This window comes from Methylobacterium sp. J-068 (assembly GCF_022829445.1).
Lineage (GTDB): Bacteria > Pseudomonadota > Alphaproteobacteria > Rhizobiales > Beijerinckiaceae > Methylobacterium.
This window is the reverse complement of the sequence record NZ_JAKSXY010000078.1, coordinates 1-57331: the sequence shown is the minus strand read 5'-3', so window position 1 is coordinate 57331 and position 57331 is coordinate 1. Positions and strand designations below refer to the sequence as shown.

47 protein-coding genes and 1 tRNA gene (1 of these 48 cut by a window edge) are annotated in these 57331 nt (G+C 70.8%); 14 read left to right on the top strand and 34 right to left on the bottom strand.

Annotated features, from left to right (window positions below; genetic code table 11):
- A protein-coding gene (locus tag MKK54_RS11975; protein WP_244011115.1) for an MFS transporter crosses the window boundary here: on the bottom strand, nucleotides 1-166 show its 5' end (the start). The gene continues 1049 nt to the left of window position 1, outside the view; the window shows 166 of its 1215 coding nt (coding positions 1-166); its start codon is at nucleotides 164-166; the stop codon falls past the left edge of the window.
- A gap of 148 nt (nucleotides 167-314) precedes the next feature.
- Nucleotides 315-1841, bottom strand: a complete 1527-nt coding sequence (locus MKK54_RS11970; RefSeq protein WP_244011113.1) for an OmpA family protein — start codon at nucleotides 1839-1841, stop codon at nucleotides 315-317.
- 225 nt (nucleotides 1842-2066) lie between these two features.
- Here MKK54_RS11970 and MKK54_RS24660 point away from each other — a divergent pair, with 225 nt between their 5' ends.
- Nucleotides 2067-2534: a hypothetical protein gene (locus MKK54_RS24660; RefSeq protein ID WP_244011111.1), complete on the top strand. Its 468-nt coding sequence runs from the start codon at nucleotides 2067-2069 to the stop codon at nucleotides 2532-2534.
- 157 nt (nucleotides 2535-2691) lie between these two features.
- On the opposite strand, the gene MKK54_RS11960 is transcribed toward MKK54_RS24660, so the two are convergent.
- Nucleotides 2692-3711, bottom strand: a complete 1020-nt coding sequence (locus MKK54_RS11960) for a DUF2865 domain-containing protein (RefSeq protein ID WP_244011109.1) — start codon at nucleotides 3709-3711, stop codon at nucleotides 2692-2694.
- A 177-nt stretch (nucleotides 3712-3888) separates the two neighbouring features.
- On the opposite strand from MKK54_RS11960, the gene MKK54_RS11955 reads away from it, so the two are divergent.
- Nucleotides 3889-4407, top strand: coding sequence for a CreA family protein (locus MKK54_RS11955; protein WP_244011107.1), 519 nt, complete (start codon nucleotides 3889-3891; stop codon nucleotides 4405-4407).
- A 61-nt stretch (nucleotides 4408-4468) separates the two neighbouring features.
- Here MKK54_RS11955 and MKK54_RS11950 read toward each other — a convergent pair whose 3' ends face one another.
- Complete coding sequence (locus MKK54_RS11950) at nucleotides 4469-4810, bottom strand: hypothetical protein (RefSeq protein WP_244011105.1); 342 nt, start codon at nucleotides 4808-4810, stop codon at nucleotides 4469-4471.
- A gap of 312 nt (nucleotides 4811-5122) precedes the next feature.
- On the opposite strand from MKK54_RS11950, the gene cysS reads away from it, so the two are divergent.
- The gene (gene cysS, locus MKK54_RS11945; protein WP_244011103.1) at nucleotides 5123-6502 is read left to right on the top strand and encodes a cysteine--tRNA ligase; all 1380 of its coding nucleotides are present in this window, start codon (nucleotides 5123-5125) and stop codon (nucleotides 6500-6502) included.
- Nucleotides 6503-6653: 151 nt separating this feature from the next.
- Nucleotides 6654-7613: a DMT family transporter gene (locus MKK54_RS11940; RefSeq protein WP_244011101.1), complete on the top strand. Its 960-nt coding sequence runs from the start codon at nucleotides 6654-6656 to the stop codon at nucleotides 7611-7613.
- Nucleotides 7614-7729: 116 nt separating this feature from the next.
- Here MKK54_RS11940 and MKK54_RS11935 read toward each other — a convergent pair whose 3' ends face one another.
- From MKK54_RS11935 to MKK54_RS11920, 4 genes are all read right to left on the bottom strand, one after another.
- The gene (locus tag MKK54_RS11935; RefSeq protein WP_244011100.1) at nucleotides 7730-8017 is read right to left on the bottom strand and encodes an MTH1187 family thiamine-binding protein; all 288 of its coding nucleotides are present in this window, start codon (nucleotides 8015-8017) and stop codon (nucleotides 7730-7732) included.
- Between the two features lie 121 nt (nucleotides 8018-8138).
- A complete protein-coding gene (locus tag MKK54_RS11930) occupies nucleotides 8139-8915 on the bottom strand; it encodes an ABC transporter ATP-binding protein (RefSeq protein WP_244011193.1) in 777 nt (258 codons plus the stop codon).
- Nucleotides 8912-9946 (bottom strand): FecCD family ABC transporter permease, encoded by a 1035-nt coding sequence (locus tag MKK54_RS11925; protein WP_244011098.1) that lies wholly within the window; start codon nucleotides 9944-9946, stop codon nucleotides 8912-8914. The genes MKK54_RS11930 and MKK54_RS11925 overlap by 4 nt, the downstream gene beginning before the upstream one ends.
- Nucleotides 9947-9963: 17 nt before the next feature.
- Entirely contained in the window at nucleotides 9964-11016 is a 1053-nt protein-coding gene (locus MKK54_RS11920) for an iron ABC transporter substrate-binding protein (protein ID WP_244011192.1), read from the bottom strand.
- A gap of 183 nt (nucleotides 11017-11199) precedes the next feature.
- Here MKK54_RS11920 and MKK54_RS11915 point away from each other — a divergent pair, with 183 nt between their 5' ends.
- On the top strand, nucleotides 11200-12162 hold the full coding sequence (locus MKK54_RS11915) for a TAXI family TRAP transporter solute-binding subunit (RefSeq protein ID WP_244011095.1): 963 nt from the start codon (nucleotides 11200-11202) through the stop codon (nucleotides 12160-12162).
- Nucleotides 12163-12166: 4 nt separating this feature from the next.
- On the opposite strand, the gene MKK54_RS11910 is transcribed toward MKK54_RS11915, so the two are convergent.
- The gene (locus MKK54_RS11910) at nucleotides 12167-12769 is read right to left on the bottom strand and encodes a TIGR00730 family Rossman fold protein (protein ID WP_244011093.1); all 603 of its coding nucleotides are present in this window, start codon (nucleotides 12767-12769) and stop codon (nucleotides 12167-12169) included.
- A 218-nt stretch (nucleotides 12770-12987) separates the two neighbouring features.
- Between MKK54_RS11910 and MKK54_RS11905 the strand changes: the two genes are divergently transcribed.
- Nucleotides 12988-14898, top strand: coding sequence for a LysM peptidoglycan-binding domain-containing protein (locus tag MKK54_RS11905; RefSeq protein ID WP_244011091.1), 1911 nt, complete (start codon nucleotides 12988-12990; stop codon nucleotides 14896-14898).
- A gap of 299 nt (nucleotides 14899-15197) precedes the next feature.
- Nucleotides 15198-15686, top strand: coding sequence for a hypothetical protein (locus MKK54_RS11900; protein WP_244011089.1), 489 nt, complete (start codon nucleotides 15198-15200; stop codon nucleotides 15684-15686).
- A gap of 54 nt (nucleotides 15687-15740) precedes the next feature.
- On the opposite strand, the gene MKK54_RS11895 is transcribed toward MKK54_RS11900, so the two are convergent.
- From MKK54_RS11895 to MKK54_RS11865, 7 genes are all read right to left on the bottom strand, one after another.
- On the bottom strand, nucleotides 15741-18101 hold the full coding sequence (locus MKK54_RS11895) for a DUF3772 domain-containing protein (RefSeq protein ID WP_244011087.1): 2361 nt from the start codon (nucleotides 18099-18101) through the stop codon (nucleotides 15741-15743).
- Entirely contained in the window at nucleotides 18098-18670 is a 573-nt protein-coding gene (locus MKK54_RS11890; RefSeq protein WP_244011085.1) for a hypothetical protein, read from the bottom strand. The genes MKK54_RS11895 and MKK54_RS11890 overlap by 4 nt, the downstream gene beginning before the upstream one ends.
- Before the next feature lie 334 nt (nucleotides 18671-19004).
- A complete protein-coding gene (locus MKK54_RS11885) occupies nucleotides 19005-20918 on the bottom strand; it encodes an ABCB family ABC transporter ATP-binding protein/permease (RefSeq protein WP_244011083.1) in 1914 nt (637 codons plus the stop codon).
- Between the two features lie 117 nt (nucleotides 20919-21035).
- The gene (gltX, locus tag MKK54_RS11880; RefSeq protein ID WP_244011081.1) at nucleotides 21036-22388 is read right to left on the bottom strand and encodes a glutamate--tRNA ligase; all 1353 of its coding nucleotides are present in this window, start codon (nucleotides 22386-22388) and stop codon (nucleotides 21036-21038) included.
- A 139-nt stretch (nucleotides 22389-22527) separates the two neighbouring features.
- Nucleotides 22528-24561, bottom strand: coding sequence for a YgiQ family radical SAM protein (locus MKK54_RS11875; protein ID WP_244011079.1), 2034 nt, complete (start codon nucleotides 24559-24561; stop codon nucleotides 22528-22530).
- Between the two features lie 123 nt (nucleotides 24562-24684).
- Nucleotides 24685-25824, bottom strand: coding sequence for a complex I NDUFA9 subunit family protein (locus MKK54_RS11870; protein WP_244011077.1), 1140 nt, complete (start codon nucleotides 25822-25824; stop codon nucleotides 24685-24687).
- Nucleotides 25825-25976: 152 nt separating this feature from the next.
- Nucleotides 25977-26693, bottom strand: coding sequence for a sulfate transporter family protein (locus MKK54_RS11865; RefSeq protein ID WP_244011076.1), 717 nt, complete (start codon nucleotides 26691-26693; stop codon nucleotides 25977-25979).
- A gap of 311 nt (nucleotides 26694-27004) precedes the next feature.
- Here MKK54_RS11865 and MKK54_RS11860 point away from each other — a divergent pair, with 311 nt between their 5' ends.
- Complete coding sequence (locus tag MKK54_RS11860) at nucleotides 27005-28309, top strand: flavin monoamine oxidase family protein (RefSeq protein ID WP_244011074.1); 1305 nt, start codon at nucleotides 27005-27007, stop codon at nucleotides 28307-28309.
- A gap of 70 nt (nucleotides 28310-28379) precedes the next feature.
- Here MKK54_RS11860 and MKK54_RS11855 read toward each other — a convergent pair whose 3' ends face one another.
- The 9 genes from MKK54_RS11855 to MKK54_RS11815 all read right to left on the bottom strand — a co-directional run bounded on the left by MKK54_RS11855 (nucleotide 28380) and on the right by MKK54_RS11815 (nucleotide 41900).
- Nucleotides 28380-30800, bottom strand: coding sequence for a putative bifunctional diguanylate cyclase/phosphodiesterase (locus MKK54_RS11855; protein WP_244011072.1), 2421 nt, complete (start codon nucleotides 30798-30800; stop codon nucleotides 28380-28382).
- A gap of 430 nt (nucleotides 30801-31230) precedes the next feature.
- On the bottom strand, nucleotides 31231-32814 hold the full coding sequence (locus MKK54_RS11850; RefSeq protein ID WP_244011070.1) for a PepSY-associated TM helix domain-containing protein: 1584 nt from the start codon (nucleotides 32812-32814) through the stop codon (nucleotides 31231-31233).
- Nucleotides 32815-32910: 96 nt separating this feature from the next.
- The gene (locus MKK54_RS11845) at nucleotides 32911-35460 is read right to left on the bottom strand and encodes a TonB-dependent receptor (RefSeq protein ID WP_244011069.1); all 2550 of its coding nucleotides are present in this window, start codon (nucleotides 35458-35460) and stop codon (nucleotides 32911-32913) included.
- Nucleotides 35461-35607: 147 nt separating this feature from the next.
- Complete coding sequence (locus tag MKK54_RS11840; RefSeq protein ID WP_244011066.1) at nucleotides 35608-36555, bottom strand: FecR family protein; 948 nt, start codon at nucleotides 36553-36555, stop codon at nucleotides 35608-35610.
- A gap of 118 nt (nucleotides 36556-36673) precedes the next feature.
- A complete protein-coding gene (locus MKK54_RS11835) occupies nucleotides 36674-37183 on the bottom strand; it encodes an RNA polymerase sigma factor (protein WP_244011064.1) in 510 nt (169 codons plus the stop codon).
- A gap of 499 nt (nucleotides 37184-37682) precedes the next feature.
- On the bottom strand, nucleotides 37683-39095 hold the full coding sequence (pyk, locus tag MKK54_RS11830) for a pyruvate kinase (RefSeq protein WP_244011062.1): 1413 nt from the start codon (nucleotides 39093-39095) through the stop codon (nucleotides 37683-37685).
- Nucleotides 39096-39133: 38 nt separating this feature from the next.
- The gene (locus tag MKK54_RS11825; protein ID WP_244011060.1) at nucleotides 39134-39436 is read right to left on the bottom strand and encodes a DUF4147 domain-containing protein; all 303 of its coding nucleotides are present in this window, start codon (nucleotides 39434-39436) and stop codon (nucleotides 39134-39136) included.
- Between the two features lie 39 nt (nucleotides 39437-39475).
- Complete coding sequence (locus MKK54_RS11820) at nucleotides 39476-40555, bottom strand: tartrate dehydrogenase (RefSeq protein ID WP_244011058.1); 1080 nt, start codon at nucleotides 40553-40555, stop codon at nucleotides 39476-39478.
- A 46-nt stretch (nucleotides 40556-40601) separates the two neighbouring features.
- Complete coding sequence (locus tag MKK54_RS11815) at nucleotides 40602-41900, bottom strand: MFS transporter (RefSeq protein WP_244011056.1); 1299 nt, start codon at nucleotides 41898-41900, stop codon at nucleotides 40602-40604.
- Between the two features lie 156 nt (nucleotides 41901-42056).
- On the opposite strand from MKK54_RS11815, the gene MKK54_RS11810 reads away from it, so the two are divergent.
- Nucleotides 42057-42770, top strand: a complete 714-nt coding sequence (locus tag MKK54_RS11810) for a GntR family transcriptional regulator (RefSeq protein ID WP_279597325.1) — start codon at nucleotides 42057-42059, stop codon at nucleotides 42768-42770.
- Nucleotides 42771-43195: 425 nt separating this feature from the next.
- Here MKK54_RS11810 and MKK54_RS11805 read toward each other — a convergent pair.
- Together MKK54_RS11805 and MKK54_RS11800 are read right to left on the bottom strand one after the other, a co-directional pair.
- A tRNA-Gly gene (locus MKK54_RS11805) sits at nucleotides 43196-43270 on the bottom strand.
- A gap of 269 nt (nucleotides 43271-43539) precedes the next feature.
- On the bottom strand, nucleotides 43540-44436 hold the full coding sequence (locus MKK54_RS11800) for a cell envelope integrity EipB family protein (protein ID WP_244011054.1): 897 nt from the start codon (nucleotides 44434-44436) through the stop codon (nucleotides 43540-43542).
- A 205-nt stretch (nucleotides 44437-44641) separates the two neighbouring features.
- Between MKK54_RS11800 and MKK54_RS11795 the strand changes: the two genes are divergently transcribed.
- Both MKK54_RS11795 and MKK54_RS11790 read left to right on the top strand, forming a co-directional pair.
- Nucleotides 44642-45169, top strand: a complete 528-nt coding sequence (locus tag MKK54_RS11795) for an OsmC family protein (RefSeq protein ID WP_244011053.1) — start codon at nucleotides 44642-44644, stop codon at nucleotides 45167-45169.
- 163 nt (nucleotides 45170-45332) lie between these two features.
- Complete coding sequence (locus MKK54_RS11790) at nucleotides 45333-46877, top strand: cation:proton antiporter (RefSeq protein ID WP_244011051.1); 1545 nt, start codon at nucleotides 45333-45335, stop codon at nucleotides 46875-46877.
- 49 nt (nucleotides 46878-46926) lie between these two features.
- Here the strand turns inward: MKK54_RS11790 and gshB are convergent, their stop codons facing one another.
- Nucleotides 46927-47877: a glutathione synthase gene (gene gshB / locus MKK54_RS11785; protein ID WP_244011049.1), complete on the bottom strand. Its 951-nt coding sequence runs from the start codon at nucleotides 47875-47877 to the stop codon at nucleotides 46927-46929.
- Nucleotides 47878-47976: 99 nt separating this feature from the next.
- A complete protein-coding gene (locus MKK54_RS11780) occupies nucleotides 47977-48270 on the bottom strand; it encodes a hypothetical protein (protein ID WP_244011047.1) in 294 nt (97 codons plus the stop codon).
- Between the two features lie 514 nt (nucleotides 48271-48784).
- Here MKK54_RS11780 and MKK54_RS11775 point away from each other — a divergent pair.
- Together MKK54_RS11775 and MKK54_RS11770 are read left to right on the top strand one after the other, a co-directional pair.
- Entirely contained in the window at nucleotides 48785-48997 is a 213-nt protein-coding gene (locus tag MKK54_RS11775; RefSeq protein ID WP_244011045.1) for a hypothetical protein, read from the top strand.
- Nucleotides 48998-49053: 56 nt separating this feature from the next.
- Nucleotides 49054-49842, top strand: a complete 789-nt coding sequence (locus MKK54_RS11770; protein ID WP_244011044.1) for a hypothetical protein — start codon at nucleotides 49054-49056, stop codon at nucleotides 49840-49842.
- A 49-nt stretch (nucleotides 49843-49891) separates the two neighbouring features.
- Here the strand turns inward: MKK54_RS11770 and MKK54_RS11765 are convergent, their stop codons facing one another.
- The 3 genes from MKK54_RS11765 to MKK54_RS11755 are packed head-to-tail and all read right to left on the bottom strand — an operon-like array spanning nucleotide 49892 to nucleotide 53460.
- Nucleotides 49892-50491, bottom strand: coding sequence for a hypothetical protein (locus MKK54_RS11765; RefSeq protein ID WP_244011042.1), 600 nt, complete (start codon nucleotides 50489-50491; stop codon nucleotides 49892-49894).
- Nucleotides 50488-51219 carry a DUF1214 domain-containing protein gene (locus MKK54_RS11760; RefSeq protein WP_244011040.1) on the bottom strand — a complete coding sequence of 244 codons (732 nt, stop codon included), beginning with the start codon at nucleotides 51217-51219 and terminating at the stop codon, nucleotides 50488-50490. Before MKK54_RS11760 ends, MKK54_RS11765 begins: the two co-directional genes overlap by 4 nt.
- 9 nt (nucleotides 51220-51228) lie before the next feature.
- On the bottom strand, nucleotides 51229-53460 hold the full coding sequence (locus MKK54_RS11755) for a transglycosylase domain-containing protein (RefSeq protein ID WP_244011038.1): 2232 nt from the start codon (nucleotides 53458-53460) through the stop codon (nucleotides 51229-51231).
- 296 nt (nucleotides 53461-53756) lie between these two features.
- On the opposite strand from MKK54_RS11755, the gene MKK54_RS11750 reads away from it, so the two are divergent.
- On the top strand, nucleotides 53757-54323 hold the full coding sequence (locus tag MKK54_RS11750) for a YcgN family cysteine cluster protein (RefSeq protein ID WP_279597321.1): 567 nt from the start codon (nucleotides 53757-53759) through the stop codon (nucleotides 54321-54323).
- Nucleotides 54324-54329: 6 nt separating this feature from the next.
- Here the strand turns inward: MKK54_RS11750 and MKK54_RS11745 are convergent, their stop codons facing one another.
- Nucleotides 54330-55343, bottom strand: a complete 1014-nt coding sequence (locus MKK54_RS11745; RefSeq protein ID WP_244011035.1) for a bifunctional riboflavin kinase/FAD synthetase — start codon at nucleotides 55341-55343, stop codon at nucleotides 54330-54332.
- A gap of 80 nt (nucleotides 55344-55423) precedes the next feature.
- Entirely contained in the window at nucleotides 55424-56683 is a 1260-nt protein-coding gene (locus MKK54_RS11740; RefSeq protein ID WP_244011033.1) for a PepSY-associated TM helix domain-containing protein, read from the bottom strand.
- Nucleotides 56684-57331 lie beyond the last annotated feature (648 nt).

Genomic DNA, 57331 nt, shown 5'->3' with positions numbered 1-57331 from the left:
TGCTCTCGGCCGGCGAGACCGCGAAGTCGTCCGCGAAGACGGGCAGCAGGGGCTGCACTCCGTAGAGCACCGCGAAGGTGGAGAAGCCCGCGGCCCCCAGCGCGATGGCGGTGCGGCGGAAGGCCGGGGTGCCGGCCTCGATCAACCGCGCGCTCGCCTCGTCCATGCCGGCTCCTGCTCCGTCGCGGCGCGAATGGGCCGGCCCCGTGCCCCGGGATATAGGCCGGACCGGCGGGCCGGGGAACCGCTTCCCGCCCGCCGATCGCGGATGTGGCGACCGGGACTCGAGGCGTCCCGGTCTCTCGGGTGGCGGCTCAGCGCGGCGGCGGCGGTGCCGCCTCGCCCTGCTGCTGGATCAGCGGGGTGATGCGGCGGACGGTGACCCGGCGGTTCTCGCGCGCGGCGTTCTGCGTGTTCACCTTCAGGTATTGTTCGCCGTAGCCCTGCGTGGTCAGGTTCTCGGGCGGCACCTGGAAGTTCTGCGTCAACACCGTGGCCACCGACTGCGCGCGGCGATCGGAGAGCGAGAGGTTGTCGATGTCGGAGCCCACCGCGTCGGTGTAGCCCTCGATCAGGAACACTTCCTGCGGGTTGGCCTTGATCGCCCGGTTGATCGCCGCCGCGATGGTGGCGAGGCGGGCGGCCTGGTCCGGCGTCACCGTGAACGAGCCGGTGTCGAAGTTGATCGTGTCGATGTCCACGCTGCGCATGCGGGCTCGCAGCTGCGGGCTGTAGCGCACCTGATCGAGGGTGTAGCGCCGGTCCACCGCCACCACCGGCGGGGCCGACAGGGCTTCGTAGACGGTGCGCTCGTCGGCACCGTCGTACTCCACCACGTAGCGCTCGCGCGGAATGCGGATGTCGGGCGGCGGCAGGTCGACGACGTCGTCGTAGATCGGCCGGCGCGCGCCACCCCCGAAGGCGTTGTCGATGATCACCACCTCGCGCCCGTCCCGGAAGCGGCGGGAGCGGCGCACGAGGCGGCCGTCATCGTCCACGATGGTGACGATCTGCTCGCCGCCGGGCCGGTCGAGATACGTGATGGTGTCGCCGCCGCGCCGCTCGCTGCGATAGGCGCGCCGGTCGAGATCGCGGAAGCGCTCGTTCTCGTCGTGGCGGATGAAGTAGTTGTCGCGGTCGCGCACGATGATGCGGCCGGGCTCGCGGATGTAGGTCCGGCCCCCTTCCGAGAACTCGCGCCGGTCGCGGCGGACCTGATCGTAGTCGCGCACCTCGTCATCGTCCCGGAACCCGCCCGGAACGTAGCCGGGGCGCCCCGGCGCGTTGAAGCCGGTGCGCGGCTCGCGCCGCTCGAAGGCGTCCCGCCGCTCGCGGTCCTCGCGCCGGTCGTCGCCGCTGCGGCGATCGAAGGTGTCGCGGTCGTCGCCGCGCCGAAGGTCGGGACGGCCCGGCCCGTCGCGGTCGAGCCGCGGATCGTTCCGATCCGGTCCGTCGCGGCGCGGGTCGCGGCCTCCCGGGAGGGACCCGTCGCGGTCCGGGCGACCATCGGGGCCGAGGCGACCATCGGGGCCAGGACGCCCATCGGGGCCGGAACGACCATCGGGGCCGGGACGGTCGTTGGCTCCGGGACGACCGTCAGGGCCGGGACGGCCATCGGGACGCGGCGCGTCGGGGTTCTGGGCACCGGGAGGCGTGAACGGACGGCCCGGGACGCCCGGACGCGCGTTCGGCGCCACCGCGCCGGGCTGGCCCGGATTCGGGCCCGGCTGAGTCTGCGCGTCGGGTGCGCGCGGCTCGCCGGGCGCCGCGGGACGCGCCGGCGGCGGGGCGCCCGGCACGTTCGGATTGGTGGGATTGGCGGGGGTGCGGGCATCCGGCACGGACGGAGGGGGGCCCTGACGCGGCTGCCCCGGCGCGGGTCGCGCGGGCTCGGCCGCCGTCGGGCGCTCGGGAACATTGGGGCGCTCGGGCGCGCGCTCACGGGCCGCCGGGGGGGCCGCCGGCCGCTCGGCCGGGGCCTCCGCGCCGGGCGGGCGACGCGCCGGGCCGGAATCGCGTTCGCGCGGACCGCCGCGCTCCTCACGATCCTGGCGTTCCAGACGATCTTGGCGCTCCGGGCGATCTGGGCGCGGCTGCGCGGGCTGGTCCGGGCGGGCGGCCGGGCGTTCCTGGCGCGGCTCCGGGCGCTCCTGCCTGGGTTCCGGTCGCTCCTGGCGCGGCTCCGGACGGGGCGCGGGACGCTCCTGTCTCGGCTCGGGACGTTCCTGGCGCGGCTCGGGCCGCTCCTGCCTCGGTTCGGGCCGCTCCTGGCGCGGCTCGGGACGCGGCGCTTGACGCTCCGGTCGCTCCTGCCGAGGTTCGGGGCGCTCCTGGCGCGGCTCGGGGCGCTCGCGCCCGCCCGGCGGGCCACCACGAGGACCCTCCCCACCACGCGGACCTTCCCCGCCGCGAGGTCCTTCGCCCGGTCCTCCCTGCGCCAGCACGATGGTGCCGGCCATCTCGGCATCCGGACGGGCCGCGACGGGGCCGGGCAGGGCGAGGGCCGGCAGGATCGTGCCGGTCAGGAGAAGTAGGCGGATGCTCCGCATCGAAGGCACTCACGATGGTTGATGAGGCCTTCGGAACAGAATGCGGGCGCGATGGTTCCCGTTTTCCCCATTTCCGCGCTCCGGTTCCGGTTCCGGGGAACCGGATGTCGCCGGGAGCCCCTCTCGCGGGGCTCGCTTCCGCTCAGGGGGCGCCGGAGCGCGTCGTCGTCGAGAACAGGTTGGGGGCGATGATCCGTACGGGCTGGCGCTCCTCCCCGGTCGGGGCGGCGGCCGGCTCCGGCGCGGTGGCCGCGTCCGAGGTGGTCACGCCGCTGCGGGAGGCCGCGTCGGCGGCGAGCCCGGCAGCGGTCTTGTCCGCCCGGCCCACCAGGGTGAGGCGCACCTTGGGCGGGCGCGACAGGGCCTCGGCCTGCATCGGCGTCACGAAGATGTCGCCCTTGTGCCGGACCAGCATGCTCTCGGCCTTGACCAGCGACTGCGCCCAGCTCTGGCCCTCGCGCTTGCAGGAGCAGTTCGGGGTGAAGCTCGTGCGGAACTTGAACGCGTTGGCCAGCGAGACGTAGGCCCGGCTGCCCTTGAGGGTGGCGGCGTGCTTCAGGGCGTCGTCACCGTGGGGCATCGAGTAGGCGGCGGCCTCGGTGCCCGGGCAGAGGGCCTGGCAGAGCTCGTCGGCGCCCTCGCGGCCGTCGGGCAGGTTGGTCATCGGAAAGTAGGCGCCGTCGCAGGTGCGCACGCAGATCACCTGCGCGCCGCCCCGCGCCCGCTGCTCGCCGGGCGCCCCGTCGGCGGCCCGGATCAGGCTGCGGCTCGCCGGGTCCGTGCAGGCGGCGGCGATGGCCTCCGTCAGCTGGCGCCGGCGCGCGGCCGTGACCTCGCCGTTCTCGGCGCCGTAGCCGGCATTGAGCGCGCGGATGCGCTGCTCCACCGCGCCGCACTGGGGCGGGCGCGAATCGAAGAACAGGAACTTGCCGCCCTCGCAATTGAGAGTGCGGTAATAGGCGTTGAGGCGCCCGATCTCGTTCTGCAGCGCCCGCGCCGTGCTGGCGCCGTCGCTGAGCCCGGCGAGCTCGGAGCGGTAGCGCAGGCAGGCGGAGGTCTGCGCCTCGGCGGCGCCGCCCAAGGCGAGCGCGGCGAGGGAACCAGCCAGGGACCCGGCGAGCACCCGGACGAGCGTGCGGATCTGGAAAGGGATCAGCGGCATGGCCTGACTGCGATGGGTGTTGGAACGACGCCGCGCGAGACCCTGTGGGGGAGACTCGGCGAAGCGGGATTCGGCGAAGCGGAGACGAACGGGCGAAGCGGAAGTTTACTAGCGACCCTCGCGCGGCGGCGACACCCTTCCCACATGCGCCCGGAACAAACTGAGGGGAATGATACGATGATGTGGCTTCGGGGTCTCACAGGCTGCGTGCTGGCGTTGGGACTGGGGCTCGCGCCGCACGCCGCGCGGGCGGACGATGCGGACCGCATCTTCGACAAGTCGACGGTGTGGCGGCCGCTGACCCCCAACGACAAGCTGGTGGTCTACGGCATCGACGATCCGGCGGTGGCGGGCGTCGCCTGCTGGTACACGCAGCCGGAAAAGGGCGGCATCAAGGGCACCCTCGGCCTCGCGGAGGATGTCTCCGACATCTCGCTCGCCTGCCGTCAGGTCGGGCCGGTGCAGTTCAAGGAGAAGTTCAAGCAGGGCGCGGTGGTGTTCAGCGAGCGCCGCTCGTTGATCTTCAAGTCGATGCAGATCGTGCGCGGCTGCGACGCCAAGCGCAACACGCTGATCTACATGGTCTATTCGGACAAGGTGATCCAGGGTTCACCCAAGAACTCGACCTCGGCCGTGCCGCTGATGCCCTGGGGCACGGAGCCGCCCCAGCGCTGCGACGCATTCATGGAAAAGTAGGGGACGCGCTCGCGCCGTTCCCCGAACGGGACGGCGCGGGGCGGCTCGATCCGGACCGATCTCAATCCTGGCAGGTGATGCGGATCGGGCGCTCGGCGGGCTTCACCACCGGAGCCTCGGGAATCGCGCCCGTGTACTCGTCCGCGGCGGCGACGCCGAAGGAGCCGGCCGAGGCGAAGCCCTGGGCCTCGCACCAGGCATTGGCCACCACCTGGCCGCAGGCGCTCTCGCCGTTGGTCAGGCAGTCGCCGACGCCGTAGCCCTCGCTCGGCGGGATCAGGAAGGTCTTCTCGACGGCGACGGGCGCTTGACCCGGCCCCTCGCCGTCGCCCGCCGCCAGGGCGGCGTGAGCGGTCAGGGCGAAGAGAAGGAGTGCGCCGATCTCGGCGGCCGCGCGGCGCATGGGCAGAACCTTGCTGATGACGGATGCGTATGGGGCGAAAATCTCAGGGCAACGGGTAAACAAACCCTTTCCCCGATGGGACGCTTTCGCGGAAAGGCGCCCCGGCGTCGTTCTCGAATTGCTCATCGTTTTGGGGTAGCGCAGGACGGGCCGGCCGGCCGTCGCCTCTGGGCAACAGGTGCCCGGACGGAAGGCGGCGAAGACGTGGCGGGCCGCCGGGCGCGGCGCGGCAAAAGCCGCGGGAAACCAAGGCCGTGCGGCCGATCGGGATGGGCGCGCGCGGTTGGCGCCCGGGACGCTGAGGAAAGTTTCATGGGCTCGATGTTGCGGCTCTACAACACGCTGACCCGCGAGAAGGCCGCCTTCACGCCGATCGATCCGACGCACGTGCGGATGTATGCCTGCGGCCCCACGGTCTACGACGCGGCCCATATCGGCAACGCCCGGCCGATCATCGTCTTCGACCTGCTGTTTCGCCTGCTGCGCCACCAATACGGCGAGGCGCACGTCACCTATGCCCGCAACGTCACGGACGTGGACGACAAGATCAACGCGCGCGCGGCCGAACGCGGCATCTCGATCCGCGAACTCACCGACGGCACCCTGCGCGCCTTCCACGCCGACATCCGCGAACTCGGCGTGCTGATGCCCGAGGACGTGAACGTGGCGGGCGGGCGCCCGCGCTTCGTCGAGCCGCGCGCCACCGATCACATCGGCGAGATGCACGCGATCATCGAGGGGCTGGTGCGCACGGGCCACGCCTACGTGGCGGAGGGGCACGTGCTGTTCGACGTACCCGCGATGCCCGATTACGGCGCGCTCTCGAAGCGCCCCCTCGACGAGATGGAGGCCGGCGCCCGCGTCGAGGTCGCGCCCTACAAGCGTTCGCCCCTCGACTTCGTGCTGTGGAAGCCCTCGAAGCCCGGCGAACCCGCCTGGCCCTCGCCCTGCGGCCTCGCGGAGCCGGGGCGCCCCGGCTGGCACATCGAATGCTCGGCGATGTCGTGGAAGCATCTCGGCGAGCGCTTCGACATCCATGCGGGCGGCATCGACCTCATCTTCCCCCACCACGAGAACGAGGTGGCGCAGTCGCGCTGCTGCTTTTCCACCGACGTGATGGCCAATGTCTGGCTGCACAACGGCTTCCTCCAGGTGGAGGGGGAGAAGATGTCGAAGTCGCTGGGCAACTTCATCACCATCCGCGACGTGCTGAAGGACTGGCCGGGCGAGGTCGCGCGTCTGGCCATGCTCAAGACCCATTACCGCCAGCCCATCGACTGGACCCTGCGCGGCCTGGAGGAGGCGGCCCGGATGATCGAGCGCTGGTACGGGCTCGTGGGCGACGCGGCCCCTGCCCCGACGCTGCCCGACTCCGTGCTCGAACCGCTGCTGGACGACCTCAACACGGCGGCGGCACTCTCCGAACTACACCGCCTCGACGACCCGGCCGCGCTCAAGGCCGGCGCCAACCTGCTCGGGCTCCTGGGCCAGACCAAGTCGGCCCGCGACCAGGGCACGATTGCGGCGGCAGGCATCGACGTGCCCCGCGTCGAGGCGCTGATCGAGGCCCGTCGCGCGGCCCGCGCCGCCAAGGACTGGGCCGCCTCCGACCGGGTCCGCGACGAACTCCTGGGGATGGGCGTCGCCGTGAAGGACGGCAAGGACGGCACGACCTGGAGCGTGGTGTCCTGAGGGCAGTCCCGGTCGAGGAGACAGGACCTTGCATTGACGGAATCGGGCGCCGGTGATGGGCGGTTTCCAACCGAAGGATTTGGAAGCAAGAAACGGGACGCATGTCCCCAGTCGAAATCATAGGACGGGTCGAGCCAGCGAGAGATCCGTCATGCTACCTGCCATCAACCGCACGATGTCCGCGCCTGAATGGGCGATGCTGCTCATCCTATCCGTGCTCTGGGGCGGGTCGTTCTTCTTCACGCAGGTGGCGCTCGACGCAGTGCCGCCGTTCACGCTCGTCTCCCTACGCGTCGGGCTCGCCGCCCTGATCCTGAACGTCGTCGTCCTTCTCTCCGGTCTTGAAATGCCGCGTGAGGCCCGAGCCTGGACCGCCTTTCTCGGCATGGGCCTGCTCAATAACGCCGTCCCCTTCTGTCTGATCGTATGGGGTCAAACCCACATCGCCTCCGGGCTCGCCGCCATCCTGAACGCGACCACGCCGCTCTTCACCGTCGTCGCGGCCCAACTGCTTACCGCCGACGAGCGGATGACCGGTAACCGGATCGCAGGCGTGCTCGTCGGCCTCACGGGCGTTGCCGTGATGGTCGGACCAGCTGCACTCGCGGGCCTCGGAGCCGACCTCATGGCGCAGGTCGCCATACTGGGCGCCGCCCTGTCCTACGCCTGCGCCGGCATCTTCGGGCGGCGCTTCCAGCGGATGGGCGTTCCGCCACTCGCGACGGCCGCAGGGCAGGTCACGGCATCCACCCTCCTGCTTCTGCCCCTCGCCCTCGTGGCGGATCGGCCCTGGACCATGCCAGTACCCAGTGCCCCGGCGTGGGGGGCGATCGTGGGCATCGCGGCCTTGTCGACGGCGCTCGCCTACGTCTTGTACTTCCGCATCTTGGCAACGGCGGGAGCGACGAATCTTCTCCTCGTCACCTTTCTCATTCCGATCACGGCCATCCTACTGGGTGCCGTCGTACTCGGCGAACGCCTCGATCCGCGGCACTGGGTCGGCATGGCGTTGATCGGTTGCGGACTGGCAGCCATCGACGGCCGCCTCTGGGCTTTTGGTCGGCGGCGACGACGCCTTCCGCCCGAGGTCTATCAGGGCCAGGACATCTGAATGCGGGCGGCGCTCGAGCGAAGGCTGAATCCGCCATCCCGGAGGAATCGATGCGCCGGTTGATCGGGACCGCCCGCTGAGAGGGGAACAGACGGCTCACCCCGGGCGGCCGCCATCTACAACACCGCCGCGAGCTTATCGGCCATGGCCTGCTCCTTGTCGCGCCGCGACGAGAACGCCATGGTGAAGAACACGCGCTGCACGCCGATCTCGGCGAGGCGCGCCTCGCAGGCCTCGATCAGCGTGCAGATCTCGCTCAATTCGCCCTCGATGTTGGTGCCGTTGGCGTGCATCTCGGCGTTGAGCGGGCTCGCGTCGATGATCGCCTTGATCTCCCGCACGTAGGGCGAGACCGAGGGGCCGACGCCCATCGGAACGATGCACAGATCCGCGACGACCTTCATGGGGCTGCTCCCGGTGTTGAACCCGGCGTGAGATCCGGCAGGACCCGTGGCTTGTCAAATCGAAGGCCGCGCCGCTTTCGGCTCGCAGGGGCGTGGTCGTCGGGGGCAGAGCTTCGCGAGCCTATTCGGGCAACAGCGGCGCGCAGACCGAATGGCGATGCCCCGGCAGGGGCACCACGGCGACGGCGACGCCGTAGATCCGCGCGAGGGTCTCGGGCGTGATGGTATCGGCCGGCGTGCCGAGGGCCAGCAGCCGGCCCTCGTGCAGCAGCGCCACCCGGTCGGCGCAGAGGAAGGCGTGGCCGGGGTCGTGGGTCGAGAGAACCACGGCGATGCCGGCGCGCGACAGGCGCCGGACCTGGGCCAGCACGCGGGTCTGGTTGCCGAAATCGAGGCTCGCGGTGGGCTCGTCCATCACGAGGAGCCGGGGTTCGCCGGCCAGCGCCCGCGCGATCAGCACCATCTGGCGCTCGCCGCCGCTGATCTCGGTGTAGGTCCGCTCGGAGAGGTGCCCGATCTCCAGGGTCGCGAGGGCGCGGGCCGCGATGGCGTGGTCCGCCGGCCCGGGGCTCGCGAAGGGGCCGAGCCGGCTCGCGCGGCCCATCAGCACCACGTCGAACACCCGGAACGGGAAGGTCGCGCCCTGCGCCTGGGGCACGTAGCCGAGGCTCCCCGCCAGCCGGCGCCGGGACCAGCGGGCCACGTCCGCGCCGTCGAGGCGGATCGCGCCGGCAAGCGGCGGGAGCAGGCCGAGCAGGGTCTTGAACAGCGTGGTCTTGCCGCCGCCGTTGGGCCCCAGCAGGCACAGAACCTCGCCGGCCGCCACGGTGAGGTCGAGGCCCGCGCCGATGGGCCGGGCGCCGTAGCCGAAGGCGAGGTCCGTGACGGTGAGCATCAGGCCCAACCCCGCTTCCCGCTGGCGAGCAGCCAGAGGAAGAACGGCGCGCCGATCAGCGCGGTGAGGATGCCGAGCGGCACCTCGATCGGCGCGAGGGTGCGGGCCACGAGGTCGACGGCCAGCAGGTAGCCGGCCCCGAGCAGCAGGGAGGCCGGCAGCAGGCGCCGGAAGTCCGGCCCCACCAGGAGCCGGGCCACGTGCGGCACCAGGAGGCCGATCCAGCCGATCACCCCCGTCACCGAGACCGAGGCGGCGGTGACCAGGGTCGCGGCCGCGATCAGCACCGGGCGCAGGGTCCGCGTCTCGACGCCGAGGGCGCGGGCCTCCTCCTCGCCGAGGCTCATGAGGTTCATGCGCCAGCGCAGCAGCACCAGGGGCACGAGGCCGATCCCGATCGCGGGCAGGATCGCGGCGACGTCATTCAGGCTCGCCGAGGCGAGGCTGCCCAAGAGCCAGTAGGTGATGGCCGGAAGCTGGTTGTAGGGGTCGGCCAGCACCTTCAGGAGCGAGATGGCCGAGCCGAGCACCGCCCCGATGGCGACGCCGGCCAGCACCAGGGTCAGCACCGGGTCGTGCCGCCGCACCGCCGCGCCGACGGCGTAGACCGCCGCCACGGCGGCGAGCCCGCCGGCGAAGGCGAGGCCCTGGATCGCCGCCACCGGCAGGGACAGGAAGATACCGAGCACCGCCCCGAGGCTGGCGCCGGCCGAGACGCCGAGGATGTCCGGCGAGACCAGCGGGTTGCGGAACAGGCCCTGATAGGTCGCGCCGGCCGCCGCGAGGGCCGCGCCCACCACCAGCGCGGCGACGACGCGCGGCAGGCGGACCTGGAGGATGACGGTCTGCATCGCCGGATCGGCATGGACCGGCAGGCCGAGGAGTTTCCCGGCGAGAATGCGAAACACGTCGCCGAGGGGAACGGCGAAGCGGCCGGTGGCGAGCGCGAGCACGACGAGCGCGAGGAGGGCGAGGACCGGCAGCACGACCGACCGCAGCCTCCGGACGCGCGGACCCGGGCGGGACCGGGACACGACCTCGGTCTCGGGGCTCACGGCTTGGGACCGGGCGTCGCGTCCGAGAGGAGTTCATCGACCTGCGCGGCATCGAGGTCGACGTGGTAGAAGCGCCGGTAGAAATCCCGCGTCGCGGCGTCGAGCCCTCGCGGAAACAGGTCCGGGTAGAGCAGGCTCGCGAGCCAGCGGATGCCGATCAGGCGGTTGGCGCCGGGGGGCGCGTCGAACCAGCCGAAGGGCAGAGCGGGCGCCTGGTAGACGCGGCCCTCGCGCACGGCCTTCAGGCCCGACCAGAGCGGATCGGCGGCGATCCCGCTTCGAAAACCGGAATCCTGGGTGATGATGACATCCGGGTTCCAGGCCAGGACCTGCTCGGGCGAGACGTTGGCGAGGCCGCCGGGGCCGGCCCCGGCCGCGACGTTGCGAGCCCCGAGAACGTCGAGCAGTTCGACGTTGATCGAGCCGCCGAGCCCGGTCTCGAGTCCCTTCGGCCCACGGGCGTAGTAGACGCGCGGCCGGCGCTCGTCCGGCACCGTGGCGACGGCCCGCGTCACCTCCGCTACGATGGCCTCGGCGGCGCTCGCCAGATCGGCGGCCGGTCCTTGCGCCCCGATGAGCGCCCCGAGGCGGCGGTAGCTCTCCGCCGTCCGGTCGAAATGCCCGTCGAGGAGCACGTAGGGGATGCCGGTCTGCGCCTGCACCCGGTCGGCGAGGGAGACGTAGGTCGGCCCGGTGCTGCCGACATCGACGATGAGATCCGGCTTGAGGCCCAGGACCGCCTCGACATTGGCGCTGCCGCCGCGCCCGGTCAGACGGCCGGTGGCCGGCAGGTCCCGCGTCCCGGGGGCGAGGTAGGGCTTCTCCTCCGGGGTCGGGCCGCGGATCCAGCCCACCATCCGGTCGGGCGCGAGGGTGTAGAGCAGGACGGAGGCCGGCGGCCCGGCGGCCAGGATGCGGGCCGGGCGCTCGGGCACCTCGACGACGCGCCCGGCCGCGTCCGTGAAGGGCCGCGCCTCGGCTTGCGCGGCGGCGAGAAGGCCGAGTCCCGCGAGAAACGGCCGCGAGACCCTGGCCGTCCAGACGGGCATCCGCCGGGCGAGCGTTTGGAAGTTGGGCAGGCGCATGCGACGTTCCGGAAGCCTTCGGTCCAGGCGCACGCATGTAGGTCACCGGAGGCGTTTCGCATACGGTGGCGCCCACGCGGGCATCGGGCACATTGCGGGGCATCACTTGAGCCCCTGGCCGAGAACGTCCCCTGACGGAGCCGAACCATGCTGAGGCGCTCGTTCATCCTGGGAGCCCCCCTCCTCGGAATCGCGATGTCGGGCCCGCCGAGCCCCGCGCGCGCGGACGATCCCGAGACCCGCCTCGTCCTCGCCACCGCCACGCCGGGCGGATCGTTCCCGGCCTTCGGGCAGGCGCTCGCGGACGTGGTCCACCGGGTCGATCCCGGGCTGACGCTCGTTCCGATGCCGAGCAAGGGCTCGCAGGAGAACCTCGCGCTCCTGAGGGCCGGCACCGTCGATCTCGCCCTGGTGCAGGGGGATTACGCCTACGACGCCCTGGCGGCCGGGCTTGCGCCCGGCGAAGGGCTTGCGCCCGGCGAAGGCTTGAGCGTGGCGGCGCCGGTGAGCGCGTCGCCGGGCCTGTTCGTCGTGCCCGCCGGCTCCCCGATCCGCCGCGTGGACGACCTGCGCGGCAAACGCATCGCGCTCGGCACCCACGCGTCCGGCCTCACCACCATGGGCCGGATGGTCCTGCGCGGATCGGGGATCGACCCCGAGCGCGACATCGAACCGATCCTCCTGGACCGCGCGGGCGACGGCGCCGTCATGGTGCTGGACGGGCGCGCGGCGGCGCTCTGGGGCGCGGGGACCGGCTGGCCCGGCTTCCGCATCCTCGCGGATGCGCCGGAGGGGGCGCGGTTCTTCGGCCCCGCCCCGGAGGCCATTGCGCGCATCCTGTCGCTGCACCCCTCCCTGCGGCGGGTCACCGTCCCGGCCGGCGCGCTGAAGGGCCAGGATGCGCCGATCGACACGGTGGGGTCCTGGAGTTTCATCCTGGCGCGGCCCGGCCTCGACGCGGGCGCCGTCGCGCGCCTCGTGCGGGCGATGGACCGGGGCTACCCGCCGGCCGCCGATCCCAACCCGCGCAACCTCGCCGCGGCGGTCCCGCCGGCCTGGCTGCACCCCGCGAGCGCGGCCTACCTGCGGGATTCCGGGGCCGCGCGGTAGCCGCTCAGAACCGCTCCGCCACCAGCGCCTCGGCGACGGGGGCGGGCGGGGTGGCGCCGGCCGCGTCGCGCAGGGCGGCGACCACGTCGGCGGCCTCGGTCGCCACGAGGTAGCTCAGGTCGAGCCCCTCGCGGATGAAGCCGTGGGCGCGCATGTGGTCGAGCAGCGTCAGCAGCGGCGTCCAGAAATCCGCCACGGAGAGCAGCAGGATCGGCTTCCGGTGCTGGCCGAGTTGCGCCCAGGTGAGCTGCTCCACCAGTTCCTCCAGGGTGCCGATGCCGCCGGGCAGGGCCACGAAGGCGTCGGAGCGCTCGAACATCAGCCGCTTGCGGGTGTGCATGTCCTCGACGACGATGGTTTCCTGGATCTCGTCGAGCATGCGCTCGCGCGACTTCAGGAAGTCGGGGATGATGCCGGTGACGTGGCCGCCATTCTCCAGGACCGCGCGCGCGACGGTGCCCATCAGCCCGACATTGCCGCCGCCGTAGACGAGGCCGAGGCCTGCCTCCGCCAGCGCCCGGCCGAGGGTCTCGGCCGCCGCCGTGAAGGCGGGATCGCCGCCGAACCCGGAGCCGCAATAGACACAGACCGTCTTCAAGCGCGCCATGCCTGGCCTCCATGCGCCGCGAGGCGCGCGTGCGCGCGCCCATCCACGGTCCAAACTGCTGATTTCACGGGAGATCCGGCCCTGGGGCGGCGGTTGGGATTTGGTGTTCCGATCATGTCCGCTAATATGTCGCCATCAATCGCCGGTTTGTCGACGGGCCTGATCCCGCCACGGCGGGATTTCGGCCGCCGCGCCGGTGGACGAAGGAGTGGCGTGTCATGAGGGCGGAGTTGCGACGGAGCATCTTCCTCGCCTGCGTGGGGCTTCTGGCGGGCTTTGCCCTCGTGGTCACCCTCTACGGCGCGGGCACGTTCTTCAAGCGCGGCCTCGGGTCGCCCACCGGCCTCCTGGACGATCAGGCCGTGCCGCTGGTCGGCGATGGCAAGCCCCTGGCAGGCGATGGCAAGCCCCCGGCAGGGGAGGACAAGCCCCCGGCCGTCGATGCGAAGCCCCTGGCGGGCGACGCGAAGCCTCCGGTCGATCAAGGCGCCCGCTCCGGGGAGGGAGCGGCACCGCCGCAGGGAAAGCCCCGGGCGGCCCTGGAGGCGCGGCCAGGCTCGGAGCCGGTGCCGGACCGAGGCCCGAGCGCGCCGCAACCCGGCGCGGCGCCGACCTTCGACATCATCCGGATCGAGCCGGACGGCGAGGCGGTGATCGCCGGGCGGGCGACGCCCAACACGACCGTCGAGTTGCTGCGCGACGCCACGCCGATTGCCCGTGCGCTCGTCGACCCCTCCGGCCAGTTCGCCATCGTGCCCCCGGCCCTCCCCACCGGCAACAGTGAGATCACCCTGCGGGTGACCGGCGCCGACGGCCGGACCCACGTCTCGCGGGACAGCGTGGCCGTGGTGGTCGCCGCGAACCGCACCGCCAAGCCCCTCATCGCCCTGACTTCCCCCGACAAGCCCACCATCGTGCTCTCGCAGCCGGACCCCGCATTGGCCTCCGCCGCCCAGGTGCCGGGCAGACCCGAATCCGCGAAACCAGGACCCGCCAGCCCCGACCGCGCCTCTCCCGGCCGCGTCGCGCCGGACGGCGATCGGCTCGCAACGAACGTGCCCGGCGCGGGCAAGGCCGGGTCGGCCAACGCCGCCGCCTCCCCATCTCCCGGGACGGAGCCGTCGAAGCCGGCCGGCGCGACGGCCGCCACGGATGCGGCGAAGTCCGGCCCCGAGGGCGCCGGGGCGGCGGCACCTGAGACGAGCGCGCCGGTGAAGATCGTCAGCGTCGAGGCGGAGGATGGCGGACGGCTCTACGTCACGAGCCAGGCCCAGCCCGGCGCCACCGTGCGGCTCTACCTGAACGACACCCTGGTGGCACCGGGCAGCGCGGGCCCCGATGGCCGCGTCGCCTTCACCATCGGGCGGGGCGTCCGGCCGGGTGCGTACAAGATCCGAATCGACCAAGTCGATCCGGTCTCCGGCAAGGTGAAGGCGCGCTCGGAAGTGCCCTTCACGGTACCCGCCGCCGTGAGCAGGCCCGCCGCGAAGGCCGCGCCGGACGTGGCCGGCGTGGCACCCGGCAGCGCGGCGCCGGCCCCGGCCGGACGGCCGGGGACACCGGAGCCCCCCACCGCGCTGGCGCAGCCGGCGCGTCCGGGGGCGGCGTCCGGGGAAACGGCCCAAGGACCGGCGATCAGGACGCCGACGACCAGGGAACCGGCCGAGACGGTGGCCGGGGCGGTGCCCAAGGCGGCGCCCAATTCAGTTCCCCAGGAAGGCACCGGCGCAAGCGCGGTGGCAGCGGCACCGTCCAGGCCGCCGCTCCTGCCCGAGGCCACTCCGCCCGAGGCCACTCCCCGCGAAGTCCCTCGCCGCGAGGCCGCGCAAGCCGCCCCCCCTTCCGCCCCACCCGGCAGCGCCGCATCGGCCCCTCCACGCGGGGCATCCGACGCGGCGCCGGGAACGCCCACGGTGTTCGTCCCCGAGGTGGGCACCGCGACGATCGTCCGGGGCGACAGCCTGTGGCAGATCAGCCGGCGGATCTACGGCAAGGGCACCCGGTACACGGTGATCTACGACGCCAACCAGCCGCAGATCCGCAACCCGGACCTGATCTATCCGGGGCAGATCTTCGTCCTGCCGAGCGACGGCACGGCGGCGGTGCCCCAGGCCGGCACGCGGGGGTGAGACCCCATCCGCAGGGACAGGAATCCTGGCGCGATCGGGGGGCAGCGGTTGGACGCCCGACATCCGGCGCCCGCCGCGAAGATCCGAGGCGGATGGATTCTTGAGATGCATGGATTCTTGTGGGCCCGTTTCGGGAACGCCAAACCATGAAACAGGGTGCCCGCTGTCCCGTCACGCTCGGACAGCGATGACAAGCGTTTGACATTGTGCTTCAGACGCCGCGCCGGAAACGGCGCAGCGTCGATTCGACGGTCCAACTTCAGCGGAATGCCATGAGAAATCGCATCGGAGCGTTGGTCGTGATCGCCGGAGCCGTATCGACAGCGATCGGAGCGTTTCCCACGCGTGCAACGGCTCAGACAAACACGAGCCCCTATGCCTTCTCGGTAAGCGTATCGCTGTCGCCGAAGGCATCGCAGAAGCTGTCGACCCTTTCCGAGAGCGTGAACGTCAAGTCGTTCTACTATGCAAAACTGGCCAGAAAGCCGACCCGCGCCGACATCAAGCGCGCGCGTGCCGAGGGCCGCGAGCCCGATCAGATCGAGATGCTCGGTGACATCGTCACGCTGCCCGCAGCGGGCGGCATCGCCGAGATGCCGGGTCGCAATCTCGACGCCGCCGACGTCGCGGCCGTGGGCCGCAATCCCCTCAGGGTGAGCCTCAACGTCTTCTCGGCGCGCAAGGCGGCGCCCGACAATCTGCTGGATTGCGACCTCTTCGACGACGACCTTTCGCGCGCGCGGGCAAAGCCCATCGTCATCGGGTGTCGTCTGATCGGCGAACGTTGAAACGAGCGCGACGCGTCCTCGCACCGGACGAGCCCGAGCCGCACGTCTTCGCTATCAAGAGTTCGACCCGGTGCCGAGCTTGATCCCGGAGCGCCGGAAGAGTTCCAGCAGGACGAAGTTCAGCTCGCTGCGGGTCGTGTCGCCGAGCGCGCCGTCCAGGAGGAAAACCCGCGCTTCCAGTTCCAGGTTCTCGCCGATCTTGGTCAGCAGCAGCACCGGCGCGGGCTCGGCGGCGACGTTCGGATGCCGCGCGGCCACGGCGATCAGGGCATCGCGCACGAGCACCATGTCCGCGTCCCGGTCGAGGACCATGGGCATGCGCAGGCGCTGCGAGACGTCCGTCAGCGTCTTGTTGCGGACGATGGATGTGATGAGATCCGTGTTCGGAACGATGAGATCGGTCCGATCCCCCGTCGCGATCAGGGTCGAGCGGACGCTGATCTTCCTGACGCGCCCCTCCTCGCCCTTGACCGACACCACGTCGCCGACCCGGATCGGGCGTTCGGCCAGCACGATCAGGCCGGAGACGAAGTTCGAGACGATGCTCTGCAGGCCGAACCCGACGCCGACCGACAGGGCACCGGCAATCACCGTGAGGCTTTGCGGGTTCACACCGAGCTGGCCGAGAGCCAGAAGCACCGTGATGACGAGACCGCCATAGCCGACCACGGTGATGACGGAGTAGCGCGCGCCGGCATCGAGCCGGGTCTGGGGCAGGACCTCGCGATCGAGCCACCCGGTTCCGACCTGCGTCAGCACCACGCCGACGACGGCGGTGATGACGGCGAGGCCGGCGGAGCCGATCAGGCCGCGAAGATCCACGAGACTGTAGCCGAGGAAGGCATCTCGAAAGGGATTGAACTCGCCATAGGCGAGGTTCCACGGGCCGACGACGACGAACACCATCGCGGCGATGACGACGACGTTCAGGACCCCCGACAGGATGACCGAGCCGAGAGCCAGGCTATCCGGTTGAAGAGCCAATGTGCGGCTCAGCCTCGCGAGCCGGGCGCTCCGTTCGATATCGCCCCGCGTGACGAAGAGCGCGTTGACGCAGATCAGCATCACCCAGCCGAGCGCGAGCAGCAGGCCGGTGACGATCAGACGGCCGATCAGGAAGCCGCCGAGCGCCGTGAACCCGGCGAGCACCGATGCCAGGGAAGCGGCCACCACGATCCAGACGAGCGGCGTCAACACCAGCAGATGGACGGCGGAGGTCGCCGCCGGCATCGCGTCCGGGTCGGTGGCGGGCTCGGCCTGGCTCAGGCGCAGGAGCGCGACGGCCAGCAGCGCGCAGCAGGTCGTCACCATCACCATGGTCGAGGCCTCGCTGATCACGACGCGGAAATGCGCCGCGATCGCGAATTCGCCGAAGATCAGGTCGGCCGCGTAGACCAGGATCAGGGCACGCCCCGTGCGCACGACGATGGAGGCCGTTCGATCGCCGACGGCCAGCAGCCGGTAGGCGGCATCCCGGGGCGCCACCATGGCCCGCAGGACGCCCGTTCCGATGAGATATCCGGCGATCGCGCCGAGCACCCTGAGAGCGATCGAGTCGGCGCTGCCGGGCGTGAAATCGACGCCGTCGTTCAGGACGATCAGGAGCACGATGGTGAGCGGGATCGAGAAGACGGTGAAGGTCATGTCGATCAGCGCGTGCACCGCGGCCCGCCGGCGCGGACCCACATGGGCGCGCAGGGCGAACCGGTGCCAGCGGGCGAGGACGCGTCGGCTGACCCAGCGCGTCGCCACATAGAGCGATGCCCCGACCAGCAGCAGGAACAGGCAGACGAAGACATTCGCCTCCCAGTCGCCGAACTCCTCGTCCGCCGAGATGGCGGCGCCGAGATCACGCAATTTGCCTCCGACCTGAGGCAGCGCGCGGTCGACGAGCTCGTTCCAGAACGCCGGAGAGAGGGGACTGAGGCTGTAGTCGAGGAGGCGCTTGGCGAAGAGTTGGCGCCGAAATTCGGTGATCCTGTTCCAGGCGTCCTCGATCTCGCCCGCGACCTTCCCGTCCTCGCGGTTCCGCGCCTCGACGGAACTCAAGGCCGCGTCGGCCGCCCGTGTGGCGTCGTCCCGCTCGGGGGCGCCTTCGACCTTCGCGGCCTCGAGCCGCGTCGTTCGGGCGCGCCGCAGCGCGGCCGCGCTTTCGGCGCGCATTTCGCGGCTCTCCGCGATCAGGGCCTCCGTCCGATCGCGGAGCGTGGACAGGCCCTTGAAATCGGATTGCCGAAGCGGCAGCTCCGTCGTGATCTCCGTCAGGGCCCGGCGAAGATCGGCGCGTGCGTCGCTCTGGGCCAAGCTGCCGGTCGAGAGTGTCGGCAGTGTCGTGGCGAGCACCATGGCGGCGAGCGCCAGCCGGCCGGCGAGCCGCCCGATCATGCCGCCGCGGGCGACCCTCCGATCACTCATTGCGCGTAGGTGCAGACGGTCTTGGCGTTGCGCGTGAGCGCGCCGGTGGCGAGGTCGACGCTCGACGGCACCCCGATCTCTCCGGAACCGCCCTGCTTCTTGAACGCGGCGAGGCCCGGGCACGTCTTCGCCGTTCCCGGTCCCGACCGGGCGGTGAAACTCACCCGGTTTCCCGCGGTCTTGGTCTGGTTCGCCTCCGTGAGGGGCTCGCTGACGACGGCCTTGCCGGTCGACAGGTCATAGACGTGGAGGGTGCCGGCGACGCCGATGAGCTCGGTGACCGCCAGAAAGCGGCCGTTCATCCCTTCGACCACATAGGGCTTCTCGGGTCCGCCGAGCCGGAATTCACCGTCTTTGGGCGCGAACGCGCACGGCATCGCCTCGTCGGGGCCCGCACGCCGCCGCGCGTGGAGTTCCATGCCGAACTCGTCGGGCAGGTTGCGCGCGACCACCACGAAGTCCGGCGTCGTCCGGCAGGACAGTGCCGCCGTGCCGCTGACCGTTGCAGGTTGGGCCCGGGCCGGTCCGATGGCGGCAAGCGACATCAAAGCAACGATGACACGCTTCATCCCAGATGCATCCGACCGAGTGGGCCGTGTCTTCGATTGCCTTGGGCGTGGCAATGCAGACGCGTCGTGTCGCCGACATTAAAGCCTGTGCGTTACAGACTCATTAACCGATCTTCCAAGAGAGGCTTTTTCCACTCACGACAATGCTCCCCTTCTCGCAAGCTTGCACCAGAGACAGGGCCGGCCTCGAGACCTTTTCGCGGGACCATTGTCCGTCGACCGAACGCGCGTCCTCGCAATCCAAGGGTCCCCGGCGAAGGGTGCCTGGCCAAGGGTGCCCGGCGTCACGCCTCGGCGATGACGGCGACGAACCGGCTCGGCCCGAGGCGCCCCGTCAATCCACCAACGCGTCGGCCGGGCGCTTGACCGCCGGCATCACGTCCTCGCTGCGCTGGAGGATCTCCAGGGCGGCGTCGGCCTCGCGCTGGCGGCTCCACATCGAGGCGTAGACGCCCTCCCGATCGAGGAGCGTGGCGTGGTCGCCGCGCTCGACGATGACGCCCTTGTCGAGGACGATGATCTCGTCGGCATTGACCACCGTGGAGAGGCGGTGAGCGATGACGAGGGTGGTGCGGCCCCGGCTCACCTTGTCCAGGGCGTCCTGGATCTCGCGTTCGGTGAACGTGTCGAGGGCCGAGGTCGCCTCGTCGAGGACGAGGATCGGCGGCCCCTTCAGGATGGTGCGGGCGATGGCGACGCGCTGCTTCTCGCCGCCCGAGAGCTTCAGCCCGCGCTCGCCCACCGGCGTGTCGTAGCCCTCCGGCAGGGCGGAGATGAAGCGGTCGATCTGCGCGAGCGACGCGGCCGCGCGCACCTCCGCTTCGGTGGCGTCCCAGCGGCCGTAGCGGATGTTGTAGCCGATGGTGTCGTTGAACAGCACCGTGTCCTGCGGCACCATGCCGATCGCCGCCCGCAAGGACGCCTGGCGGACCCGCGCGATATCCTGCCCGTCGACGAGGATGCGCCCGCCCTGCGGCTCGTAGAACCGGAACAGCAGGCGCGACAGGGTGGACTTGCCCGCCCCCGAGGGCCCGACGATGGCCACCGTGCGCCCGGCCGGGACCTCGAAGCTGACGCCCCGCAGGATCGGCCGGGCCGGATCGTAGGCGAAGCGCACGTCCTCGAACCGCACCACCCCGTCGGAGACCAGCAGGGGCTCGGCCCCCGCCCGGTCGGCGATCTCGGGGTTGCGGTGCAGGATCTGGAACATGTCGTCGATGTCGATCAGCGCCTGTTTGATCTCGCGGTAGATCATGCCCATGAAGTTGAGCGGCATCGAGAGCTGCACCAGCATGGTGTTGACCAGCACGAAGCCGCCGAGCGTCGTGCGCCCGGCCATGATGTCGCGCGCGGCCAACCACATCACGATGGTCATGCCGATCGTGAAGATCACCGCCTGTCCGGCGTTGAGCACGGCGAGCGAGACGTAGGTCTGCGTCGAGGCCTTTTCGTACTTGGCCATCGACACATCGTACCGCTCCGCTTCGCGCAACTCGGCGCCGAAATACTTCACGGTCTCGAAGTTCAGCAGCGAGTCGACGGCCTTGGTGTTGGCGTCGGTGTCGGAATTGTTCATCCGGCGCCGGATCTCGATGCGCCACTGCGTCGCCTTCCAGGTGAAGGCGAGGTAGGCCGCCACCATCACGAACACGACCACCGAGTAGATCCAGTCGAACTCGTAGGCGAGCACGCCGATCACGAGCAGGAACTCGACGATGGTGGGCACCAGCGTCAGCACCATCAGGCGCGAGAGCTCCTCGATGCCGCCGCGCCCACGCTCCAGCACGCGGGTCAGGCCGCCGGTCTTGCGCTCCAGGTGGAAGCGCAGGGAGAGCCGGTGCATGTGCTCGAAGGTCTGGAGCGCGAGGCGGCGCACGGCGTGCATCGCCACCTTGGCGAACAGACCGTCGCGCACCTGCGTCAGCCCGGCCATGAGGATGCGCGACAGGCCGTAGAGGCCGATGAGGAGCATCGGCGCGGCCAGCAGCCCCGTGGGCACGGCCGCGCCGGGCTTGGCGTCCGTCATCGCCACCAGGGCGTCGGTGGCCCACTTGAAGGTGAAGGGCGTCACCATCGTCACGAATTTCGCGACGATCAGCAGGCCGAAGGCCAGGAAGACGCGCCGCTGCAGGTCGGGCCGGCCGTGGGGCCAGAGATAGGGCCAGAGGCGGCGATAGGTGGCGACGAGGCCGGGCCGCGCGGGCGGCGCGGCCTCGACCGGGGCCGCCGGGGCGGGGTCGGTGCTCATGCGGATGTGAAGACTCGGGATGAAAACGCTGTCGGGCCCGCATATAGGCCCGTCGCCCGGCCCGCGACAGTCATCCGCGCCGGCGGGGCCGCCCTGCGCGCAGCACAGGGTGCGGTTTCACCCCTCGCCCGAGAGCCGGCGCGCCACCGCATCCCGCCCGATCAGCGGCAGCAGCCCGGCGAGGTCCGGCCCGTGCTCCAGGCCGGTGATCGCGAGCCGCAGCGGCATGAACAGGGCCTTGCCCTTGGCCCCCGTGGCGGCCTTCACCGCCCCGGTCCAGGCCTTCCAGGTCTCGCCGTCCCAGGGTTCCGCCGGCAGCAGGGCGGCGGCCGCCCCGATGAAGGCGGGATCGGCGACGACCGGGTTCACCGGCCCGGCGACCACGCGCCACCACGCTTGCGCCTCCGAGACCTTGGCGAGGTTGGCCCGCACCGCCTCCCAGAACGCTTCAGCGCGCTCGGCCGGCACGCCGAGGCCGGCGAGCCGGTCCGCCACCGCCGCGTAGGGCATGGCGTGGACGAGGCGGGCGTTGAGCCCGTCGAGATCGTGCGGATCGAACTTGGCCGGTGCCCGCGAGATCTGCGCGAGGTCGACGAGGGAGGCGAGCTCGTCGAGATCCGCCACGGCGCGCACGGATTCCGCCGAGCCGGTGAGCACCGCGAGGGAGCGCACGGCCGCCGGCTCGTAGCCGTCCGCCCGAAGCCCCCGCAGCGAGAGGTGGCCGAGGCGCTTCGAGAGCCCCTCCCCGTCCGCCGTGGTCAGGAGGTTGTGGTGGCCGAAGACCGGGACCGGGCTGCCCAGGGCCTCGAAGATCTGCACCTGCACGCCCGTATTGGTGACGTGGTCCTCGCCCCGGATGACGTGGGTGATGCCCATCTCGGCATCGTCCACCACGGAGGGCAGCGTGTAGAGGTAGCTGCCATCGGCGCGGATCAGCACGGGGTCGGAGAGCGAGGCGCAATCGACATGCGCCTCGCCCCGCACGAGGTCGGTCCAGGCGATCACGCGCGCGTCGAGCTTGAAGCGCCAATGGGGTGTGCGCCCCTCCGCCTCCAGGGCGGCACGCTCGGCCTCGGTGAGGTTCAGCGCGGCGCGGTCGTAGATCGGCGGCTGGCCGCGCCCGAGCTGGCGCCGGCGGCGGCGCTCCAGTTCCTCCTGTGTCTCGTAGCAGGGATAGAGCCGCCCCATGGCCTTCAGCCGCGCGGCGGCCGCATCGTGGATCGCGACCCGGTCGGATTGCCGGGCGAAGAGATCGGGCACGATCCCGAGCCAGGCGAGATCCTCCGCCACGGCCTGCGCGAACGCCTCCGTCGAGCGCTCCCGGTCGGTGTCGTCGAGCCGCAGCAGGAACCGCCCGCCCCGCGCCCGCGCGAACAGCGCGTTCAGGAGCGCGGGCCGGGCATTGCCGATGTGGAGGTAGCCGGTGGGGGACGGCGCGAAGCGCACGAGGGGTGTGGTGTTGGTGGTCATGGGCGTCTTTTATGGCGGGGGCCTCGGCCCGGATACCCCTTGGATCGTCGGCTGCGGGCGGCGTTCTGTTTGTCCGTTTCGTGGCGCGGAACCCCGAAAGCCGCCCTTGGAGCATCCGGTCACCAAGCGCGCCTGACCGTCATTTCCTGAACGGGATGCCCTTCGTGGTGAAGCGCGGCGCGCCCGGATGGCGCATGGGGCGCGGCTGGCCTTGCCCCTTGCCCGCTCCCGTGCCCGGCGGCTGCGCGGCCGGCACGAGCTGGTCCGGCCTCGGCCCGATGAGATCGGCCCGGCCCATCGCCCGCAGCGCCTCGCGCAGGACGGGCCAGTTCTCGGGGTCGTGGTAGCGCAGGAACGCCTTGTGCAGCCGGCGCTGCCGCAGCCCCTTGATCGCGTCGACGGGCTCGCTGCCGCCGCGCCGCACGCCCTGCAGCGGGTTGATCTCGGTGTGGTACATGGTCGTGGCCGTCGCCATGGGGGATGGCAGGAACGTCTGGACCTGATCGGCGCGATAGTCGTTCTTCTTCAGCCAGACGGCGAGGTTCATCATGTCCTCGTCCGTCGTGCCCGGATGCGCCGCGATGAAATACGGGATCAGGTAGTATTTCTTGCCGGCCTTCTTCGCAGCGGCGTCGAACATCTCCTTGAAGCGGTCGTAGGTGCCGATGCCCGGCTTCATCATCAGGTCGAGGGGGCCGCGCTCGGTGTGCTCGGGCGCGATCTTCAGGCGCCCGCCGACATGGTGGGTCACGAGTTCCTCGACGTATTCGGGGCTGCGCACCGCCAGATCGTAGCGCACGCCCGACGCCACCATCACCTTCTTGACGCCCTCCACCTCGCGGACCTTGCGGTAGAGCCGGATCAGGTCGTCGTGCGAGGTGTTCAGGTTCGGGCAGATGTCGGGAAAGACGCAGGACGGCAGCCGGCACGCCGCCTCGATCTTCGGGTCCTTGCAGGCCATCCGGTACATGTTGGCCGTGGGGCCGCCGACGTCGGAGATCACGCCCGTGAAACCCGGCGTCTTGTCGCGGATCAGCTCGATCTCGCGCAGGATCGACTCTTCCGAGCGGTTCTGGATGACCCGGCCCTCATGCTCGGTGATCGAGCAGAAGGTGCAGCCGCCAAAGCAGCCGCGCATGATCGTCACCGAAAACTTGATCATGTCCCAGGCGGGAATCTTCGCGTCGCCATAGGAGGGATGCGGCGCGCGGGCGTAGGGCAGATCGTAGACCGCATCCATCTCCTCGCTGGAGAGCGGGATCGGCGGTGGGTTCAGCCACAAATCGCGGTCGCCGTGGCGCTGGACGAGGGGGCGGGCGTTGCCGGGGTTGGCCTCCCGGTGCAGCACACGGCTCGCGCGGGCATAGGCCTCCTTGCAGTCCTTCACCTCGTCGTAGGCGGGGAGCCGGATCACGGTCTCGCCGGGCTTGCGGGCGGCGGCCTCGTCGGCGGAATCGAGATCGTCGGCGGGCAGCTCGGCGTAATGCTCGGGCACGCGACGGAACAGGGCGACGCCCCGGACGGAATCGAGATCGCGCGGCGCCTCGCCGGCGGCCAAACGGTTCGCCACCTCGACCACGGCGCGCTCGGCATTGCCGTAGAGGAGCAGGTCGGCCTTCGCGTCCGCCAGGATCGAGCGGCGCACCTTGTCGGACCAGTAATCGTAGTGGGCGATGCGGCGCAGGGACGCCTCGATGCCGCCGAGGATGATCGGCACGTCCTTGTACGCCTCGCGGCAGCGCTGCGTGTAGACGATGGTGCAGCGATCCGGGCGGGCGCCGCCTTCCCCGCCCGCCGTGTAGGCGTCGTCGCTGCGCAGGCGCCGGTCTGCCGTATAGCGGTTCACCATCGAATCGAGGTTGCCGCCGGTGACGCCGAAGAACAGGGTCGGCTTACCCAGGGCCTTGAACGGCTCCGCCGACTGCCAGTCGGGCTGCGCGATGATGCCGACCCGGAAGCCCTGCGCTTCGAGGAGCCGGCCGATGATCGCCATGCCGAAGCTCGGGTGATCGACATAGGCGTCGCCCGTGACGAGGACGATGTCGCAGGCGTCCCACCCGAGCCGGTCCATCTCGGCGCGGCTCATGGGCAAGAACGGCGCCGCCGGCCTTGAAGGCCGCAGCTTGCCGAGGAGGGGCGCCGAGACTCGGCTCGCGGACACTTCGAGGTTCATGGGTTCGGTGCATAGACCGCCGGGGCCGCGAGCTCAACGAAGAGTCACGAGCAGGGTGTGACCAGCTTTGACCGTCGCGTCGACTCTACGATGATACGCCGGATGCGCATCACGGGCCGAACCTCACCCCCGCGTGCCCCACCGAGTCCCCATCCGGCTCGGCGCATTCGAATCCGGCCCGAGCGCCGGCCCGCTGCCACTGCGCGGCACGAAGGGTTTGGGGGCCAGGGTCTCGGGGATGGCGCTCTCGTAGTCCTGCATCTTGGCGAACTGGCCCGCCTTGCGGAAGCGCCAGAGGTAGCCCGGCACCACCGCCTCCATGGCGGTGGGCTGGAGGCCGATTCCCTCCAGGGTGCGGCCTTCCGCCTTGGCGGCCTCGGAGACGACGTTGTCGTTCTGGAGCAGGGTGACCTGATCGCGGGTGAGCTTGAGCGCGTCCGGCAGGAGGCCGAGGGTCAAGGTGTCGACCACCTCCAGGGCGCGGGCCTGGAGCATCGCCGCCGGCAGCGGCAGGCCGAGCACCACGCGCTTGCGGTACGTCACCGTGAGCATGTAGCGCACCAGCGCCTCGAGGGTCTCGACCTCGGGGCCGCCGAGTTCGTAGACCCGGCCCGCCGGCACGTGGCCCTCCACCGCGCGGGTCACGGCTTCCGCCACGTCCGCCACGTAGACCGGCTGGAAGCGCGACTGGGCGCCGGCCAGCGGCAGCACCGGCAGGGCGAGGGCCAGCGACGCGAAGCGGTTGAAGAAGCTGTCGCCCGGCCCGAACACCAGGGAGGGCCGCAGGGTCACGTAGGGGCCACCGGCCTCGGCCACGTGAGCCTCGCCCAGCGCCTTGGTGCGGGCGTAGACCGAGGGCGAATCCGCGTCGGCCCCGATCGCCGAGACGTGGACCAGGGGCGCGCCGACGGCCGCCGCCGCCCGCGCGATCGCGCCCGCGCCCTCGGCCTGCAACTGCGAGAAGCTCTGCTTGCCGGTCTCCTGCAGGATGCCCACGAGGTTGACGACGATGTCGGCCCCGTGGACGGCCCGGGCGATCGAGTCGGGGTAGCGCAGGTTGGCCTGCACCGCGACGATCTGGCCGACCTTGCCCAGCGGCTGCAGGAACAGCGCGAGGTCCGGCCGGCGCACCGCGACCCGGATGCGGTAGCCGCGCTTGGCGAGCGCCCGCACCACGTGCCGCCCGAGGAAGCCGGAGCCGCCGAACACGGTCACGAGCTGCGCGGCGGGGCGGGTCAGGGGGAGGGTCTCGAAACCGGTCATCGCGTTCACGTCTCGAAAAGCGGCCCCCGCGCGACGTCGCGCGCCCTTGGGAGCGCGGAGGGACGCCGGCGCGTAGCCTGTTGCGTGCTGTCTAGACCACTTCGCGCGTGGACGGGAGGTCGCGCGGCGCGAAATTCGCCCCTCCGCCCGCCTCAGCGCAGGCGCGGCTGGGCCTGCGGCCCGGGAAGCGGGGTGCGCCGGCTCAGGCCCTTGTGGACATGCACCATCAGGGCGATGCCGAAGAGCGGCGTGACGAGGTTGAGGACCGGCACGACCATCAGGCCCGCCAGGAGGATGCCCGCCAGCAGGGTAGTGCCGCTGAAGTGCCGGCGCATGGCGCCCGCCTCCGCCATCGGCCGGAAGCGCCCGGCCGCGAGCTCGAAATACTCGCGCGACAGCAGGTAGGCGTTGGCCCCGAAGAACGCCACCAGGTTCACCCCCGGCACGAAGAACAGGATCAGCGCCACCAGGTTCACCAGCAGCGCCAGCCCGGCGAAGCGCACGGCGTAGAGCATGGCGGTGCCGAGCGGCAGGGCCACCCCGATGGGGTCGTCGGGAAAATCGGTACGCTCGACAATCTCGGCCGCGTCGTCGAGGAAGTAGCCCGCCACCAGGATCGACACCGCCGGCATGATGTAGGCCAGCCCCACGAACAGCCCGGCGCCGGCGAAGAACACCGCCAGGGTGTCGAGGAAGGGGTAATCCACCGAGAGGTGGTGCTGCGACAGGAACCAGTTGATCGCCCGCGTCAGCCCGAACCAGACCACGACGAGAATGCCCAGGGTGAGCCCCAGCGACTTCCACAGGATCGTGCGCAGGGGCGGTGAGAACACCTGCCGGACGGCGGCGAAGGCGGCCTGGAAGAGCATGCCTGGGTTATCCCGTGGTCTCGCGATCAGTCAGTTCGTCATGCGTCGTGCCGGTGCGGCCCGCCCCGCCCCCCCGCGCGCGCCGCTCACCCCCGGTTCTGGCGATGCCCGCCGCCCCGCGCAAGTGCGGCGCAAGGGCAGGGCGAGCGCGGGGCAACGCCGCACCGCCCGACGCCGGGGCGCGCCCGACGCACGCGATCCTGCGCCCCGGAGTTTTCTCCCGTGTGACTGGACTTCGCCGCGCGGTGTCGCCCCGCATCGTCCTCTGCTAGGTCCGACGCCATCCCGAGACAGGAACGAGACCGTCATCCATGAGGACGTCCCGCCCCGAGCACGAACGCTGGCGCCCGACCATCGCGCCGCGCCTGGAGCCCTGGCCGCGCGAGCCCGCGGTGATCGTCGTCGGGGCGGGGGCCGCCGGCATCGCGGCGGCGCGGACCCTGCGCGCGCGCGGGATCTCCGTGGCGGTGCTGGAGGCGCGCGACCGGGTCGGCGGGCGCCTCGTCACCGTGCCGCTGCGCGGGCACCCGGTCGATCTCGGCGGACACTGGCTGCATGCCGGGCCGATCAACCCGCTGGTGCGCCTCGGGACCGCGCGGGGCGAGCCGCTGCGGGTCGCCGCCCAGGCGAGCCATCTCTGGGTCGGGCGCCGACGCGGACGCACGGCGGAGGCGGCGGCCCTGGGGCGGGCCTTCGCCCTGGCCGACCGGGCGATGAGCCGCCAGGCCACCTGGGAGGGGCCGGACCGGCCGGCGGCCTCCGCCCTGCCGCCGGGGCTCGGTCCCTGGGGCCGGCGGGTGGAGCGGGTCCACGGCCTCGTCTCCGGCCAGGCGCTGGGACAGGTCTCGCTCCAGGACTTTCCCAGCATGGAGTACGGCGACAACCGCTTCATCGCCGGCGGCTATGGCGGCTATCTCGCCCGCCTCGCGCAAGGATTGCCGATCGCGCTGGGGATGCCGGTGACCGGCATCGACTGGTCGGGTCCGGGCGTGCGGGTGGCGGCGGGCGACACGACCTTCGCGGCCAGGGCCGTCATCGTCACGATTCCCACGATGGTGATGCGCGAGACCGCGCTGTTCACGCCCGCCCTCCCGCCGGACGTCGCGGCGGCCATCACGGGCTTTCGCACCGGCATCTACGAACACGCGGTGCTGCACTGGCCCTCCTGCCCGTTCCGGGGCGGGGACCAGCTGGCGAACCTCGTCGGCGGGCGGGAGGCGTGCCCTGGCCTCCTCACCTGCATCGACGGCACGCCGTTCCACTTCTTCGAGCTCGACGCCCCCATGGCCGCGGCGCTCGACGCGCGCCGGGCCGGGGCCGACGGGGTGCGCCGGCTGGTGCGCGCCACGCTCGCCGCGCATTTCGGCGGCCGCGCCCTGCACGACCTCACGATCCCCGCCGTGAGCGAATGGCGCCACGACCCTTGGGCGCGCGGCTCCTGGGCCGTGGTCCCGCCGGGCCATGCCGGCGCGCGCGCCGCGCTTCGGGCGCCCGTCGCCGACCGGGTCTGGTTCGCGGGCGAGGCCCTGTCGCGCCTGCAATGGGGCACGGCCGGGGGGGCCTACGAGGAAGGTCTGCGCGCCGCCGATGCCGTCGCCGACAGGCTTCGCGCCTGACGCGCCGGCAGGCGTCGTGGGGAAACCTCGCGGGCGGCCCCGATGCCGGGGGCCTTCCGGGGATGCGCCCTTACGCCGGGCTCGCTCCCCCTTCGACGAGGGGCGCGCCCGCGTTGGCGCGCCGGAAGGTCACCGGCAGGATCGGGAAGACCTCGCCGAACCGCGCCGGCAGATCCGCGATCAGCCGGGAAATCTCGTCCGCCGGACGGGCGGGGCTGAAGAGAAAGCCCTGGATGTCGTCGCAGCGGCTCGCCTTGAGCATCATCGCCTGCTCCGCCGTCTCGACACCCTCGGCGGTGACGGTGATCGAGAGTTTGCGCGCGAGCGTGAGGATCGCCTCGATGATCGCCAGGCATTCGGGGCGGGAGCCCATCTCCTTGATGAAGGAGCGGTCGATCTTGATCTTGTCCACGGGGAAGCGGATCAGGTAGCTCAGCGACGAGTAGCCGGTGCCGAAATCATCGAGGGCCACGCGGATGCCGAGGGCCCGCAACCCGTTCAGGTTCGCGATGGTCGTCGCGTTCATCTCGAAGAACACCGACTCGGTGACCTCGATCTCCAGGCGGTGGGGTGCCAGACCGCTCGCGTCGAGGGCGTCCGTCACGTCGGCCAGGAGGTCGGTGCTGCGGAACTGGATCGGCGAGATGTTCACGGCGAGCCGGATGTCGTCCGGCCAGCGGGCGGCCTCCTGGCAGGCCTGGCGCAGCACCCAGCGGCCGATCTCGGTGATCAGGCCCGAGGCCTCGGCCACCGGCACGAATTCGGCCGGCGAGACCGGCCCGCCCGGATGGCGCGTCCAGCGCAGCAGGGCCTCGAAGCTGCGCACGCGGCCGTCGACGAGGCCGATCAGGGGCTGGTAATGCAAGGTGAACTCGCCCTGCGCCACCGCGCGCTTGAGGTCGGCCTCGAGGTCGCGGCGCAGGCGCACCGAGGCCTCCAGTTCCGGCGCGAACACGCTCACCTTCCCGCGTCCGGTCGCCTTGGCCCGGTAGAGCGCGAGGTCGGCCTTGCCGAGCAGTCCCTGCGGGGTCTGGGCGTCGCTCGGGGCGCGGGCGAAGCCGACGCTGGCGCCGATCTCCACCTGGACGCCGTCGAGGGTGTAGGGCGCGCTCAGGGTCTCGATCAGGCGCTCGCCGAGGGAGACGGTGTCGTCCACGTCCTCGCAGGCGAGCAGGATCGCGAACTCGTCGCCGCCCAGGCGCGAGACCAGCGCATCCGGCGGTACCGCGCCGGTGAGGCGCTGCGCGACGCGGGTCAGCAGCACGTCGCCGAGTGCGTGCCCGAAGGTGTCGTTGACGAACTTGAATCCGTCGAGGTCGAGGTAGAGCAGGGCGTAGGAGCGACCCGACAACACCGCGCGGGCGCAGGCCTGGCTCGCCGCATCGTGGAACCGGGCACGGTTGGCGAGGCCGGTCAGGGAATCGTAGCTCGCCAGATAGGCGATCCGCGCCTCGGACTGGCGGGTCTCGCTGATATCGGAACCGACACCGCGAAAGCCCAGGAAGGCACCCTCCCGGTCGGTGATCGGCTTGCCGCTGAGGCGCCACCAGCGCGTCACGCCACCGATCGTGACTTCCACCACGCGCTCGCGAAAGGCCTTGCGCTCGGCGATCAGCGCGAGGATCTCGGCGATCTCATCGCTCATCGCCCGGCGTTTGCGCGTGCCGAGGAACAGCGCCGCGAACGCGGCGCCCTGCAGGGTGCTCAGGGGCTCGCCCGCCACCTGCGCGATGCGCTCGGAGACGTGCTGGAGGCGGCCCTCCGCGTCGGTCTCCCAGAGCCAGTCGCTGGTGTTCTCCTCGAAATCATGCAGCAGCAGGCTGATCGTCTCGTTCTGTTCGCTCACGCGGATCCGGTCCAGGATCCGCTCCCCCGACAGGCGCGACATCCGCCCGGCGGTGAACATGACGAAGAGCGCATAGATCAGCAGCAGGACGGCCAGCGCCCGGGCGACGGCGCCGCCCTCGGTGAAGAAGGCCAGGACGCTGGCGACGGTGATGGGGCCGGCGAACAGCAGGCCGAGGCTGCGGGAGGAGCCGAAGGTGTAGGTGGTGGCCAGGAGGCTGGCGCAGAGGGCCACGACGTACATCCGGTGGTCGGCATCCGAACCGGGAAACAGTGCCAGCGGCATGCTGCTCCAGGCCAGTCCCAGGGCCAGCACGACGATCGCCGCGATGCGCTGGCCGGCGGCGATCTCCGCCTCCCCGGGCCGTCGCGACCGGTAGCGTCGTGCCCCGATGGTGGCGATCGTGGCCGGCACGACGACGCTGAAGAACAGGGCCAGGCGGTAGAGCGGGCTCACCTGGTCCTGGAACAGGAAGAACACGGTGGCGGCCGCCACCGCGTGCGTCAGGGCCAGGTAGGGCGCCAGGTAGAGGGCCTCCGCGAGGTGGCCGGCACGCGCCTCCAGGTCGTAGCGGCCACGCGTCGTCCCCGCGACGGGATCCCCCTCCCTGCCCGGGATGTGCATCACGGCCGTCTGCGAGGACACGCGGTCGGTGGCCCTCCGTCCCCAAGCCGGCTCCGGCGAGCGGACGCGACCGGGGCCGACGACGTTGGGAACGCTCACGATGGATGATGGGGGAAGGGACGGCATCTCAACGGACCGGCATCATCGGGATGCGGCCGCGGCGCGTTCGATGATTGGGCGACCAGTTGCGCAACGTCGGCATCGTGATGTCCGCATCGTTCGGGCCGCGCATTGTCAGGTCGCCGGCTCAAAAGTTCGGCCATCACACTAGGAGTTATCATTTGAGAGAGTCTTAATTGCAGTGCAAACCCCTGGGCCATGAGGATTGCAGGAGACCGGCCGTCTCAGACCAAGTCCGGTCGATCCCTTCGGGATGGCGGATCTGGGCTTCGCTCGGGCGCCGCGCGGGCCGAGCGGGACCGTCGCCGCTTCGATCGAGCGGAAGACGGTCTCACAGGCTGCGTGGACGGGCGGCGGCCGGAAAAGCGGATTGCTCCCCAACGGTTGTCCTCCGGCGCGGCGCGGGGGCCTCGTAGCGAGCCACCTTGTGGGCCGCGACGGCGAAGAGGACCGCGAGGGCAAGGATCGCGGCATCGAACCACAGGAACAGCGGGTCGCCCCCGAGGCGGCGCAGGGGGTGCTGCGGCAGGGTGAGGATGTCGACCGCCGCGACGGCGCAGCAGAGAAGTGCGGCGGCGGCGAACCCCTCGCTCCAGGCGCGACGGTGCGGGCGAGCGAGGGGGAACAGGGTCGCCACGATCCAGCCGCCGAAGAAGGCCCGGATCTCCCACTCGGCCCGGCCGGCGAGGTCGACGGGCAGAAGCCTGTTGGCGAGGAAGTAGACCGCCATCGCCGCCGGCAGGCCCGTGACGGTCCCGACATTGAGGGCCTGGACGAGGCGCAGGCCGAGGAAGGGCCGTTCGCCCGGGCGCGGCAGGCGCGCCAGCGACCACAGGATGATTCCCGTCGCGATGGTGACGCTGCCCATCACCCCGCACAGGAAGAAGAGCAGGCGCAGGGCTGGACGCGCGAAATGCGCCTCGTGCAGGCCGGTGAGGACCGTGAAGGTCCGGGCGGCGGGCTTGAGGTCGAGGCCCCTTGCCTCCAGAGCCGCTCCGGTCACGCCGTCGAAGGCGAGATGTGGCCGGCTGCGGGCGATGCCGTGCGGCTCTTCGAAGACTGCGACGACGGTGGCGTTCGCGTCGCCCGGATTGACGACGGTCAGGCGCTCCAGGGGTTGGGCGACCCTCGTCACCGCGCGCTCGACCACGGCGCCGATCGGTGTCGCGGCCGCGGGGCGGTTCGCCGGGCGGCGCGGGGTCGTGATCCAGGCCGCGTCGGCGAAGAAGGCCGGGGCGTCGCCGCGATACGCGGCGGTCACGCCCCAGGGCATGTAGAACGTCGCCAGGGTGACCACCCCCGTATAGGTGATCATCACGTGGAACGGCAGCGCAAGGACGCCGCCGACATTGTGGGCGTCGAGGACGCTGCGCCGGAGGGCCTTGTCCCGCCGGAAGGTGAAGAGGTCGCCGAAGAAACGCCGGTGGGTGACGATGCCGGAGATCAGCGCCACCAGCATGATCATCGCGCAGAGGCCCACGATCCAGCGCCCCCACAGGGGCGCCATGTGCAGTTCGAAGTGGAACCGGTAGAGGAAGTCGCCGCCCTCGGTGTCGCGAACCTGCGTCTCGCGTCCCGTCGCGGGGTCGAGGTACACATGGCCCGGAGGCTCCCCCGGCCGGGTGCGCCAGAACAGGTCGAGGACCGGCTTGTCGGATTGCGGCATGCCGATGAACCAGCTGCGCGCCTTCGGGGCATGGACGGCGAGGTACGCCGTGGCGCGTTCGGCCGCCGCCCCGAGTTCCGCGCCGGTCAGCGGCTCGGTCCAAGCGAGTTCGGGCCGCATCCAGCGCGAGATGTCGGCACGGTAGTAGCTCGCCGTGCCGGTGACGAAGATCGCCAGCAGCACCCATCCGACGACGAGGCCGGACCAGGTGTGCAGCCACGCCATGGATCGGCGGAAGCGTCCCGTCATGGCGTGCCCTCCGAGCCTGCGACAAGGGGCACGCCGCGATGGCCCCCGCCGCCCGCCCCGCTCCCGCTCTTCCGCGTCTCGGCCTGCTTCGACAAATCAGAAGTCGACGGTCGCGGAGAGGATGACCGTTCGGGGAGCGCCGACCGCGAGGTAACCGCGGGCGGCGGAGGCCCAGTACGAATCGTCCAGGATGTTCTGGACCGTCGCGCGCAGGACCACGGGCTTCCCGTTCACGCCCTCGAAGGCGTAGCGCAGGCCGGCATCGAAGCGGGTCCAGTCCGGGACCGATTGGGTGTTGGCCTGATTGTAGAACATGCTGCTGGTGTAGATCGCCCGTCCGGTCAGGGTCAGGCCGGGGGCCAGCCACGGCGGCAGGTCGACCTCGCCGTAGAGGTTGAGCGCCGTGTCGGGAACGCCGGGCGCGGCCTTGCCGTCGAACTGGCGGCCCACCGTGTTGACGAGTTTCGCATCGATGAGGGTGACGCCGCCGAGCAGGCGCACGCCCGGCAGGACTTCGCCGAACACGTTCATCTCGATGCCGCGGTTGCGCTGCAGGCCGCTGACGGCGAACCGGTTGGTGCCCGGATCGGTGAACGCGCTCGGCTGCTCGATCTCGAACAGCGAGGTGGTGAGCGAGACCGTCCCGAAATCGACCTTGGCGCCGACCTCCTTCTGCCGGCTGACGACGGGGGCGAAGACCTCGCTCGAATTGACCGCCGTGGCCGGCGCCGACGGCCCCGCGTCGAGGGACTCGATGTAGTTGCCGTAGAAGGAGAGATTCTCGAACGGCCGGATCACCAGGGCGATGGCAGGGCTGAACCGGCCCTGCTGATAGCTCGTCGCGAGATTGCCCTGGGTCGGCCCGGGACGGGTGACGTAGCTCTTCAGGTCGATGTCCTGGAAGCGGCCGCCCAGAGTCAGCAGGAACCGGTCCTCGCCGAGCGACAGGGTATCGGCCACGGCCACGCTGCGCGCGTAGAGTTCCGTGAACAAGGGTTGCCGGTCGGAGCGGGGAAACAGGCCCGTGGCGACGGAGCCGGACGGGAGGTCGACGGGGTTGTAGATGTTGGTCGAATAGATCGGCAGCGCGAAGGGGACGAAGCCGCGCGAGTAGTTCTTGTTGACCGCCTGGACGGCCGCGACGGTGAACTGATGCCCGACAAAGCCGGTCTGGAAGTTCGTGCGCAGGCCGACCTCGCCGGTGAAACCCTGCAGTTCCAGGGGTTGGATGGCCAGCGAATTGGTGGCCAGCCCCGTCGTGCTCGTGACGCGGTAGTTCGAGGTCAGGAAATCCTCGTTGTAGCGGCTGACACCGCCGGCCATGTAGAGCGTCGTCTCGGGCAGCACGTCGTATTCGACCCGCCCGGCGGCCATGTTGTAGCGGCTGTCGTTGTACTCGAACGCGTTCGCGGTGTTGCGGCGGGCGTTCGGCGCCTTCGGCACGGCGATGCCGGGCGCCACCGCGTTGAACAGCGAGGTCGGCGCGGTGACGTTCTGCGTCGAGTGATTGAAGTCGAACGAGGCGCGGAACCGATCGTTGCGATAGTCGATCCCGAGGGCCGCGACACCGACCTCGATGGCGTTCTTGTCGAGCGGCGTGTCGCCGTTGCGGTAGGCGCCGTTGAAGCGCACGCCCCATTCCTTGAAGGTCCCGAAGCGGCGCCCGACATCGAGATGCGTCCCGAACTGGGAGTCGCTGAAGTAGCTCGTGGTGACCCGCGTGAGCGGCTCGTCGTAGGCGCGCTTCGGGACGAGGTTGATGGTGCCGCCGACGCGGCCGGTGCCGCCGCTGAGGAGCGCGGTGGGTCCCAGCAGGACCTCGACGCGCTCCAGCCCCTCGGTGAAGCTGCGGCGCGGGTTGGCGATGTAGAACAGGCCGTCGAAGGCGGTGTCGAGGTTGGTGACCGAGAAGCCGCGGATGAAGTACGAGTCGCGCTCGCTGTAGGGCGGAGCGTCGTTGCGCACGGACGGGTTGTTCAGGATCACGTCGCCGACGGAGCGCGCCTGCTGGTCCTCGATCAGTTTCTCGGTGTAGCCCGTGACGTTGAACGGCGTCTTCAGGACGGAGCGGTTGCCCAGCAGTCCGACCCGCGTGCCGCTGCCGACCTGCCCGCCCGCATAGGGGACGGGCGGCTGCCCCACGGTGCCGGTGCGCGGCGGCAGGCCGGAGAGGATGCCGGGGGCCTGCCCCTGTCCGGCCACGTGCAGCTCCTCCAGGGCCACCGCGCCAGCCGGCTCCCCGCCGAGCTGGACGTAGCGCGGATTGACCAGGGTGATGGTGGAGGTCCCCACCACGCGGAAGGCCAGGCCGGTCCCCGCGAGGATCCGTTCGAGGCCGTCGAGGGGCTCGAACGCACCCGCGATGCCGGCCGTGGTCAGCCGTGCCGTGAGGTCGGTCGCGTAGACGAGCTTGACGCCGGCCTGTTCGGTGAAGGCGACGAGGGCTGTCTCGAGGGGTCCCTCCGGGATCGCCAGGGCGACGCGTTCCCCCGTACGCGTCGCCGACGCGTCCAGGGCGAGGATGTTCGCCGTCCGCTCCACGAGCGTCCGGGGGCCGCGCGCCGGCTGACCCTGCGAGTCACGAGCCTGCACGGCGGCCGGGACCATGACCAGCATCGACACACCGGCAAGGGCCGATCCGGCCAACCGTTCACATCCAAACCCACGCCCACGCGCCGTCATTCCAAGTCCCGTCCATCTCTCGCGGAAGGACGACCTGCGTCGCGCGGGTTCGTCCTCACCGATTGAGATCAATGGGGCCGCGATCTCCTGACGTCCCGGGCCGAACTTTCTTCAGGACTTTCGGCGCGGCGATCCGACGAGGACGAGGAGGGGCGACAGGCGGGTGATGCCCACGCCCATGCTTGACGCGATGGCGTCGAGGGCCTCGTCCGTGTCCCGCGGGTCGAACGACCCGGTGACGCGCCGTTCGCCGGCCGCGGCGTCCAGGAGGACGATGCCCCCGTGGCGATAGCGGTCGAGTTCGGCCAGGACCGTCGATAGACGCTCGCCGGAGAAGACGAGGCGCCCCGCTCGCCAGGCCGTCGCCCGATCCACGTCTGCCCGAGCAACGGAGAGGGTGGCACCGTTCGTCCGGTAGAGCGCCTCGCCCGCCGAGACCCGAACGGGCGGTCTTGAGGCCACCACATCGACGCTGCCCTCGACGACGCCTGCGGGGCTATCCGTATCGTCGGCCCTGACGAAGAAGCGTGTCCCCACGGCACGGACGCTCAAACCGGCACCGCGAACGACGAACGGACGGCGCGGATCGGGGACGACGTCGAAGAACGCCTCGCCGCGCAGAAGCTCGATGCCGCGCTCGGCCTCGCCGAAATGCAGAACGATCGCCGTATCGGTGTTGAGGTCGATGTGGCTGCCATCGGCCAGGGTCGCATGGGTGATGTCACCGACGCCGCTCCAGATGTCGGACCGCAGGCGGTCGACGAGGCCGAGCCGAAAGGCCAGGCCGGCACAGAGGACGAAGGCGACGGCGATACCCGCCAGCCCCCCGGGCGCCGAGCGCCGGCGATCGGGCACGTGGCCGAGCTTGCGCCACAGGAGCTCGATCTCGGCATGCGCCTCGGCATGGGCCGGATCGGCCGCGCGCCATACCTCGAAGGCGTCTCGATCCGCCTGCGTTGCATCGGACGAGGAGAGGCGCGCGACCCAACCTGCGGCCGCCTCGTAGACCGGGTCCTCGCCCTCGGCCTCCCGCGTATCGGTGTTGTCGCCGCCGGCCACGCCTCTTGCTCCATGAGGGCTCCACCAAGCCTGGGCGGCTCGGCCCCATGCTCCTACACACTCAGATCCATGAACCGAAAAAATCCTGACGTCCGGACCCGACGGCTCTCGGACAATCCTAGTTGAGTTCGCGCAGGTGGCGGCGAATCTGTAGAAGCGCCTTGATGAGGTGCTTCTCGACCATGTTGCGGCTGATGCCCAGACGGATGGCGGCCTCGCCGTTCGACAAGCACTCGAAGCGGACGAGCAGGAAGACCTCGCGGCACCGGGGCGGCAGCGCGTCGATGGCGACGGCGAGCCGCCGGAGTTCCTGGCGCGCGATCGCTTGCCGTTCCGGCATGGCGTATCCGTCCGCGATCTCCGCCAGGTCGAGGTCGGTCATGGGCTGGAACAGCGCGCCTTCGAGATGTCGCCTGTTTCGCATCCGCAGCGCCACGTTGTTGGCGATCTGGAACAGGAATGCGGAGGGGTGCTCGACGTTCGTACGGGAGAGGGCGCTGAGCATCCGCAGATAGGTCTCCTGATGGGCGTCGGCGGCGGCATCGGCGCTCCCGAGCAGGCGCAGGAGGAAGCGTCGAAGCTTGACGCCCTCGCTCCGATGCAGCGTCTCGATCAATGTCGGCCGCATGCCTCCTCCCTCAGCGCCGGATCATCGCATCATCGCTTGACCTTGATGGACCCAGGAAACATCCGGATAGAAATTATGCAAGCCTTTCAATAGTTTATATGATTTCTAAACAGGACGAGCCTGAGGATTGCAAGACTTTGTGTTTCTAACGAAACATTTGTCTTCGGAACCCGAGCCCCCTGGCGCTCGGGTTTCAGCGCCGCGTGAATATGCGGACCTGTTGCCCTGCGGGCACATCGCCCCACTCTACTGGGTGGTGTGAAACCGCCGATCGTTGCTCGCGCCAGATAGTCGAACGGGTTCGCGCCGCGTCATGGGAACAGCCGATACAATCGGCCTCGACCTATCGCTCGAATACCATCGACCGAGCCGTCTCGATCCGTTGACCTCGGGCAATCCGACACGTGAACGATCAGCAGTCATACCGGTTGATCCCTTGGGGATGGCGGATTTGGTCTGAGGGATCCGTGGACCGGCGTATGGGACACCCGACCTCGGATCAGATCTGGATCAGCCGGATGTTGTTGGTGTTGCCGGTGGTGTGGAACGGGATGCCGGCCGCGGTGACGATCGTGTCGTTGGGCTTGGCGAAGCCCTCCTCCTGGGCGTGCCGGCAGGCCTTGGCCGTCATCGCCTCGTAGGAATCGACATCGTCCGTGCGCACGCTGTGCGCCCCCCAGAGCAGACTGAGCCGGCGCGAGGTGTCGCGGTTCGGCGTCAGAGCCAGGATCGGCACCGCGGGCCGCTTGCGCGCGACGCGGGCCGCCGTCGTGCCGCTCGCCGTGTAGGTGACAATCGCGCTGGCGTGGACGGCCTCGGCGAGTGTGGCGGTGGCCGTCGCGACCGCGTGGGGCGGGGTCTCCTCCTCGCCGGGGCTCGAGGCCGCGATGATCGAGCGGTAGAGCTTGTGCCCCTCTACGCTGCGGATGATGCGATCCATCATCGCCACCGCCTCGACGGGGTAGAGGCCGGTCGCCGATTCGGCCGAGAGCATCACCGCGTCCGCCCCGTCGTAGATCGCGGTGGCGACGTCCGAGGCTTCCGCGCGGGTCGGCGTCGGGGCCGAGACCATCGAGTCGAGCATCTGCGTCGCCACCACCACGGGCTTCACCGCGAGTCGGCAGGCGCGGATGAGTTCCTTCTGGCGCCCCGGCACGTCCTCGTGCGGGATCTCGACGCCCAGATCCCCGCGCGCCACCATCACGGCATCGGAGAGGCGGATGATGTCCGCGATGCGCTCCAGGGCCTGGGGCTTCTCGACCTTGGTCATGATGCCGGCCCGGTCCCCGATCAGTCCGCGCGCCTCGATCACGTCGGAGGGCTTCTGCACGAAGGAGAGCGCCACCCAATCGACGCCGAGTTCCAGCCCGAAGGCGAGGTCGGCGCGGTCCTTGGGCGTCAGGGGCGAGAGGTCGAGCAGCGTGCCGGGGAGGTTCACGCCCTTGCGGTTGGAGATCACGCCGGGAGTGATCACTTGCGCCTCGATCGCCGCAGCCTCGATCCCGACGACCCGCACCCGCACGCGGCCGTCGTCGATGAGCAGGTCCTGGCCCGGCACCACGGCGGCGAAGATCTCCGGGTGATGCAGCGGAATCGCGTCCTTGCCGCCCTCGGAGCCTTCCGGGACGAAGCGCACCCGCTCGCCCGCGACCAGGTCGAGGCGCCCGCCCTGGACGGTGCCGACACGGATCTTGGGACCCTGGAGGTCCTGCAGGATGCCGATGGGCCGGCCGACGTCGCGCTCCAGGGCGCGGATGGCGGCATGGACCTTCGCGTGGTCGGCCTGGAGACCGTGGCTGAAGTTGAGGCGGAAGGTGTCAACGCCGGCCAGGAACAGGGCCTTCAGCATCTCGGGCGAGGACGAGGCCGGCCCGACGGTGGCGACGATCTTGGCGTAGCGATGACGACGCATGTGGGACTCGGCCCGGAGGCCGCCTCTGCGGGAGTGGATCAGACGATCAGGTTCACCGCCTGCTCGTCGCTCAGAGTCGGGCCCGGAGCCGGCAGGGGGAGCAGGGCCGAGCCGCCGCCCGAGATCAGGCAGAGGACGAGGTCGTCGGGCGTGAGCCCGGCGACCAGATCGAGGATGCGCCGGGCCGCGACGACGAGCCCGGAGATATCGCCATGCCAAGCCGCTTCGACGGCGCGCGCCATCGAGGCGGCGGCTTTGCCGGCTCCGACGACGACGGTGCGTCCCCGGGGCGGTTCCGGCAGGTGCCGGGCGAGGCTCACGGCCGGATCGGCCGCAGCCACGGCAGCCGCCGCAGGAAATCTCCGGGCTCCAGCACGGCCTTACGCGTTGTCGCCCCGGATCGCGGCGATGACCGCATCCGTGACCTGCCGGGTGGTCGCGTTGCCGCCGAGGTCCGGCGTGTGCAGGCTCGGATCGGCGGTCACGCGCTCCACCGCGCGCATCAGCCGGTCGGCCGCCGGCTTCTCGCCGAGGTGCTCCAGCATCTGGCAGGCGGTCCAGAACGTGGCGACCGGATTGGCGATGCCCTTGCCGGTGATGTCGAAGGCCGAGCCGTGGATCGGCTCGAACATCGACGGGTAGGTGCGCTCCGGGTTGATGTTGGCGGTCGGCGCGATGCCCAGCGACCCGGCGAGCGCGGCGGCGAGATCCGAGAGGATGTCGGCGTGCAGGTTGGTGGCCACGATGGTGTCGAGGGTCTGGGGCTTCATCGTCATGCGCATGGTCATGGCGTCGACCAGCATCTTGTCCCAGGTCACGTCGGGGAAGTCGGCGGCGACTTCCGCCGCGATCTCGTCCCACATCACCATGGCGTGGCGCTGGGCGTTCGACTTCGTCACCACGGTGAGGAGCTTGCGCGGGCGGCTCTGTGCCAGCTTGAAGGCGTAGCGGATGATCCGGTCCACGCCCGAGCGGGTCATCATGGAGACGTCCGTGGCGACCTCGTTGGGATGGCCCTGGTGGACGCGGCCGCCGACGCCGGCATACTCGCCCTCGGAGTTCTCGCGCACGATCACCCAGTCGAGCTCGGGGCCCGAGACGTGGCGCAGCGGGCTGGTGATGCCCGGCAGGATCCGGGTCGGCCGCACGTTGGCGTACTGGTCGAAGGGCTGGCAGATGGCGAGGCGCAGACCCCAGAGGGTGATGTGATCCGGCACGTCCGGCGCGCCGACCGCGCCGAAGAAGATCGCGTCGTGATTCCGGATCTGGTCGCGCCCGTCGGCGGGCATCATCACGCCGTGCTTCTTGTAGTAGTCCGAGCCCCAGTCGAAGTGGTCGAACTTGAAGCTGAACGAGCCGGTCTTCTCGGCGAGCGCGTCGAGGACCTCGACGCCGGCGGCGATGACCTCGATGCCGATGCCGTCGGCGGGGATGGCGGCGATGGTGTAGGTCTTGGTCATGACAGGTCTCCGTTGGGACGATGCGATGTGAGGACGAGGCAGGGATTCAGCGCGCGATGGCGCCGGTGGGCTCGGCACGCCGTCCTGAGCGGGCGACGAGGAGCGTGACGATCGCCGAGAGGACGAGGAGCGCCGCGACGAAGACCAGGCCGCCCGTGAAGCTGCCGGTCAGGTCCTTGATCCACCCGATCGCCCAGGGACCGACGAAGCCCCCGAGATTGCCGATCGAGTTGATCGTGGCGATGCCGACCGCCGCTCCGGAGCCGGAGAGGAACATCGTCGGCATGGCCCAGAGCGGCGGCTTGGCCGAGCTGATGCCGATGTTCACGAGGCTGAGCGCGGCGATGACGGCGACGGTCGAGGCTGCGCCGCCGGCCAGCAGCAGACCGGCCGAGGCGACGAGGCAGGCGATGACGACGTGCCAGGTGCGCTCGCCCGTCTTGTCGGAGTGGCGCGCCCACAGGATCATGGCGACGATCGCGATGGTGGGCGGTACGCCGTTGAGGAAGCCGACCGCCATCGTGGACAGGCCGAAGCTCTTGATGATCTGCGGCGCCCAGATGCCGAGCGTGTAGAGGCCGGCCGAGGTGCCGAAGTAGACGAGCGCGAGGGCAAGGACGCGAAGATCGGTCATTCCAGCCAGGATGCCGTGCCTGGCGGCCACCTGCTTGCGGGCATGCTCCTCGTTCATCTCCGCGACGAGCCACGCCCGCTGGTCCTCGGGCAGCCACTTCGCCTTCTCGGGGCGGTCGGTCATGTAGAACAGCACGACGACGCCGAGGATGACGGCCGGAACGGCTTCGATGACGAACATCCACTGCCAGCCATGCAGACCCAGGATCCCCTCCATCTGCAGAAGTGCGCTGGAGATCGGCGAGCCCAATGCCACCGAGATGGGCGCGGCCGCCATGAACAGCGAGACGACGCCCGCGCGATAACGGGCCGGGAACCAATAGGTCAGGTAGAGGATGATGCCGGGAAAGAAGCCGGCTTCGGCAGCACCGAGCAGGAAACGCAGAGCATAGAAGCTGTACTCGCCTTGCACGAAGGCAAAGGCGCCTGAGATCATTCCCCACGTGATCATCACGCGAGCGATCCAGAGCCGCGCCCCGACTTTGTCGAGGACGATGTTCGACGGTACCTCGAACAGAAAGTATCCGAAGAAGAAGACGCCCGCTCCGAACCCGAACACTGCGGACGAGAAACCGAGATCTTTGTTCATCGTGATTGCAGCGAAGCCGATGTTCACGCGATCGATGAAAGCAATGAAATAGAGCAGACAGATGAAAGGGACCAAGCGCCATGAGACCCGGCGCATGGTCGCTTTTTCGAGCGAAGCGTCCATCGTTTCCTCCTGGAAAGGCCAGCATGCGTCGGTCTTTGAGCGCCAACTTGCATGCAAGCTGGGACGTCATGCGCATTATCGTGCCGGCCTGTCAACTGCCTTATTGCAGCTTGCATGGAAGATGGTACGACAGAGCCGGAGATGGAGGCTGCGACGATGCGGACGCGAACGGCAGCGAAAGCAAAGGACGAGCAGGAGGTTGAGCGGAAACCTTCCCTCGTCGACGATGCCTACTCGGCGATGAAGCAGGCCATCCAGGACTCGAGTTTCGCGCCAGGCTACCAAGCGTCGGAGCAGGAAATTGCCTTGCGGCTCGGAATGAGTCGCACCCCCGTTCATGAGGCTGTGATTCGCCTCCAGGAGGACGGTCTCGTCCGCGTTCTGCCGCGGCGCGGCGTCCTGATCTGTGCCCTCGCGCCGGAGGACGTGCGGGAGATCTACGACGTGATTATCGCGGTCGAGGGACGCGCGGCCGAACTGCTCGCCGAACGACCCGACGCCGAGCGCGCGGCCATCTGTGGGGAACTCGCCGACCAGACCGAGGCCATGGCCGAGGCGTGGAAGACCGGCGATTTCTTGACCTGGGGGCAGGCGGATGCCGGCTTCCACCGATTGCTCGTCGAGCGGGCGGGGAACGGGCGCATGAACCGGATCATCCAGACGATCAACGATCAATCGCATCGCGCACGCATGCTGACGCTCAAGCTTCGCCGGGAGCTCGGAGCGTCCGTCGCGGAGCACCGCGAGATCATTGATGCGATCCGGCGTGGCGATACGGTGCAGGCGCAGGATCGCACGCATCACCACCGGCTGCGCGCGCGCGACGAGCTCCTGCCGCTGCTCGAAAGCTTCGGTCTGAAGCATCTCTGAAGCTTTGCCGTGTTGAAGAAGCGCAGGCGTGCTTCGCGCTCGCGTACGCGGTCGGTGCCGATGGCCCACTCATCCGCGACGAGACCACCGGCCGGCCGTTCGCCGAGTCGGCCTATGGGCGGGAGTGGCGCCCGGTCGCAAAGGCGGCCGGTGTCCCGGACCACGTCCGGAACCTGGACGTCCGGGCCGGCCCCCATCACGGACGCTGAGGATGCGGGCGCGGACCTCGACCAAATTCGGTCGGCGGCGGCGCATGCGCAGACATCGACGACGCAGCGCCACTCGCGCGGTGCCGTCGGACAATCACGGGCGGTTGCGAATTTTCGGGCCGCGCATCGCGCCACGAAGAACGGGGCCTGAACAGGCCTGAGAAACGCCAGATCAACGGCAGGGCGCCAAAAAGGTTGACGCTTCAGCAGGTTCGTTGGAGCGGGCGATCGGGATCGAACCGACGACATTCAGCTTGGGAAGCTGACGTTCTACCACTGAACTACGCCCGCATCAGAACGCTTCTTGAACGGCTTGGGCGTCTCATGTCAACGCCTTTCATGGCCCCCGACCGCTCCACACGCTCGGCACCGCCGCGGGCTTCAGCAGGCGATTTGGCTCGCTGTAGGCAGCGGCCCCGGTGCCGGTGACGCGTGGGATGGGCGAGGCGCCGTCCGAGCGGATGCGGCGCGATCGATGCCGTCGCGCGTGGACCGGATGCGAGCGGGCGGGGTTCCGATCCCGATCCCGTTCCGATCTCAGGCGCTCGGGGATGGGGCGCTCAGGGATGGCAATCGTTGCCCGTCGGAATCGTGTCGAGGCGCGTGAGATCGCCGACCACGGCGAACTCGCCGTAATTCAGCCGCAGCGCACCGCTGACACCGTTCTCGTAGAGATCGAAGCCGAGCACGTAGACGGGCGTGCGCTCGCCTTCGCCGGGCACGTAGTAGCTCAAGGTCACCGGCCAATGCGGCATCGTCGCCATGGCGCCGTCCTTCAGCGGCTTGTCGCGCGCGGGCTTGTCACTCGCCGTCCGGTCGCTTGCGGGCTGGTCGGCGGACGGCTTGTCGCCTCCCGTCGAAGCCTGGCGCCCGATGACCGCGAGGGTGTCGTAGACCTTGCGCCCGTCGTCCGAGCCATCGAAGACCTTCACCGAGACCGTGCTCTGGCCGTCGCGGGCCGCCTGGATCAGGCGGCGCATGTGGAGGGTGGGAAACAGCACCTCGCCCGGTGTCTGGAACTGGTCGCGCTTGGGGTCCTTCAGCTTCACCTTCAGGAGGTTTGGCGTCGCTTCGGCGGTGCCGTCCACGGCCTGCCCCGGCGTCCCGTTGAGGGCCGTGTCCGTCTTGAAGCGGTAGCTGCGGCCGTCGCCGCTCTCGAACGTGGTGTTGCGCAGGTCCGAGGTGCGGCTGCCGGTCTCTCCGCTCTCGAGCACCGTCACCTGCCGGGTCTGCATCGTGTAGCCCTTGCAGGCATCCCCGGAGAAATCGATGACGATGCGTCCGCGCGCGCTCTCGACGGCCCGCGTGCCGCTGCTCTCCGCCAGCGAGAGATCGTAGACCGCGCGGTGGTTGGCGAGGGTGATCGGCGCGGCGGCGCCCGCGGCGCTCGCGAACAGGACGAGGCCGCCGGCGACGCTCGCGATCACGACCGGGGCATTCACACGGGGACGACGCATGGAGTCTCCTGACAGGGCCGGGCCGAAGGATGCCCGCATCCTTCGGCGGGCTTGAGATAGGGCATCATGCCCGGTCCTGCGAGGCTTGGCGCTTGAAAGCTTGGCGCTTGAACGGGCTTCGGCGACCCGGGTTCGCCGCGCAGAGCGCCGCGCCCTAGATGGGCCCCAAGAACGACGAAAAGCCTCCCACGGGAAGGACATGCCGATGGACGCCGACACCCTGCGCTCGCTCCAGGCCCCGATCAAGGACCGCTACCGCGACGCGCCCGAATCCGCCGTCGTGACGCTGCGGGCCCGCGGCAGCCTCGACGACACCTCCATCGCCTGCAAGGTCGAGACCGGCCGCGCCCTGGCGGTGGCGGGCCTGCATCCGGCCACCGGCGGCTCCGGCGCCGAACTCTGCTCGGGCGACATGCTGCTCGAAGCCCTGGTGGCCTGCGCGGGCGTGACCCTGAAGGCCGTCGCCACCGCGATCGGCGTGGAGCTGCGCTCCGGCTCGGTGAGCGCGGAGGGCGACCTCGACTTTCGCGGCACCCTCGGCGTCGACAAAGGGGCCCCCGTGGGTTTTAGCGCGATCCGCTTGCGCTTCGCCCTTGACACCGACGCGCCCCGGGACAAGCTCGATCAGCTGCTCAAGCTGACCGAGCGCTACTGCGTCGTGTTCCAGACCCTGAATCACAAGCCGGAACTGGCCGTCACGCTCGGACAAGGCTCCACGCCCGCGCAGGGCTGAAGACCGTCTTCCGCTTGATCGAGGCGGTCTCAGCCCGCGCGGCGCCTGAGCGAAGCCCAGATCCGGCCTCCCAAAGGGACCGAGCGGATCTGGGCCGACCCGCCTGTGCGGTTTCGCACCGGGACCCGTGATCCCGGTGCCGTGATGAGGCGTTGTCCTCCACATGATGATTTTCGAGTGGATCGTCGGCGTCCTGTTCGGCGCCGTACTCCTGGCGGGCCTCGCCCGCCGGGCCGGCGCGCCGTACCCGGTCTTCCTGGCGCTGGGCGGAATCGGCCTCGCCTTCGTTCCGGCCGTGCCGAACCTCGTGCTCGATCCGGAACTGGCCCTCGCGCTGTTCCTCGCCCCCGTCCTGCTCGATGCCGGCCACGACACCTCGGTGCGGGACCTGCGCACCCATTGGCGCCCCATCGCGGGTCTCGCCTTCGGGGCCGTGGTGGCGACGACGGCGGCCGTGGCGGTCGTGGTGAAGTGGCTCGTGCCGGACATGCCCTGGGCCGCCTGCATCGTGCTCGGCGCCGTGGTGGCGCCCCCCGACGCGGTGGCGGCGCTCTCGGTGCTGCGGCACGTCTCGCTGCCCCACCGCCTCACCACGATCCTGCGCGGCGAGAGCCTGCTCAACGATGCCGGCTCGCTGCTGATCTATCGTCTCGGCGTCACGGCGGCCGTCACCGGCAGTTTCTCGGTGGCGGGAATCGCGCCGGCCTTCGTCATCGGCATCCTCGGCAGCCTCGTGGCCGGGCCGGTGCTGGCGCTGCTCTACTGCGCCGCCATGCGCCCGGTCATGGATGCGCCGAGCGTCATCGTGCTGCAATTCGTGGCCGCGTTCGGGATCTGGATCGGCGCCGAGCACCTGCACCTCTCCGGCGTGCTCACCGTCGTCAGCTTCGCGATCACGGTGGCGCGAATCGCGCCCGGCCACACCCCGCCGCGCATCCGCATCGTCTCCTACGCGGTCTGGGACACGGCGGTGTTCGTGCTCAACGTCCTGGCCTTCGTGCTGATCGGCCTGCAGATCGGGCCGATCCTGGAACGGCTGACGCACGCCCAGCAGGTCTCCTACGCCCTGGTCGGCGCGGCGGTGTTCCTCACGGTCGTGGTGGTGCGCCTCGCCTGGGTGCTGCCGGCGGCCCATCTCGCCCGCCTCGGCGCCGACGCGACCGAGACCGGCGACCGGGGCCTCTCGGCGGGGATCGCGGTCTCCTGGGCGGGCATGCGCGGCATCGTCACCATCGCCACGGCGCTGGCGCTGCCCGAGGGGGATCCGGGCTTCCCCTACCGCGATCTCATCGTGCTGACCGCATTCTGCGTGATCATCGGCACGCTGACGATCCAGGGCCTGACCCTGCGTCCCCTGATCGGGCGGCTGGGGTTGGAGGACAACGATCCGGTCGGCCGCGAGATCGGCCACGGCCGCACGGAGGCCTTCCGGGCCGCCCTGAAGACCCTGGAGGATGCGGAGGACGCGCCGTCCGAGGCCCTGCGCGAGGAGTTTCGCGTCGCCCTGCAGGAGGCGGAGGCCCGCGATACGGGCTTTGCCGACGAGGCGTTGCCCGCCGATGCCGCGCGGCGACGGGCCATCGAGGCCGCCCGCGACCGGGTGCTGGCCCTGCGCCGGTCCGGCGATATCGGCGACGACGCGTACTACGTGCTGGAGGAGGAGTTCGACTGGGCGGAGATGAACGCCACGCCGCGCGGGGAGAGCTGAGAGCCGGGCGCCGGGCCCGCTCGGCGATCCCGTGCCTGGCCGCCCTGTCCTAGCCCACGACCCCGAGCCGTCCCTCGATCGCGTCCCAGACGGACACCGCGAGATCCGGCCCGCCGAGGCGCTTGATCGCCCGGATGCCGGTGGGCGAGGTGACGTTGATCTCGGTGAGGTTGCCGTCGATCACGTCGATGCCGACGAGGATGAGGCCGCGCCGGCGCAGTTCCGGGCCGATGCTGGCGCAGATGGCGCGCTCGCGCTCCGTGAGGTCGGAGGCGGCGGCAGCCCCCCCGCGCACCATGTTGGAGCGGATGTCGTTCAGGGCCGGCACCCGGTTGATCGCGCCCATCGGCTCGCCGTCCACGAGGATGATGCGCTTGTCGCCCTCCGTGATGCGCGGCAGGAAGCGCTGCACCACCCACTGCTCGCGGAAGGTCACCGAGAACAGGTCGAACATCGACCCGAAATTCGCGTCCTCGGGCAGCACCCGGAACACCGCCGCGCCGCCATGGCCGTGCAGGGGCTTCATCACGATGGCGCCGTGCTCGGCCCGGAAGGCCTCGATCTCCGCCTTGTCGCGGGTGATCAGGGTGGGCGGCATCAGTTCGGGGAAGTCGAGGACGAACAGCTTCTCGGGTGCGTTGCGCACCTCCGAGGGGTTGTTCACCACCAGGGTGCGCGGATGGATGCGCTCCAGCATGTGGGTGGCGGTGATGTAGGCCATGTCGAAGGGCGGGTCCTGGCGCATCAGGACGACGTCGACGCCCGACAGGTCGATGCGCTCGATGGGGCCGAGGGTGGCATGCGCGCCCTCGACGTCCTGCACGCTCAGCGCCTCGACCCGCGCCGTCACCGTGTTGCCCTGCATCGACAGGCGGTCGGGCGTGTAATGCAGGAGCCGGTGCCCGCGTGCCTGCGCCTCGAGCAGCAGGGCGAAGGTGGTGTCCCCGGCGATCCGGATCGCCTGGATCGGGTCCATCTGCACCGCGACGGTCAGGGCCATGCTCTCGAATCTCCGTTCTGGAACCGACCCCGACCGGGCTGGGGCGGGACGCCCCCCGATCTGCCCGACCGGCGCCCGGCCTGTCTCAGCGACGTTTGCCTACTTCAGCGACTTGCCGCCGGTGCGGCGGTCGTAATCGCCGATGGCGTTCCGGCACTCGGGCGAGAGGCGCGAGCGGTTACGCTCCATGCACCGCTCGGCATCCGGGCTGTTGGGATCGACACCGGCGCAGAGCCGGAAATAGTCGTTCGCGCAACCCAGTTGAAGGCCCTGATCCTCGCGCTGCGCCTGGACGGGGCTGGCCGCCAGCATCAGCAGCGCGAACGGCGCGATTTTCAGAGCCGTGCCGAGGCCCGTGGCCGGGCTCAGGGGTCGTGCAGTAACCACGCGCATGCTGCGGCGTCCTTCGTTGAGGGGGAATGGCGGTCGAGTTGACGAGGCGGTCGGATGGAATGGGGATCGGAGGGTGGCGTGAGCCTGGACCCGGAAGCATCCGGCATATCGGGCGTCCCCGGCCCTTAGCAAGCGTCCGGAGGGCCGGGTGTTCCCCGCGATCCCTGCGTGAGACGGCCCCGTGGTCCCGCCCGGCGGCCCAGAAAAAAGCCCCGCTCGCAGGGCGAGCGGGGCCGAGTGCAAGGGAGGAAATGCCCGCCATGGGCGGTTATGCATGATGCAAAACGCGAGCCAGCCCGTTTGCGGCGCGCCGTGGCACGAATGACACGCCGGGTCCGAGCCCGTCGCCGGCCCCCTCGAACACGGCAGCGGACGCCTCGGTGCAACAATCCGTTAACCACCCCGTGCTGATCTCCGATGGCTCCCCCGCCACGCCGGTACGGCCCGGAGGTGGGGGCGGCGAGCCCCGGTGACGGATCGCCTCAGAGGACGAATGGGATCGGAAGAACTGCCGATGAAGCCTGACAGATCGCACCAGACGGGAGGCGTCGAGCGCCCCCCGGAGCGTCAGACGGCCACCGTCGTGACGTTTCCCGCCACCGGCCGCCGCTTCCGGCGCCCGGACGAGGACGCCCCGCGCGGCGCCATTCTGCTCTTCACCGGCATCCGCTACGAACGCATGCTGGAGACGGACGCGTCCGCGCCGCGCCTGCGCCGCCGCTCCTGATCCGATCCGCGCCCGCACGGATGTCGCCCCTGTCCCGAACCGCGCGTCCACGCGCCATGCCGTCGCGTCGCGCCGGCCCGCTCTCCCTCGCGCTGCTGGCGCTGCTGGTCGGCTGTGCCCAGGAGGGGGATTTCGGGCGCCCCAAGGCGAACGCCTGGAACGGCCTCGTCGAGACCACCGGGACCCTGGCCGCGCGCGAGCGCGACGAGCCGGCCTCGGCCTTCCCCTACACGGATGACGAGCGCGGCCTGCGCGACCGGGCCTGGCGCTTCCTGATGCCGGCGGCCGGCCGGGACGCCTTCACCGATGCGCTCGCCAACCTCACCCGGACCCGCCTGCTGCCGCCGAACTGGCGGCCGAACGATCCCGCCGCCTACCACGACACGCTGATGGCGGAGGCGTTCCGCTCGCCCGTCTCGCGCTATCGCCGGCTGTCGGAAGACATCGGCACGGATGCCCGCCTGATCCCGCAATTCGCCGCCGTCGCGGCGCGGGTGAAGGAGGCCGATGCCCTGCGCCTGCGCAGCCTGCCCTTCGTCAAGACGCTCGACGACCGCGACGTGCGCCATGCCGCCATGCGGGTGGCCGAGAACCGCTGCCTGATCGCCTGGGTCCGCCTCGAGACGGGCCTGCGGGCGGCGGGCTACCGTTACGCCCTGGAGCACCTCCTCGTCGAAGCCCCCGGCCCGGAGGCCGTGCAGGTGGAGCGCACCCTGGCGGCCCTCGACGGCCGGCGCCCCATCCTCGATCCGCTGGTGCCGCCGGAAGCGGAGGCCCGCTGCGGCCTCGTGCCGGAGGTCGAGGTGGCGGCGGCCGCATCGCAGCCCGTCATCGCCAAATATTGAGGCTGGCCAAATATTGAGGCTGGCCAAACATCGCGGCTAGGCCTCGCGCTCAGCCGCCCGGCTTCGCATCCTCGGCCGGGCTGTCCACCGTGCAGGACACCGCCTGGACCGCCGCATCGGCGGCCGGGCGCTGGCTCGGCAGCGCCGCGATCACCCGCACCACCACGTAGCCCTTGGAATCGGGCGCGACGATGCGGACGTCGTGGCTGACCTCGTCCTCGTCCGCGTTGGCGAGCGCCTCGTCGTACTGGGCGCGGGTGAGCACAACGAGGTCGAGGGCGCCGCGCACCGCCGCCTGATCGGTCACCGCGTAGAAGGCGCCCCGGCGGCCATGCACCGCGAGCGACATCATCAGGGGTCCGGTGCGGGCGGAAACGCGCATCGGGCCGTCAGCGAGGTCGTAGGCGCAGAGCCCCACCGCCACCGAAGGGTCGGGAATCGGCAGCCAGGCCTCGGCCGTGGCCGGCGCGTCGCCGGCCGCGACGGTGTTGACCGGCATGGGATGATCGAGCGCCTCGCTGGAGCGCGCCCGCGACAGGGCGTCGGTTTCCGACAGGCGCGGGATCGACAAGACCACGACCACGTGGACGAGGCCGGCGAGCACCAGCCCCGACAGGGTCGCCACGAGAAAACGTCCGCGCGGGCTCATGCGGCGCAGGCCCCACGGGTGATGGCCGGGACGGCCGAGCGGTCGAGGTTGCCGGCGCTGGCCGCCACGGGCGTGTCGTAGAGGCGCAGCGCCAGGCGCACGGGGCCGCGCGCGCGCGGCATCGGCAGCCAGTTGCCGGACTGGACCTCGGGCGAGAGCGTGATCACGAAGCGCCCGTCGGTCTCCCGCAGGATCTCGGTGGCGGTGAAGCCCTCGCGCATCGGCGCCGGCCCCGGTTCCCGGGCGCCGCGCCCGGCCACCGTCACGGTCCAGGCCCGGGCGGGCGGCGTCACCCCCGCCACCGCGTAGGTGCAGGCGGCGTCGAGCGCCCGGCCGGCATCGTCCTGGTCGGCGGTGAGCAGCATCCCCTCGCCGATGGTCAGGGGAATCTCGCCCCGCCGGGCGTTGACCGCGCGGGCATAGGGATCGGCCCCGAGCGATCCGACCTTCGGCCAGGCCGTCCAGGCCCCCACGCGCACGCCGCCGAAGGGATAGCCGCCCCGCGTGGCGTAATCGGCGGTGAGGAGCCCGATTCCGGCGCCGAGCGCCAGGGCATAGAGGACCAGGGTCACGGTCGAGGCGCGCCGGATCGCCCCCCGGAACGCGCCGGCCACCCGCTGCCCGGCTCGGCCCGGCGGCGCGGCACCGGAGCGCCGCGCCTCGGATGAGGCGGGTCGGGTCTGGACCGGGCGCAGCCGCGCCACCGTCTCGGCCAAGGTCATGCGCATGGATGCCGGCTACGGAATGCCGATGCGGCCGCCGACGGGGCGGGCGCCCTCCGCGACGTCGCCCGGTGCCCCCACGGGCCGGAGGCCGGAGGTCTTCTCGGAGGCCTTCTCCACGGTCCGGAACAGGCCGTTCATGCTGCCGATGACCTCGAAGGAGCGCCGCGAGAGTTTGCCGGCGGCGCTCGCCGCCGCGTTGACGGGCGCCGCGCTCGGACCGGCCTGCGCCACCGCGCGGCCCGGATCCTTCAGGCCCGGCATCGGCTTCAGCTCGATGCCCTGATGGGCGACTTCCATGACGTCGTGCCAGGTCATGGCGGGCAGGGAGCCGCCGGTCATCTTGTTGGTGGAGGTGTGGTCGTCGTTGCCGAACCAGACGGCGCCGACGTAATTGCCCGTGTAGCCGACGAACCAGGCGTCGCGATAGGCGTTCGTGGTGCCGGATTTGCCCGCCACCTTGATGCCCTCCAGCGCCGCGCGCTTTCCGGTGCCTTCCTCGACGACCTTGGTCAGCATGTAGTTCATGTCCGCGACCACCTGGGTCGAGAGCACCTGATCCACCCGCTCGTCGGCGTGGCGGTAGATGACCTCGCCGGACGAGTTCTTCACCTCCATCGCGGCGTAGGGCTTGGCCCTGCGACCCCCGTTGGCGAACACCGCGTAGCCGGCGGCCTGATCGATGACGTTCACCTCGGCCGAGCCGATGGGCAGCGAGACGGAATCGGTCAGCTGCGTGGTGATGCCCATGGCATGCGCCGTCTCGATGATCTTCTTGCGCCCGGCCGCCGCCGCCCGGGCCTCGTGGGAGATGCCCATGGCCTTGCCCAGCGCGATCGAGACCTGGATCGGGATGGTGTTGATGGATTTGGCCACCGCCACCGTGAGGGTGGTGGCGCCGGAGAACGAGCGCCCGTAATTCTGCGGGCACCAGTTGCCGATGCAGACCGGCCGGTCGACCACGCGGGTGTCGGGCCGGTACAGGCCGGCGGCCAGGCCCGCGGCGTAGACGTAGGGCTTGAACGACGAACCGGGCTGGCGCAGCGCGTCGGTGGCGCGGTTGAACTGGCTCTCGCCGTAATCGGCGCCGCCGACCATGGCCCGCAGCGCGCCGTCGGGATCGAGGATCACCATCGCGGCCTCGTCGACCTCGTACTGGTCGCCGAAGCGGCGCAGGGTGCCCTGCACCACCTCGTCGGCCCGGCGCTGGATCGTGAGGTCGAGGGGCGTCTTGACGGTCAGCACGCGGTCGCTGCGGAAGCGGCCCGCATCGGCCATCTGCTTGATCTCGCCGAAGGCCCAGTCGAGGTAGTAGTCCGCCGTGATGTCGCGGGTCCGCGTCACCGGGGTGGCGGGGTTGCGCAAGGCCGTCTGGATCTGCCCTTCCGTGACGAAGCCGGCCTCCACCATGTTGTGCAGCACGTCGGCCGCGCGGGCGCGCGCCGCCGGCAGGTTGACGTGGGGGGCGTACTTCGTCGGCGCCTTGAACAGGCCGGCCAGCATCGCGGCCTCGGCGAGGCTGATGTCCTTGAGCGGCTTGCCGAAATAATAATCCGCCGCCGCCACGGCGCCGAAGGTGCCGCCGCCCATATAGGCGCGGTCGAGGTAGAGCTTCAGGATCTCGTTCTTGGTGAGGTGGCTCTCCAGCCAGAGCGCCAGGAAGGCCTCGTTGATCTTGCGCTCGATCGAGCGCTCGTTCGTCAGGAACAGGTTCTTGGCGAGCTGCTGCGTGATCGACGAGCCGCCCTGGGTGTTGCCGCCGCCGCGCGAATTCGAGACCAGGGCGCGCGCCGTGCCGATGGGGTCGATGCCCCAATGCTCGTAGAAGCGCCGGTCCTCCGTGGAGACCAGGGCCTTGATCATGATGTCGGGGAAGTCGTCGAGCTTGAGCGAGTCGTCGTGCTTGATGCCGCGCCGGCCGACCTCGGTGCCGTAGCGGTCGAGGAACGTGACCGCGAGGTCCTGGGCCTTGAGCCAGTTGTCGCTGGTCAGGTTGAAGGCCGATTGCGCCAGGGCCAGCATCAGCACGGCGCCGGCCGTGCCGATCGTCACCCCCTCGCTGGCCAGGTCGAGGGCGACGCGCTTCCAGCCGCGCACCGAGAAGACGTTCATGCGCTCCTGGAAGCGCTCGTAGGTCTCCCCGGCCGAGCGGCCGCCATCGTACAGGCTCGCGTTCACCCAGGCGTCGAAGCCGAGGGCGGCGCGCTTGATGCGCGTGGTGAGCGAGGTCGCTTTGGGCAGGCGCACCTGTGTTCAGTCCTTGAGCACCCGGATCCGGCCCGTCGCCGTGCCTGCCAATCCTAACAAGCCCCGCGTTCCGCCGCGAGGTTCCGTCGAGGGAAAGTCCGTCGTACGGGAAGCGTCCCGCCGTCGCACGCCCTAACCTGATCTTAACCTTGACGCCGGATTGGGGCGGGCCGGTGACGCGGCCGGGTTGACTTTCTTGCCCGAGCCCGGCGCGCGGCGCTTGCTCCGCGCGGCGCGTTGCGGCACAGGGGCGGATCACCCGGATTTTTCGCCGCTCCCAGCCCAAGGTGTTCCCGATGCGGGACCGCTCGGCCGCGCGTTCTCCGACGCCGCGCGCCCTCACCGAACCGTCTCCGCCGCCCCCGCGTCGCGCGACCGGTCCCGCGCCCTCCGTCGAGGCGTTCTGGCGCACGAAGAGCCTGGAGGCGATGTCGCCCGCCGAGTGGGAGAGCCTGTGCGACGGCTGCGGCCGCTGCTGCCTGCTCAAGCTCGAGGACGAGGACACGGCGGAGGTCTATCACACCGACGTGGGCTGCACGCTCCTCGACGGACATGGCTGCCGCTGCCGCGACTATCCGAGGCGCCAGAAGCGGGTGCCCGATTGCGTGCGCCTGACGCCCGAGGCGGTGCGCACCATCCCGTGGCTGCCGCCGACCTGCGCCTATCGGCTGGTGCGCGAGGGGCACGACCTCTACGACTGGCATCCCCTCGTGTCGGGCCGCGCCGCCAGCGTGCACGAGGCCGGCATCTCGGTGCGCGGCCGGGTCTCCGGCAACGAGGAGGAATTCACGGCCGACGAACTCCTCGACCGGATCGTGACCTGGCCCAACCGCACGCCCGAGACCGAGGACGACGAGGCGTGAGCCGCGTCAGGCGTCGAACATCGAGGGGACGGCGTCCCCGGCGATGATCCGGCGGGCTTCCGCCGCGTCGAGATGCATGCGGGCGACCAGGGCCTCGGCGCTCGCGAAGCGCTCCTCGCCCCGGATATAGGCCAGGACCTCGACCGCGATGGACTGGCCGTAGAGATCGCCGGAAAAGTCGAACAGGTTGACCTCGAGGAGCGGCGCGCCGTCGTCGAAGGTCGGGCGGCGGCCGTAGCTCGCGACCCCGCCCTTCACGCGGCCATCGGGCAGGCGCACCCGCACCGCGTAGATGCCGTGGGCGAGCCCGCAATCGCTGAGCGCCATGTTGGCGGTGGGATAGCCGAGGGTACGCCCGCGCTTGTCGCCGTGGCGGACCTCGCCCGAGACGAACCAGCGATAGCCGAGGAGCGTGTTGGCGCGGGCCACCTCCCCCTCGGCCAGCGCCGCCCGGATCGCGCTCGACGAGACCGGCTCGGCCCCCGCGTGCAGGGACACGGGCGGAATGATGCGGCAGCTCAAGGCCGCCTCGGCGCAGAGCCCGGCCAGCACGGCGGGCGTGCCCTCGCGGCCCCGACCGAAATGGAAGTCGTGGCCGATCACGACGCCGGTCACGCCGAGGTCGCGGACCAGCAGCCCCTCGACGAAGTCCCGCGCGCCGGTGCCCGCCAGCGTCGCGTCGAAGCGGCGCACGATCAGCCCGTCGAGGCCGAGATGGGCGAACACGATCTCCTTGGCTCCCGCATCGGTGAGGCGGAACATCGGTCGGTGCGGGGCGAAATAGGCGCGCGGATGCGGCTCGAAGGTCAGCACCACGGCGGGGCGCCCGGCCGCGCGCGCCGTCTCGCGCACGGCCGCGATCAGCGCGCGATGACCGAGATGCACCCCGTCGAAGTTTCCGATGGCCGCGATGGCGCCGGCGATGGCGGGGGGAACCGGCTCGTCCGCGCGGCAGATCGTGAAAGCTCGCCCGCGCGCGGATGCGGCGGGCGGGACGGCGGATTCGTCGCCAGACGACATCGGATCTCGGGAGTTACAGGGGTCGGATGGACGGGTCGCGGTGCTGTGGCGGCGGAACCTGTCGAAAACCGGTCAGGGGGTCAAGCGCGCGGGCCGATCGCGGAGGTCGCGATCCGGACGGGCGCCGCGGCCCCGGCGCGCCGCCGGGCCTTCGCCGCGCGGCGCCCGAGATAGAGCAGCAACCCGGTGACCAGGAAGAGCGGCATCAGCAGCGCGGCCAGGAGGAAGACCGGCGGCCCGAGCCGGCCGAAGATGCGTCCGCTATGCAGGTCGAGCATGTTGCCCGCGATGCGCGCGCCGAGCGGCCGTTCCCCGCCGACCTCGTGGGCGAGGATGCGTCCGGTGCGCGCCTCGATCCGGGTGTCGTCGCGCCAGCCGTTCCGGTTCTCGGAGCGGATGCGGACGGGACCGGAGGGGCCCGACGGCATCAGCAGGGTGGCGCGGGTGAAGTGTCCGGCATCCGCCGCGCAGAACGCCGCCCAGGCGGTGTCGAGAGGCGGCGCGCCGGGGCCTCCCAGGCCCTCCTCCCCGCGGCCGGGCTTGGCGGCGCCACCCTCGCCGCCGCGCGCGGCCTCCCTGCCGCCGCCCGCCCCGCGCTCCTGGCCTGCCGCCGGCCTCATCGGGACGGCCGCCGCCCGGGCGGCGCTCTCGCCGCCGGTGAGGAGGACGGTCGCGGCGTCGCGATACCAGTCGAAGGACCACCACAGGCCGCTGAGCGCGATGACGACGTAGATCGGCAGCACCCAGGTGCCGGCCACGGCATGCAGCGACCAGTAGGTCGGGCGCCCCCATTGCCGGAGATGCGGCTTCAGCCAGATCCGCAGGGACATCACCTTGGGCCAGCGTAGGTAGAGACCGGTGCCGAGGAGGACCAGCAGGACGAGGGTGCTCACCCCCGTCAGAATCCGGCCCCAGCCCTTGCCGTCGCCGGGCAGGAGCAGCCAGCGGTGCAGGCGCCGGATGGTCGCGAAGGCCTCTTCCGTCCGCGCCGCGCCGCGCACCGTGCCGTCATAGGGATCGAGATAGAGCGAAGGCGGACGCTGGCCGCTGGCCGGATCGCGCGCGAGCCGCGCCATCACGGCCGTGCCGGGCTCGGCGGGGAGCGTGAGGTTCGCGACGCCCTCCGGGCGCTGGCTCCGGAAACGGGCGAGGAGCGCGTCCGGCGTGAGCAGGTCCTCGGAGCGCCGGTCGACATGGATCAGGTCGGCATCGATGGCCTCGCCGATCGCGTCCTCGTAGCTCAGGAGCGCGCCTGTGACGCCCGCCACCGCCAGGACGAGGCCGGCCCCCAGCCCCAGCAGCCAGTGCAGCTGGAACAGGACGGCGCGAAGGCGTTTCATCGCGCGACACCCGCCTTCACGCGGGCCCGGAACGGCTCGCCGACCGGCGCCCGTGGGCCGGCGGTGCCGGAAGGGAGACGGGTCCGGTCGATCGGCGTCCGGAGGTTGCGCTGGAGCGTGGTCGGCAAGCCATTCACCTGCGTGTTGTGGGCGAGGAACGCGTCGCGGACGCGGGTTCGGGAAGCCCGGACGGGTCGCCGAGACGGGGTTCGTCGGGCGTGACGTTCCCGAACGTCCCGTCCCGCGCGAGGGCCGCACCGCCGGGGAGAGGCCGGGACGCGGAACGGGCGTGATGGGCGGCGCGCGGCATGTCGGGTTCCGGACGAAGCGGAAGCTTCGCCCTATGGCGCGACCCACGACGTTGCAAGCACCCGCGACGAAATTGGAATTCATCCAAACAACACCGGCTCGATCCAGCGGCTACTCTTGCCGATCGACGTCGCGTCTTCCGATGCAGGCGGGATCGCCGGATCGACGACAATCCGGGGCCGACGGCGTGCTCGCGCGGGGCGGGACGTTCGGGAACGTCACGCCCGACGAACCCCGTCTCGGCGACCCGTCCGGGCTTCCCGAACCCGCGTCCGCGACGCGTTCCTCGCCCACAACACGCAGGTGAATGGCTTGCCGACCACGCTCCAGCGCAACCTC

Coding starts and splice junctions, on each gene's coding strand:
- MKK54_RS11820 (WP_244011058.1), bottom strand. CDS start 40,555: ATGACCAAGACCTACACCATCGCCGCCATCCCCGCCGACGGCATCGGC.
- cysS (WP_244011103.1), top strand. CDS start 5,123: ATGGGCTCGATGTTGCGGCTCTACAACACGCTGACCCGCGAGAAGGCC.
- MKK54_RS11795 (WP_244011053.1), top strand. CDS start 44,642: ATGGACGCCGACACCCTGCGCTCGCTCCAGGCCCCGATCAAGGACCGC.
- MKK54_RS11910 (WP_244011093.1), bottom strand. CDS start 12,769: ATGGCGCGCTTGAAGACGGTCTGTGTCTATTGCGGCTCCGGGTTCGGC.
- MKK54_RS11890 (WP_244011085.1), bottom strand. CDS start 18,670: ATGAAGCGTGTCATCGTTGCTTTGATGTCGCTTGCCGCCATCGGACCG.
- MKK54_RS11940 (WP_244011101.1), top strand. CDS start 6,654: ATGCTACCTGCCATCAACCGCACGATGTCCGCGCCTGAATGGGCGATG.
- MKK54_RS11885 (WP_244011083.1), bottom strand. CDS start 20,918: ATGAGCACCGACCCCGCCCCGGCGGCCCCGGTCGAGGCCGCGCCGCCC.
- MKK54_RS11950 (WP_244011105.1), bottom strand. CDS start 4,810: ATGCGCCGCGCGGCCGCCGAGATCGGCGCACTCCTTCTCTTCGCCCTG.
- MKK54_RS11745 (WP_244011035.1), bottom strand. CDS start 55,343: ATGTCGTCTGGCGACGAATCCGCCGTCCCGCCCGCCGCATCCGCGCGC.
- MKK54_RS11790 (WP_244011051.1), top strand. CDS start 45,333: ATGATGATTTTCGAGTGGATCGTCGGCGTCCTGTTCGGCGCCGTACTC.
- MKK54_RS11870 (WP_244011077.1), bottom strand. CDS start 25,824: ATGACCGGTTTCGAGACCCTCCCCCTGACCCGCCCCGCCGCGCAGCTC.
- MKK54_RS11765 (WP_244011042.1), bottom strand. CDS start 50,491: ATGAGCCCGCGCGGACGTTTTCTCGTGGCGACCCTGTCGGGGCTGGTG.
- MKK54_RS11875 (WP_244011079.1), bottom strand. CDS start 24,561: ATGAACCTCGAAGTGTCCGCGAGCCGAGTCTCGGCGCCCCTCCTCGGC.
- MKK54_RS11780 (WP_244011047.1), bottom strand. CDS start 48,270: ATGCGCGTGGTTACTGCACGACCCCTGAGCCCGGCCACGGGCCTCGGC.
- MKK54_RS11895 (WP_244011087.1), bottom strand. CDS start 18,101: ATGAGTGATCGGAGGGTCGCCCGCGGCGGCATGATCGGGCGGCTCGCC.
- MKK54_RS11835 (WP_244011064.1), bottom strand. CDS start 37,183: ATGCGGCCGACATTGATCGAGACGCTGCATCGGAGCGAGGGCGTCAAG.
- MKK54_RS11750 (WP_279597321.1), top strand. CDS start 53,757: ATGCGGGACCGCTCGGCCGCGCGTTCTCCGACGCCGCGCGCCCTCACC.
- MKK54_RS11905 (WP_244011091.1), top strand. CDS start 12,988: ATGAGGGCGGAGTTGCGACGGAGCATCTTCCTCGCCTGCGTGGGGCTT.
- MKK54_RS11850 (WP_244011070.1), bottom strand. CDS start 32,814: ATGACGGGACGCTTCCGCCGATCCATGGCGTGGCTGCACACCTGGTCC.
- MKK54_RS11935 (WP_244011100.1), bottom strand. CDS start 8,017: ATGAAGGTCGTCGCGGATCTGTGCATCGTTCCGATGGGCGTCGGCCCC.
- MKK54_RS11860 (WP_244011074.1), top strand. CDS start 27,005: ATGAGGACGTCCCGCCCCGAGCACGAACGCTGGCGCCCGACCATCGCG.
- MKK54_RS11815 (WP_244011056.1), bottom strand. CDS start 41,900: ATGGACGCTTCGCTCGAAAAAGCGACCATGCGCCGGGTCTCATGGCGC.
- MKK54_RS11760 (WP_244011040.1), bottom strand. CDS start 51,219: ATGCGCATGACCTTGGCCGAGACGGTGGCGCGGCTGCGCCCGGTCCAG.
- MKK54_RS11810 (WP_279597325.1), top strand. CDS start 42,057: ATGCGGACGCGAACGGCAGCGAAAGCAAAGGACGAGCAGGAGGTTGAG.
- MKK54_RS11865 (WP_244011076.1), bottom strand. CDS start 26,693: ATGCTCTTCCAGGCCGCCTTCGCCGCCGTCCGGCAGGTGTTCTCACCG.
- MKK54_RS11955 (WP_244011107.1), top strand. CDS start 3,889: ATGATGTGGCTTCGGGGTCTCACAGGCTGCGTGCTGGCGTTGGGACTG.
- MKK54_RS11740 (WP_244011033.1), bottom strand. CDS start 56,683: ATGAAACGCCTTCGCGCCGTCCTGTTCCAGCTGCACTGGCTGCTGGGG.
- MKK54_RS11915 (WP_244011095.1), top strand. CDS start 11,200: ATGCTGAGGCGCTCGTTCATCCTGGGAGCCCCCCTCCTCGGAATCGCG.
- gltX (WP_244011081.1), bottom strand. CDS start 22,388: ATGACCACCAACACCACACCCCTCGTGCGCTTCGCGCCGTCCCCCACC.
- MKK54_RS11770 (WP_244011044.1), top strand. CDS start 49,054: ATGCCGTCGCGTCGCGCCGGCCCGCTCTCCCTCGCGCTGCTGGCGCTG.
- MKK54_RS11800 (WP_244011054.1), bottom strand. CDS start 44,436: ATGCGTCGTCCCCGTGTGAATGCCCCGGTCGTGATCGCGAGCGTCGCC.
- gshB (WP_244011049.1), bottom strand. CDS start 47,877: ATGGCCCTGACCGTCGCGGTGCAGATGGACCCGATCCAGGCGATCCGG.
- MKK54_RS11960 (WP_244011109.1), bottom strand. CDS start 3,711: ATGCCGCTGATCCCTTTCCAGATCCGCACGCTCGTCCGGGTGCTCGCC.
- pyk (WP_244011062.1), bottom strand. CDS start 39,095: ATGCGTCGTCATCGCTACGCCAAGATCGTCGCCACCGTCGGGCCGGCC.
- MKK54_RS11920 (WP_244011192.1), bottom strand. CDS start 11,016: ATGCCCGTCTGGACGGCCAGGGTCTCGCGGCCGTTTCTCGCGGGACTC.
- MKK54_RS11775 (WP_244011045.1), top strand. CDS start 48,785: ATGAAGCCTGACAGATCGCACCAGACGGGAGGCGTCGAGCGCCCCCCG.